Origin of the sequence: Streptomyces sp. MP131-18 (assembly GCF_001984575.1) — a bacterium.
Taxonomy (GTDB): domain Bacteria; phylum Actinomycetota; class Actinomycetes; order Streptomycetales; family Streptomycetaceae; genus Streptomyces; species Streptomyces johnsoniae.
In genome coordinates, this window is record NZ_LZNS01000001.1 from 3723210 (window position 1) to 3780609 (window position 57400).

General features: G+C 73.6%; 48 protein-coding genes and 1 pseudogene (1 of these 49 running past the window's edge). 25 read left to right on the top strand and 24 right to left on the bottom strand.

The genetic code is table 11. The features are described 5' to 3' along the window. Nucleotides 1-293: 293 nt before the first annotated feature. Nucleotides 294-425 (bottom strand): hypothetical protein, encoded by a 132-nt coding sequence (locus tag STBA_RS39495; RefSeq protein ID WP_366510810.1) that lies wholly within the window; start codon nt 423-425, stop codon nt 294-296. 392 nt (nt 426-817) lie between these two features. Between STBA_RS39495 and STBA_RS16590 the strand changes: the two genes are divergently transcribed. The 3 genes from STBA_RS16590 (at nt 818) to STBA_RS38325 (ending at nt 2234) form a co-directional block, all read left to right on the top strand. Further along, nucleotides 818-1057, top strand: a complete 240-nt coding sequence (locus STBA_RS16590; RefSeq protein ID WP_077060000.1) for a ribbon-helix-helix protein, CopG family — start codon at nt 818-820, stop codon at nt 1055-1057. Then, complete coding sequence (locus STBA_RS16595; RefSeq protein WP_077060001.1) at nt 1054-1488, top strand: PIN domain-containing protein; 435 nt, start codon at nt 1054-1056, stop codon at nt 1486-1488. The genes STBA_RS16590 and STBA_RS16595 overlap by 4 nt, the downstream gene beginning before the upstream one ends. A gap of 383 nt (nt 1489-1871) precedes the next feature. After that, nucleotides 1872-2234 (top strand): hypothetical protein, encoded by a 363-nt coding sequence (locus STBA_RS38325; RefSeq protein ID WP_077060002.1) that lies wholly within the window; start codon nt 1872-1874, stop codon nt 2232-2234. Between the two features lie 72 nt (nt 2235-2306). Here STBA_RS38325 and STBA_RS16605 read toward each other — a convergent pair whose 3' ends face one another. Continuing rightward, a complete protein-coding gene (locus STBA_RS16605; RefSeq protein ID WP_077060003.1) occupies nt 2307-2681 on the bottom strand; it encodes a MerR family transcriptional regulator in 375 nt (124 codons plus the stop codon). 1042 nt (nt 2682-3723) lie between these two features. Between STBA_RS16605 and STBA_RS16610 the strand changes: the two genes are divergently transcribed. The 5 genes from STBA_RS16610 to STBA_RS16630 all read left to right on the top strand — a co-directional run bounded on the left by STBA_RS16610 (nt 3724) and on the right by STBA_RS16630 (nt 8874). Further along, nucleotides 3724-3927: a cold-shock protein gene (locus tag STBA_RS16610; RefSeq protein ID WP_077060004.1), complete on the top strand. Its 204-nt coding sequence runs from the start codon at nt 3724-3726 to the stop codon at nt 3925-3927. A 355-nt stretch (nt 3928-4282) separates the two neighbouring features. After that, complete coding sequence (locus STBA_RS16615; RefSeq protein ID WP_077060005.1) at nt 4283-5779, top strand: DEAD/DEAH box helicase; 1497 nt, start codon at nt 4283-4285, stop codon at nt 5777-5779. A 294-nt stretch (nt 5780-6073) separates the two neighbouring features. After that, complete coding sequence (locus STBA_RS38330; protein ID WP_077060006.1) at nt 6074-6421, top strand: SCO5918 family protein; 348 nt, start codon at nt 6074-6076, stop codon at nt 6419-6421. 1102 nt (nt 6422-7523) lie between these two features. Then, nucleotides 7524-7745 carry a hypothetical protein gene (locus STBA_RS16625; RefSeq protein ID WP_077063372.1) on the top strand — a complete coding sequence of 74 codons (222 nt, stop codon included), beginning with the start codon at nt 7524-7526 and terminating at the stop codon, nt 7743-7745. A 502-nt stretch (nt 7746-8247) separates the two neighbouring features. Further along, nucleotides 8248-8874 (top strand): LysE family translocator, encoded by a 627-nt coding sequence (locus tag STBA_RS16630; RefSeq protein ID WP_077060007.1) that lies wholly within the window; start codon nt 8248-8250, stop codon nt 8872-8874. A gap of 11 nt (nt 8875-8885) precedes the next feature. On the opposite strand, the gene STBA_RS16635 is transcribed toward STBA_RS16630, so the two are convergent. Continuing rightward, complete coding sequence (locus STBA_RS16635; RefSeq protein ID WP_077060008.1) at nt 8886-9719, bottom strand: NAD(P)H-binding protein; 834 nt, start codon at nt 9717-9719, stop codon at nt 8886-8888. 83 nt (nt 9720-9802) lie between these two features. Between STBA_RS16635 and STBA_RS16640 the strand changes: the two genes are divergently transcribed. Then, entirely contained in the window at nt 9803-10771 is a 969-nt protein-coding gene (locus tag STBA_RS16640) for an AraC family transcriptional regulator (RefSeq protein ID WP_077060009.1), read from the top strand. A 63-nt stretch (nt 10772-10834) separates the two neighbouring features. Here STBA_RS16640 and STBA_RS16645 read toward each other — a convergent pair whose 3' ends face one another. After that, the gene (locus tag STBA_RS16645; protein ID WP_077063373.1) at nt 10835-11335 is read right to left on the bottom strand and encodes an Lrp/AsnC family transcriptional regulator; all 501 of its coding nucleotides are present in this window, start codon (nt 11333-11335) and stop codon (nt 10835-10837) included. A gap of 111 nt (nt 11336-11446) precedes the next feature. On the opposite strand from STBA_RS16645, the gene STBA_RS16650 reads away from it, so the two are divergent. After that, on the top strand, nt 11447-12217 hold the full coding sequence (locus tag STBA_RS16650; protein ID WP_077060010.1) for a class I SAM-dependent methyltransferase: 771 nt from the start codon (nt 11447-11449) through the stop codon (nt 12215-12217). Nucleotides 12218-12240: 23 nt separating this feature from the next. Here the strand turns inward: STBA_RS16650 and STBA_RS16655 are convergent, their stop codons facing one another. The 7 genes from STBA_RS16655 to STBA_RS16685 all read right to left on the bottom strand — a co-directional run bounded on the left by STBA_RS16655 (nt 12241) and on the right by STBA_RS16685 (nt 19522). After that, entirely contained in the window at nt 12241-13257 is a 1017-nt protein-coding gene (locus tag STBA_RS16655; RefSeq protein WP_077060011.1) for an AraC family transcriptional regulator, read from the bottom strand. A gap of 383 nt (nt 13258-13640) precedes the next feature. After that, the gene (locus tag STBA_RS16660) at nt 13641-14432 is read right to left on the bottom strand and encodes an endonuclease (protein WP_079251971.1); all 792 of its coding nucleotides are present in this window, start codon (nt 14430-14432) and stop codon (nt 13641-13643) included. Between the two features lie 126 nt (nt 14433-14558). Further along, the gene (locus tag STBA_RS16665) at nt 14559-16226 is read right to left on the bottom strand and encodes an alkaline phosphatase D family protein (RefSeq protein WP_077060013.1); all 1668 of its coding nucleotides are present in this window, start codon (nt 16224-16226) and stop codon (nt 14559-14561) included. Nucleotides 16227-16354: 128 nt separating this feature from the next. Continuing rightward, nucleotides 16355-17191 (bottom strand): SAM-dependent methyltransferase, encoded by an 837-nt coding sequence (locus STBA_RS16670; RefSeq protein WP_079252416.1) that lies wholly within the window; start codon nt 17189-17191, stop codon nt 16355-16357. 8 nt (nt 17192-17199) lie between these two features. Next, nucleotides 17200-17814: a cysteine hydrolase gene (locus STBA_RS16675; protein WP_077060015.1), complete on the bottom strand. Its 615-nt coding sequence runs from the start codon at nt 17812-17814 to the stop codon at nt 17200-17202. Next, nucleotides 17811-18986, bottom strand: a complete 1176-nt coding sequence (locus tag STBA_RS16680) for an isocitrate/isopropylmalate family dehydrogenase (RefSeq protein ID WP_077060016.1) — start codon at nt 18984-18986, stop codon at nt 17811-17813. Before STBA_RS16680 ends, STBA_RS16675 begins: the two co-directional genes overlap by 4 nt. Nucleotides 18987-18988: 2 nt before the next feature. Further along, the gene (locus tag STBA_RS16685) at nt 18989-19522 is read right to left on the bottom strand and encodes an EF-hand domain-containing protein (RefSeq protein WP_077060017.1); all 534 of its coding nucleotides are present in this window, start codon (nt 19520-19522) and stop codon (nt 18989-18991) included. A gap of 120 nt (nt 19523-19642) precedes the next feature. Between STBA_RS16685 and STBA_RS16690 the strand changes: the two genes are divergently transcribed. From STBA_RS16690 to STBA_RS16700, 3 genes are all read left to right on the top strand, one after another. After that, nucleotides 19643-19855: a hypothetical protein gene (locus STBA_RS16690; RefSeq protein WP_077060018.1), complete on the top strand. Its 213-nt coding sequence runs from the start codon at nt 19643-19645 to the stop codon at nt 19853-19855. Nucleotides 19856-19991: 136 nt separating this feature from the next. Continuing rightward, the gene (locus STBA_RS16695; protein ID WP_077060019.1) at nt 19992-21068 is read left to right on the top strand and encodes a hypothetical protein; all 1077 of its coding nucleotides are present in this window, start codon (nt 19992-19994) and stop codon (nt 21066-21068) included. 75 nt (nt 21069-21143) lie between these two features. Beyond that, the gene (locus STBA_RS16700; RefSeq protein ID WP_077060020.1) at nt 21144-21869 is read left to right on the top strand and encodes a VWA domain-containing protein; all 726 of its coding nucleotides are present in this window, start codon (nt 21144-21146) and stop codon (nt 21867-21869) included. Nucleotides 21870-21891: 22 nt separating this feature from the next. On the opposite strand, the gene STBA_RS16705 is transcribed toward STBA_RS16700, so the two are convergent. Beyond that, nucleotides 21892-23421 (bottom strand): ABC transporter substrate-binding protein, encoded by a 1530-nt coding sequence (locus STBA_RS16705; RefSeq protein WP_077060021.1) that lies wholly within the window; start codon nt 23419-23421, stop codon nt 21892-21894. Nucleotides 23422-23460: 39 nt separating this feature from the next. After that, the gene (locus tag STBA_RS16710) at nt 23461-25527 is read right to left on the bottom strand and encodes a hypothetical protein (protein WP_143659499.1); all 2067 of its coding nucleotides are present in this window, start codon (nt 25525-25527) and stop codon (nt 23461-23463) included. 246 nt (nt 25528-25773) lie between these two features. On the opposite strand from STBA_RS16710, the gene STBA_RS16715 reads away from it, so the two are divergent. The 5 genes from STBA_RS16715 (at nt 25774) to STBA_RS38335 (ending at nt 31563) form a co-directional block, all read left to right on the top strand. Continuing rightward, a complete protein-coding gene (locus tag STBA_RS16715; protein WP_077060022.1) occupies nt 25774-26562 on the top strand; it encodes an ABC transporter ATP-binding protein in 789 nt (262 codons plus the stop codon). 4 nt (nt 26563-26566) lie between these two features. Continuing rightward, a complete protein-coding gene (locus STBA_RS16720; protein ID WP_077060023.1) occupies nt 26567-27910 on the top strand; it encodes an ABC transporter permease in 1344 nt (447 codons plus the stop codon). Between the two features lie 153 nt (nt 27911-28063). Further along, nucleotides 28064-29974: an NAD(P)-binding protein gene (locus STBA_RS16725; RefSeq protein ID WP_077060024.1), complete on the top strand. Its 1911-nt coding sequence runs from the start codon at nt 28064-28066 to the stop codon at nt 29972-29974. A gap of 66 nt (nt 29975-30040) precedes the next feature. After that, on the top strand, nt 30041-30856 hold the full coding sequence (locus STBA_RS16730; RefSeq protein ID WP_077060025.1) for a MerR family transcriptional regulator: 816 nt from the start codon (nt 30041-30043) through the stop codon (nt 30854-30856). Then, a complete protein-coding gene (locus STBA_RS38335; protein ID WP_077060026.1) occupies nt 30853-31563 on the top strand; it encodes a hypothetical protein in 711 nt (236 codons plus the stop codon). The genes STBA_RS16730 and STBA_RS38335 overlap by 4 nt, the downstream gene beginning before the upstream one ends. Before the next feature lie 10 nt (nt 31564-31573). Here the strand turns inward: STBA_RS38335 and STBA_RS16740 are convergent, their stop codons facing one another. Further along, nucleotides 31574-31933, bottom strand: a complete 360-nt coding sequence (locus STBA_RS16740) for a MazG-like family protein (RefSeq protein ID WP_077063375.1) — start codon at nt 31931-31933, stop codon at nt 31574-31576. A gap of 114 nt (nt 31934-32047) precedes the next feature. Here STBA_RS16740 and STBA_RS16745 point away from each other — a divergent pair, with 114 nt between their 5' ends. The 4 genes from STBA_RS16745 (at nt 32048) to STBA_RS16760 (ending at nt 38428) form a co-directional block, all read left to right on the top strand. Further along, nucleotides 32048-34381: an excinuclease ABC subunit UvrA gene (locus STBA_RS16745; protein WP_079251972.1), complete on the top strand. Its 2334-nt coding sequence runs from the start codon at nt 32048-32050 to the stop codon at nt 34379-34381. A 263-nt stretch (nt 34382-34644) separates the two neighbouring features. Further along, nucleotides 34645-36441: a hypothetical protein gene (locus STBA_RS16750; protein ID WP_077060027.1), complete on the top strand. Its 1797-nt coding sequence runs from the start codon at nt 34645-34647 to the stop codon at nt 36439-36441. Between the two features lie 123 nt (nt 36442-36564). Beyond that, entirely contained in the window at nt 36565-37818 is a 1254-nt protein-coding gene (locus STBA_RS16755; protein ID WP_079251973.1) for a S8 family peptidase, read from the top strand. A 274-nt stretch (nt 37819-38092) separates the two neighbouring features. After that, the gene (locus STBA_RS16760; protein ID WP_077060028.1) at nt 38093-38428 is read left to right on the top strand and encodes an STAS domain-containing protein; all 336 of its coding nucleotides are present in this window, start codon (nt 38093-38095) and stop codon (nt 38426-38428) included. A gap of 9 nt (nt 38429-38437) precedes the next feature. Here the strand turns inward: STBA_RS16760 and STBA_RS16765 are convergent, their stop codons facing one another. Next, nucleotides 38438-38833 (bottom strand): nuclear transport factor 2 family protein, encoded by a 396-nt coding sequence (locus STBA_RS16765; RefSeq protein WP_077060029.1) that lies wholly within the window; start codon nt 38831-38833, stop codon nt 38438-38440. 167 nt (nt 38834-39000) lie between these two features. Here STBA_RS16765 and STBA_RS16770 point away from each other — a divergent pair. The 3 genes and pseudogenes from STBA_RS16770 to STBA_RS16780 all read left to right on the top strand — a co-directional run. Beyond that, nucleotides 39001-39351, top strand: a pseudogene (locus STBA_RS16770) (hypothetical protein); the annotation flags it as partial. An 80-nt stretch (nt 39352-39431) separates the two neighbouring features. Then, nucleotides 39432-39878: a hypothetical protein gene (locus STBA_RS16775; protein WP_077060030.1), complete on the top strand. Its 447-nt coding sequence runs from the start codon at nt 39432-39434 to the stop codon at nt 39876-39878. Continuing rightward, complete coding sequence (locus STBA_RS16780; protein WP_077060031.1) at nt 39875-41881, top strand: CHAT domain-containing protein; 2007 nt, start codon at nt 39875-39877, stop codon at nt 41879-41881. The genes STBA_RS16775 and STBA_RS16780 overlap by 4 nt, the downstream gene beginning before the upstream one ends. 15 nt (nt 41882-41896) lie before the next feature. Here STBA_RS16780 and STBA_RS39500 read toward each other — a convergent pair whose 3' ends face one another. The 9 genes from STBA_RS39500 to STBA_RS16825 all read right to left on the bottom strand — a co-directional run. Then, nucleotides 41897-42748 carry a tetratricopeptide repeat protein gene (locus STBA_RS39500; RefSeq protein ID WP_077060032.1) on the bottom strand — a complete coding sequence of 284 codons (852 nt, stop codon included), beginning with the start codon at nt 42746-42748 and terminating at the stop codon, nt 41897-41899. Continuing rightward, nucleotides 42745-45330, bottom strand: a complete 2586-nt coding sequence (locus STBA_RS16790; RefSeq protein WP_077060033.1) for an Hsp70 family protein — start codon at nt 45328-45330, stop codon at nt 42745-42747. Before STBA_RS16790 ends, STBA_RS39500 begins: the two co-directional genes overlap by 4 nt. Next, complete coding sequence (locus STBA_RS16795) at nt 45327-46013, bottom strand: hypothetical protein (protein ID WP_077060034.1); 687 nt, start codon at nt 46011-46013, stop codon at nt 45327-45329. Before STBA_RS16795 ends, STBA_RS16790 begins: the two co-directional genes overlap by 4 nt. Continuing rightward, nucleotides 45997-46446, bottom strand: a complete 450-nt coding sequence (locus tag STBA_RS16800; protein WP_143659500.1) for a hypothetical protein — start codon at nt 46444-46446, stop codon at nt 45997-45999. Before STBA_RS16800 ends, STBA_RS16795 begins: the two co-directional genes overlap by 17 nt. Nucleotides 46447-46472: 26 nt before the next feature. Continuing rightward, entirely contained in the window at nt 46473-48038 is a 1566-nt protein-coding gene (locus STBA_RS16805) for a hypothetical protein (protein ID WP_077060036.1), read from the bottom strand. Then, nucleotides 48035-51091: a hypothetical protein gene (locus STBA_RS16810; RefSeq protein ID WP_079251975.1), complete on the bottom strand. Its 3057-nt coding sequence runs from the start codon at nt 51089-51091 to the stop codon at nt 48035-48037. Before STBA_RS16810 ends, STBA_RS16805 begins: the two co-directional genes overlap by 4 nt. A gap of 8 nt (nt 51092-51099) precedes the next feature. Continuing rightward, nucleotides 51100-52392, bottom strand: a complete 1293-nt coding sequence (locus STBA_RS16815) for a serine/threonine-protein kinase (protein WP_077060038.1) — start codon at nt 52390-52392, stop codon at nt 51100-51102. Beyond that, a complete protein-coding gene (locus tag STBA_RS16820) occupies nt 52389-55307 on the bottom strand; it encodes an AAA family ATPase (RefSeq protein WP_077060039.1) in 2919 nt (972 codons plus the stop codon). The genes STBA_RS16815 and STBA_RS16820 overlap by 4 nt, the downstream gene beginning before the upstream one ends. Before the next feature lie 272 nt (nt 55308-55579). Further along, a protein-coding gene (locus tag STBA_RS16825) for a Geosmin synthase (RefSeq protein WP_077060040.1) crosses the window boundary here: on the bottom strand, nt 55580-57400 show its 3' portion. Its footprint extends 438 nt past the window's final position; 1821 of the gene's 2259 nt are visible here — the last part of the coding sequence; the start codon falls outside the window, past its right edge — the gene reads right to left on this strand; the stop codon is at nt 55580-55582.

Sequence of the window (57400 nt, forward strand, 5' to 3'; positions counted from 1 at the left end):
GGCCCAGGTCAGGGCTCTATCCCCAACCTGGGCCGTTGTGTTGTCCGAGGCTCGCCCGGGCAAGGATTCCCGATCGCCCGGCAGCGGGCCAGCGTGACACCTCGTCCGTGGGTACGGCAAGTGGCTCGTGGTGGTGCCACAACAAATACCGGTCGTCATGGCGCAGTTCCGCGTCGCCCTGTTCAAGGCGCATCACGCCCCGCTCCATGGAGCAGGCGTAAGCCAGCAGGACCAGCCGATCAGCCGGACTGAGCCGGAGAAGATCCCGGTGGACCTCGGCCTCCTGCAGTTCCTCAGGGCTCCGGACCGTGTCGGCGAATCAGGTCGGCCCGGAACTCCTTTGCTTTTCGCAGACGCGCCTCGGTGACGGGCACGTCCTTCTTGGCATACCGGAAGGGATAGAAGAGGTGGTCCGAGATGATCACGACCGCTCACTCCTGGAGACGGACGCAGGTCGCGCCCGGCAGATTCCTCCAGACCGGCGGCCAACTCCTCGTACTGAGCGGCGTACAGACCGTGGCCCATACGCTTCCAGGGCCTGCGTGTTGACGCCCTGGTGACCGTCCTCGGCCCGCCGGCGGGCCTGGACCAGACACCGCGGCGGTATCTCGCGCGCCAGCGGATCCGCCAGGTCGGCGAAGATCCTACGCGCTTATGTCATCGCGGGGCCTTGATCCACCTCGGCTTTGCCTCCCCGTGCAAGCGCCACCGTCAGGGGGCATACCGGCTTCATGCATGACTTTGACGGTCAGCGTCGCCGACGACAAGAGCGCACACGCCGCCCTCACTAACGTTATGGCTGAGGTACCATAACCATATGGGCCTGAAGAAGACGACTGTCATGGTCGACGAGGAGGACCTCGCGCTGATCAAAGAGGCGGCAGCGCGGGAGGGGCGGCCGGAGTCGGAGTACTTCCGGGAGGCGTTCCATCTCGCGGCCCTCCGTACCCGGCGTTGGGACGAGGAGTGGGACATCCCACGCCTGGACTTCGGCGGGCCCGTCACCGCCGAGGAGATCGACCGAGCGGTCTCGGACGGCGTGGCGGACGCCGAGTGATCGTCGTCGGCGACACCTCCGGCCTGGTCGCCGCTCTCAACACCTCGGACCCCGAGCACAAAGCCGCCCGCATCGCGATGCGGGCGGCGGCGCTCACCGTGGTGTCACCGCTGGTGATCCTCGAGATCGAACACATCACCACACGCAACATCGACCGCAGGGCCGCGTACGCGGTGAACGACTGGCTGCTCGCCCAGGAACGCACGGGGCGCGTGGCCATCCCCGAGCTGTCCGCCGAGACACTGCGCAAGGCTCGCGTGGTCCAGAACCGCTACGCGGCCCTGCGACTGGACCTGACCGACGCCGTGAACGTCGTCCTGGCCGAAGCGTTCGACACCGAGATCATCCTGACCCTCGACCGCCGGGACTTCAGAGCCGTCACCCCACTCACCGGCAAGCACGCCTTCCGGCTGCTGCCCGACGACCTGTAGAGCCCCCGGCCCCGTGCCAGAAGCGTGCCAGAACGGGCGGAGAGCCGCGCAACGAGGGGCACGGCCGAACCTTCCAGGCGACTGGCCATGGCGGCATTCGTACCGGTCGGCGGGCATGCGGCGGCCGTTTCGTACGCTCTTCAGGCCGGGGCATCATGCAGGTCGCCGACGACCAGGGGTGCATGCTTCAGCGCCGACATGGCAGCGACCGCCGGAAGTTGCCCGGCGGAGGGCGGCGGTCTCCCCCCTGCACCACCGCGGTACCTCGGCTGATGACCGAGGTCGCGTGACCGCTGTTCACGCTTGACATCCAGTTCGGTCGAACTTGCAGGATCTTGTCCCGGGGACAACGCCGACCTGCCGACCGATGGAGCGACCCCAGCATGAACCGTCATCCCGGCTTCTACTTGGTCATCGGTTACACGGTCGATGGCCGCGACCGATCAGTTCGGTTCCACGTGAGTACCGACGGCACTCGTGTCTACATCGTGCACTGGGCGAGCGAGGCCGATGCCCGAGGGCTCCGGCCTCGGGCAAGAGAGGTGGCGGCGGCGCGGTGGCGGGCGGTCGCACTGCGACGGGCGACGGTGTCGAAGGAGCCGGCGGACCTGGAGCGGATGGAGCCGCCGTGGCGCCCGGCGCTGCCGGCCGCGCTCTGCCCTGCACGACACGCGGAGATCGCCGACTCCCTGGCGGACAGGGCCGTCCAGCTGGTGGCCAGTACGCGGGCGGAGCGGACGGCGTGACACCCCGGCTTCCCCCCGGGCGACCGCACACGCTTCGGGCGAGCAGGACCGGGAAGCCGGGTGTCCGGCCCGTTACCGTTCCGTCTGTGGTCCGGAAGCCGCCCGGCGAGAGGATGCGTCCGGTCGATTCGCCGATTCCGCGGCGCGGCGGTATTCGGCGTTGATGCGCTGGGCTTCTTCGAGCTGGTCTTCGAGGATGACGATGCGGCAGGCGGCCTCGATGGGGGTGCCCTCGTCGACAAGCTCCCTGGCGCGGGCGGCGATGCGCAGTTGGTAGCGCGAGTAGCGCCGGTGGCCGCCCGCGGAGCGCAGCGGGGTGATGAGGCGGGCTTCGCCGATGGCGCGGAGGAAGCCCTGGGTCGTGCCGAGCATTTCCGCGGCCCGGCCCATGGTGTAGGCGGGGTAGTCGTCGTCATCGAGACGGTTGTAGGAGTCGTCCGCTGTCATCGGACCTCTCTGTGGAACGCGTGGAGGGGCTCTGGTGCCGTACCGGCACCAGAGCCCCGAAGGAACTGTTACACCATCGGCCGACTCTCGTACTGAGCCGACCTTCTGTTTCCGCAGGCCCGGCCGTAACGCTGCCTGGGGTGCGGGGATCGCGGATGCGTGACCGGAGACCACCTCACTATCGATGTCCTGCGGTACCCGGACTGCGTACTCCCGTCCGGGCGATCCTGATGGCGCTCACTCCTCCGTTCTTCCCTCTGAATCGATCACGTACCAGTCAGGTACGCATACTTCTGTGACCTCGAACGGCGCCGCTCCGACGCCTGTGCCGAGGAACACCGAACCGCACTGCTGGTACTGCGGCACTGCCCATGGCGGCCCCTGATCACTGCGGCCACCAGGTCCGGCCGTCAGTCCCGTCGCCTTCCCGTACCGCTCTGGCTTCGGAACTCCACGACCGCACCGTCCTGCGAACAACACCTGCTTGCACTGCTGCCCGGCAGTTCGTCTCTGCCGGGCTCTTCTCGATCTCGGCTACGAGAGAAACCATAGTCGCGGCACCCTCCAATGTCTACTCCAGCCAGCATAGATTTTCGTGCGTTCGGCGGACAGGTAGTCATCCACGAGCAGACAGGAACCCGACCGCCGCCGCGCAGGCGGACGCGGCGGTGGGCAGCCGCAGGCGCCGGCCCGCCGGATGGCGGGCCGGCCTGGAAGAGGTGCCGTGACGACGCCACCTCCTGGAACTGCCCCAGGGGCAAGCACATACCTGCTGCCGAGAAGTGAGATATCGGAACGACGTGCGGTCAGGGTTTCTCACGTGACGGGAACGAGAGGGATTAATCACCCGACGGGCCCCACTGCCGCCATGCTACTGTCGGAGTAGTTGCAGTTTTGGTTCCCGAAAATTCCAAGCGCCTCGACGGATTTTCCAACCGCATGGCGTCTCTTGAATGTCCGGTCTTTTTCCGGAGGGTGATCAGCGCGGCTACACGGAGTCCGCACAGTGCGGACTCCGGGCACTGCCCGAAGGAGATTAGATATGGCATCCGGCACCGTGAAGTGGTTCAACGCGGAAAAGGGTTTTGGGTTCATCGAGCAGGACGGTGGCGGCCCTGATGTCTTCGCCCACTACTCGAACATCGCCGCCCAGGGCTTCCGTGAGCTGCTCGAAGGCCAGAAGGTGAACTTCGACATCGCGCAAGGCCAGAAGGGCCCGACGGCCGAGAACATCGTTCCCGCCTGATACACGCGCATGTGAGTCGGAGCCCGCACCTCAGGGTGCGGGCCCCGACTCATGGCGTATGAGGGCGCAGCCCTTCTCCTGTCTCCAGTGCCTGCACGACGTGACAGGCCCCGGAGCCCGCAGCTCATCGCGCAGCGGGGGTTCCGATCCCGCTCCGGACACATGTCCCGCATGGGCTCCGACTCCGCCCCCGGCTCCGGCGATTCCACTTATCCCGGTAGTGGTCGCTATTTCTTCACCCGGCCGGAGTCCCATTTCATTTTCATTTTTGCTCCGGCTCGTTCTCGCGATTTCTCCGTGTTGCTCATCTTCCGCGGTACTTCCTTGACACGTGCCACTTCGAGGAAGGTTCCGCATGAACCGCACAGACACTCCCGCCCGCTCTCGCACCCGTACGGGCGGCAGCGTTGACCGGGGCAGCCGCTCCGGTGGTTCCAGCCGCTCCGGTGGTTCCGGCCGTTCCGGCACAGCGGGCCGCTCGGGTGGCCACGGCCGGCGGACCGCGGGGCAAGGTGAGTTCGCCCTGCCCGTCACCCGAACCCCGGCGCTGCCCGCCGTCGAGGCCTTCGCCGATCTGGGTCTGCCCGAGCAGCTGCTGGCCACGCTCCGCGCCCAAGAGGTGAGCGCGCCGTTCCCGATCCAGGCCGCCACCCTGCCCAATACCCTCGCCGGCCGTGACGTCCTGGGCCGCGGGCGTACCGGGTCCGGCAAAACTCTGGCGTTCGGTCTGGCCCTGCTGGCCCGGACCGCCGGGCAGCGCGCCGAGCCCCGGCAGCCGCTGGCCCTGGTCCTCGTCCCCACCCGCGAGCTGGCCCAGCAGGTCACCGACGCGCTCACCCCGTACGCCCGCTCGGTCAGGCTGCGGCTGGCCACGGTCGTCGGCGGCATGTCGATCAGTCGCCAGGCCGCCGCACTCCGCGGCGGAGCCGAGGTGGTCATCGCCACTCCCGGGCGGTTGAGGGACCTCGTCGACCGCGGCGACTGCCTGTTGAACCAGGTCGCCATCAGCGTTCTGGACGAGGCCGACCAAATGACCGACATGGGCTTCATGCCCCAGGTCACCGCCCTGCTCGACCAGGTCCGTCCCGACGGGCAGCGGATGCTTTTCTCCGCCACCCTGGACCGCAACATCGACCGGCTGGTCCGCCGCTATCTGACCGATCCGGTCGTGCACTCGGTCGACCCCTCGGCCGGCGCGGTGACGACGATGGAGCACCACGTGCTGCACGTCCACAGCACCGACAAGCTCGCCACCACGACGCAGATCGCCGCTCGCGACGGTCGGGTGATCATGTTTCTGGACACCAAGCACGCGGTCGACCGGCTGACCCAGGACCTGCTCAGGAGCGGAGTGCGGGCCGCCGCGCTGCACGGCGGCAAGTCGCAGCCGCAGCGCACCCGTACGCTGACGCAGTTCAAGACCGGGCACGCCACCGTCCTCGTCGCCACGAATGTCGCCGCCCGCGGTATTCACGTCGACAACCTCGATCTGGTCGTCAACGTCGACCCGCCGACGGACCACAAGGACTACCTGCACCGCGGCGGCCGCACGGCCCGGGCGGGTGAGTCGGGCAGCGTCGTCACCCTGGTCACCCCCGACCAGCGCCGCGGCATGACCCACCTCATGGCGAACGCGGGGATCCTCCCGCGGATCACCCGGGTCCAGCCCGGAGAGGCCGAGCTGAGCCGCATCACCGGCGCGCGGGCCCCCTCCGGTGTACCGGTCGTCATCACCGCACCGGTGGTCGAGCGCCCCCGGCGCAACGCCACCTCCCGCTCCCGGCGCGGCCGCCCCTCGCAGCCGACCCGCCGCACCGCCGGGCGGCAGTCCGCCCTCGACGCGGCTGCGTAGAAACCCTCGTCGTCAGGAGACGGGCCCTTTCACGGCCGGCGCCCGCATCGGGTACCTGCCCGTCTGCGACGAGAACGACGGGTGTGGCGGACTGGTCACACGGGCGCGACTCGCTGCCGTCCACGACCGCTCCGCATCCCCGGACCGACTCCGCCCACCCGACGTCACCTGCGGCAGGCGGGAATTCCCACGCCTTCCGCGAACCCGTGGTGGACGAGCAGGGTTGTTGGTGTCCTCGCCTCCCCCCACGCCGCACACGGCTCGGACACCTCTTCCTTTCCGCCGCGACGTCCCGTGCGCCGCATCATTGCCCGCTTTCCATGCGACCTGACCGGGAGCGGCGTGCTGGAGGCGATGCGGGGCATCACGCCCGAGCTGGCCACCAACGAGTCCGTGATCACCGACCGCCGCCCGTACCCCGTCAAACAGGCGGGCGATGTCCGCACCCGACAGGACTGCCGTGACTTCAGCACGGCCCAAGTGATCCGGACCATGTCGGCCTGCATGGACCCATGCGAAGCACAGGTGATTCCCAAGCTCAGAGCGCGAGTTCGATTCTCGTCGCCCGCTTCAACGGTCAAGGCCCAGGTCAGGGGCTCTGTCCCCCTGCCTGGGCCGTTGTGTTGTTGTCGACATTGGTGAGCGGCGTCGCGCACCAGCCACGATGCCACGGCTCGGGGAGTTCAATCAGTCGGCGGCCAGTGCAACCATCACGATGAGAGCGATTGCCACGACCAATCACAGTCGCAGCCTTCTCTTGGTGAAGCGATCCCGATGTCCCGAGGCGGCGGTCGTCTCCTCGCCATTGTGCGTTTCCCTCCGCGTCAATGGGCAGGGGCTCCGAGAGTGACCGTGGCCCCCGTTGGAGGCAAGGACGCACACCAGCCGTGCCGTGAAGGCCGGGGGTCGGGCCCGTAATGCACTATCCCGTCCTGGTGACCGCACGAAGGAACGTCTCCAGGTCGGAGGCCGTCTCTCGGTCCACGGCAGGCCGCAGACGGAATCCCCCCGCCCACACGCGTGGTAGCTGACTCCGTCCGCCGGCAGATCGCCACCGCCTCATTCCGCGACTACCCACTGTGACTTTTGGGTTGCCCGCTACCTGTTCGACGAGCTCGAATGACGCTCCCGAGTCCGACGCCGGGCGGATGCGCCCGGCGGGGGCGACCGGGTGAGCGGCCCGGGTGACGAGAGTCGGACGGTAGGCGGGTCGGGGGGTCCCGGCCCGCCTTCCACGATTCGCGGGCCCGGGCCGGCAGTGAGCCGTCGCGAGTGGTGGATGGGAGCCGTGGCGGCGAAGGGGGCGAGTCCACCATGCCGAAGGATCGGGCCGTGCGTTTGGTCCCGCAGACCCGTGATCCGTACAGGAACGAGTCCCCGAGCTGGACATCGGTCCGGAGAGCCTGCGGAACTGGGTCCGCCGGGCCGAGGCCGGTGCCGGTGCCCGGGCCCGGGAGGACGACCGAGGAGTCGGGCCGGACGAAGGCGTTGAAGCGGCCGCAGTGAGGCCTCCTGGCCGACCGGCGGGGGCACGGTCTGGTCTCAGAACTCGCGGCGGTCACGAACAGCGGAGTGCTCACCCGCTGTCGGCTACGGACCGTAGTCTTCCCAGCTCGGCAGAGCCCATGGGAGCCGTACCTGCCCCGCCTCGCTCCCGACATGGTGTCCGCTGTCGGGACCCGGGCCAAAGAGCGGGCGCGAACGGCCGCCGCGGATGGCGGCAGGCAGGCGCATACTGGTCGCAATGACAAAATCAGCTGCACCGAAGCGCTACTTGCCTACCAGCCCCTTCAAGCCCCCGGTCACGCCGCCCCCCAAAGAGTTCGCCGTGGGCGACCAGGTCACACACGACATGTACGGCCTAGGTCGAGTGATCGACATCGAGGAGGGAATCGCGGTCCTTGTCGATTTCGGCTCGGCGCGAGAGCGGATCCTGAGTCCGTACGCCAAGATGACCAAGCTGTAGGACCGCTGTGCCCGGTCACGGCACGTCGGCTCTCCCCCCATGGCCTCATAACGAATTGGAAGATCTCTCATCGACCTGACCTCCCTGTTCTCCGCTCCGGAAGGGGCGGCCCGCTATGCCACCGCAGCATCGCCGGCTCCGACGACGAACCCCTTCCAGGCCCCTGACTTCGGGGAGGAGGAGACCTTCCTGACCGAGGATGCGCAGGCATCCTTCCCGGACATGGGCACGGCTCGACGCAAGTGACAGTGGCTTCGGCAGCCGGTCACGGGCCGTCTCGGCAGCTGTCTCGGTAGCTGTCTCATTCAGCCACGTTCACGGCCGTTCAGGCAGGTCCCGGAGCGGGCCCCGCCGCATGAGCCGTCCGGCCATGAACGCGGTCGGACCTCGTGCCCTCCGGGGGGCCCGCCCTGTCGGGGCGGTGCCGTCGGGGGCGGGTTTTCCGTCTCACTTCTCGGAATTCGCTCGCTCCGGGAGCGGGCGGGCCCGAGCATTGCCTCTCATGGTGGACACATCGTTGTACGCGGCGTTTCTCCTCGCCGCCTTCGTGCTCTGCGTCACTCCAGGTCCCGACATGATGTTCATCGTGGCGATGGGCGGCCGGGGCGGCCCGGCTACCGGGGTGATGGCCGCGTTCGGGGTGGCCTGCGCGATGCTGGTGCACGCGGTGGCCGCGGCGCTGGGGTTGTCGGCGCTGTTCACGGCGCTGCCGGCGCTCTATCACGTGCTGCGCTGGGCCGGGGCGGCCTACCTGCTGTACCTGGCCGTCAAGGCGTTCCGCGATCGTTCGCTGCCGGGGACGGAGAGCGGGCACGTCGAACCGGGTCACCGGCGCGCCTTCTGGCAGGGTGCCCTCATCAACCTGCTCAACCCGAAGGTGATCCTCTTCAACGTCGCCTTCCTGCCGCAGTTCGTGAACCCTCAACTCGGCCACGTGTCCGCCCAGTTCATGGCTCTGGGCATCACCATCGTGATCATGGGTTTCTGCGTCGACGGGGCGGTCGGCCTGCTCTCCGGGAAGCTCGCCCTGCTGCTGCGCCGCAGCCGCCGCGTGGCGCGGGGGCTCAATATCTTCAGCGGAACGGTGTTCACCGGCCTGGCGGTACGGCTGGCGGTCTCGCCCAAGTAGGCAACGGCATGTCAGGTGCGCCACGCGCCGCGTTCGGCCGCGGTCCGTGCGTAGTCGGCGAAGTCCCGGGGCGGACGGCCGAGAACGCGCCGCACGTCGTCGGTGAGCGAGGTCAGGTGACCGGCACGCACCTGTGCGAACAGGTCCACCAGCAGCGCCACCGTTCCCGCGGGCGCCCCCTGCTGCTTCAGTTCGTCCGCGTACGCCTCGGCCGTCACCGGCATGTACCGGATGTCACGGCCGCTCGCCCGGGCGATCTCCCCCACCGCGTCCGCGAAGGTCATCAGCCGGGGGCCGCTCAGTTCGTAACACCGCCCGGCGTGCCCGTTCCCGGTCAGAGCGGCCACCGCCACCTCGGCGATGTCGTCGGCGTCGATGAACGCCTCCAGGCCGTGCCCGGTCGGCAGCCGGACCTCGCCGGTCAGGACGGCGTCGCACAGGAAGTCCTCGTCGAAGTTCTGGTGGAACCACCTGGGCCGCAGCACGGTCCAGGCCAGGCCGGAACCGGCCAGCGCCCGCTCGGCGGCCGTGATCTGCTCCTCGTAAGGCCCGCCGCCGGCCGCGGACAGCAGCACCGCACGCCGGACGCCCGCCGCCGCGGCCTCCCGGGTGAGCGCCGCGATCTCCCCGGGGACCCGCGGGCTGCCCAGTTCCGGCGCCACCAGGTACAGCGCCGTTGCCCCGTGCAGGGTCGGCGCCCAGGTCGTGCGGTCCGTCCAGTCGAAGCGCGGGCTGCCGGAACGGGACACCGCGCGGACCCGCAGGCCCCGCTCCGCCAGCCGCCGCGCCACCCTGCGGCCGGTCTTGCCCGTGCCGCCTGTCACCACGATGGTCCGTTCACTCATGGCGCCCAGTGAAGTCGCCGCCCGCTGAGACCCGCCATGGCGCACACGCTCGTTTCCATACACATGCGTCTACGCTGACGGCCATGGACCCCCTGACGGACCTGCTGAACGGGACACGGGCCAGTGGCGCCGTCTTCAACCAGTCGTTCCTCTCCGGGGCGTGGGCGCTGCGTTTCCTGACCGACGCGCCGCTGGCGCTCGCCGTACCGCTGCACGGCTCCTGCTGGGTCGTCCCGGAGGGCGGCGCCCCGGCGCGGCTCGGAGCCGGCGACGTGGCGGTCCTGGCCGGGGGCGCGCCGTACGTGATCGCGGACGACCCGGCCACCGAGCCGGACGTGGTGATCCACTCCGCGGACAGCTGCACGACCCCGCGGGGCGAGGAGCTGAGCCACCGGCTGGCCTCGGACGTGCGCACCTGGGGTGCGGCGGCACGGCCGGACGGCACGCGGCTGCTCAGCGGCCTGTACACGGTGGACGGCGGGAGCGTGCCGCGCCGGCTGCTCGCGGCGCTCCCGCCGCTGGCCGTGGTCGAGGCGGGGCTGATGTCCTGTCCGCTGGGCCCGACGGCCTTCGAGGAGATCACCCGCGAGGAGCCCGGTCAGCAGGCCCTGCTGGACCGGGTGCTGGATCTGGTGCTCGTCTCCGCCCTGCGCGCCTGGTTCACCCGCTCCTCCGCGCAGGCGCCCGCCTGGTTCCTGGCACACGGCGACCCCGTGGTCGGGCGCGCCCTGCGGCTGCTGCACGCGGACCCCGCCCATCCGTGGACGGTGGCGGCGCTGGCCGCCAGGAACGGTGTGTCCCGGGCGAGCCTGGCCCGGCGCTTCACCGCCCTGGTCGGCCGGCCGCCGATGGCGTACCTGCGGGAGTGGCGGCTCGCCCTGGCCGCCGACTTGCTGCGCGAGCCCGGCATGACGGTCGGTGCCGTGGCCGGCCGCGTGGGCTTCGCCAGCGCGTTCGGCCTGAGCGCCGCGTTCAAGAGGGAACGCGGCATCAGTCCCAGCGAGCACCGGGCGGGGCCCGCGTCCGGGCCCGGTCGCGGAAGGGGGCGGTGAGCCCGGGCCGCGGGGCGGCCGGCAACAGCGGTACCGCGGGGTATAGCCCGCGACGAGCGTGCCTCAGGGGGCGGGGCGGCGGGGAGTTTTCTGGTCCTGGCTCTCCGTTTCCGGCAGTGGTGTCATGACCCGGGTGCCGGTCTGGAGGTAGATCACCGAGCTGCGGAAACCCACCACTTCGCGGCGGGCGCTGAACCGGTCCATCAGGAAGGCGTGCAGCCGCTCGATGTCGGGAACGGCCACGTGAACGACGAAGTCGTCGTCACCCGAGACGACGAACACCGAGAGCACCTCGGGCAGTTGGCTCAGGTAGGTCTGGAAGCCGCTGATCACCTCCCGGCTCAGCGGGCGCAGCCGCGCGAAGACCAGCGCCTGGAGCGAACGGCCGAGCGCCCGCGGCTCGACCGCCGCGTGATAGCCGGTGATCACGCCCCGCGCGCGCAGCCCCCGGACACGCTCCAGGCAGGTGGAGGGTGCGACCCCGGCCAGGCGGGCCAGCTCCCGGTTGGTCAGCCGTGCGTCGCGCTGGAGATGCGCCAGGATCGCCGAATCAATGTCGTCCACGGCCGCCATTCTCCGGATCTCGGCGAACACCGTTCGGACCGGCCCCCGGCAGGCCGTATCCGGCTCTAGATTCGGTGGCGCCCAGCCGGTGCGAGAGGAGCCATCGCCATCATGACGACCGTGCCCGACCACTACGACCAACTGCTCGCGGAGCACTACACCTGGATGCTGGGCGGCGATATCGAGGCGCTGGCCGCCGCCCAGCGGGATCTCCTGACGGAACTCGGGGTCGCCGGCGGGCCGGCCGGGGCCCTGGCCGTGGACCTGGGCTGCGGCCCTGGGCACACCGCGCTGGCCCTGGCCGACCTGGGTTTCGCCCCGGTGCTCGCCGTGGACTTCAGCCGGCCGCTGCTGGACGAGCTGACCGCGCACGCCGCCGGGCGGGCGGCCGTGCGCCCCGTTCGGGCGGATCTGCGGACCGCGCTGCCCGAGCTGGTGCGGCCCGGCACGGCCGAACTCGTGGTCTGCCTGGGCGACACCCTCACCCACCTGCCGACCCGGGGCGACGTGGCCGCCCTGCTGAACCACGTCGCCGACGCGCTCGTCCCCGGCGGCACCGCCGTGCTGTCCTACCGGGACCTGACCGTCCCGCTCACCGGCACCGACCGCTTCCTGCCGGTACGCGCCACGGCGGACCGGATCATGACCTGCTTCCTGGAGTACCCGAGGGACTACGACGACTACACGGTGCTGGTGCACGACCTGGTCCACACCCGGCCGGGCCCCGGCGAGGACTGGACGCTGCGGACCGGCAGTTACCGCAAGCTGCGGCTGGCCCGTTCCTGGGTGCTCGAGCAGTGCAGGACCGCGGGGCTGCGGGTCACCGCTGACCGCGTCGAACGGAACGGGCTGACCACCACCGTGCTGCGCCGACCCGGGTGAGGGGGTCGCGCGGGGCCAGGTGGTCAGGGGGTCAGGGTTTTCGAGGGCGGGTGGCCGTACTGGTTCCGGTAGTAGGTGGCGAACCGTCCCAGGTTCGAGAAGCCCCAGCGGTAGGCGACGTCGGAGACGGTGGCCGAGCCGTCCTGGCCGGCGGCGAGCAGGTCCTGGTGGGCCCGCGCGAGGCGGACCTCGCGGAGGTAGCCGAGCGGCGTGGTGTCCAGGTGCCGGCGGAACGCCTCCTGGAGGGCGCGCGGGCTGAGCCGGGCGGTGGCCGCCAGGTCGGCGAGGGTGTGCGGCTGGTCGGCCTGCTCCTCGACCAGGGCCATCACGCGGCGCACCGCCGCGTGGGAGACGGCGCCGGTGCGCTGCGCGTCCACGCCTTCGGTGATCAGCCGCTGCGTTCCGACGAGGAGGGCGGCCGCCGTCTGCGTCAGGTGCGTGGCGACGAGCGGGTTGGTGCGGGCGATGCCCTCGCCGAGCACCTCGCGGAGCACGGCCCCGGAGATGCCCGCCCAGGTCCTGGCGGCCTGCGGGGAGATGGCCCCGCCCAGCGCGAACCGCGCCCGTAGCGGGCCCTCCACGCCGAGCGCGTCGGCCGCGGCCCGTTCCACTGTCTCGCGGGCGAGCCGCACGGTGATCATCCGGGCGCCGGGCGACCAGTGCACCTGGAAGCTGCGGTACGGGTCCAGAACGTAGGTCTCGCCGGGGCCGACGCGGCATTCCTCCCGCCCTGGCGAACTCACCGTCACCCGGCCGTGCGTGACCTCGCAGACCAGCAGGTAGGTGCCGAGCGGCTGCGGCCTGATCAGGGTTTCGGCGCCGAGGTGCGGGGAGCCGTACTGGAGGCCGGAGACGGTGATCCCGGGGAAGCCGCTCTCGGCGTACCACGCGGAGAACTCCCGGGCGTCGCCCAGGCAGTCCAGCCGGTAGGGGCTGTACGCGTTGCTGATGATGTCCCGGGTCTCTTCGAGGTCGTTGCTGTGCACGAGGGTGGTGAGCTTGCTCAGATCGCCGGGAACGGCGGCGCTGAGCTGTGCCATCGGGCTCGTCTTCCTCTCTCCGGATGTTCTCCGCGCATTCTCCGCGTTTTCCGGCCGGGAGCCGCGTTCGGCGAGTAGCCGACGGGTGGCTCCGCGAGTAGCGTCGGGCGTGTCGATCAGTCAAGGCGCCCGAGGGTCCCGGGGCGGTTTCGGGGCAGGGGCGTCGGACAGGCACCGTCCTGGATGCACGGGGGATATCCAGGGCAGCTCATCGGGGGCGGGCCCCGTCGCACACATCGATGCAGCGGGGCCCCTCCCGAACAGAGTCCATGTGGTCCGGTTCACCCTTTACCCATCAGGTCCGGCGCGTAGTCGTCGTCCGCGCTCCCGATACCGATACCGATCGTGATACCGATACCGTTCCGCGGCCGCGTTCCGCCGGGTCAGCCCCAGATGTCCTCGGCCCACTCGGGGTGGTCTATGAACGGGTTCCTGTTGCCCTGGTAGTCCTCGAAGATCAGCTCGTTGCGGCGCTCCTCGAACGCGCTCGGCGGGTCCTGGGCGTGCCAGGCGAGCAGCGTGTCGAGCCGGCCCATGTACGGGGTGCCGCCGTTGCTGGTGTCGTTGTCGAGCTCCAGGTCCGCGAAGCCGTCGTTGCCCTCGTAGCGCACCGCCATGTAGAAGATCATCCGGGCTACGTCGCCCTTGTCCTCGTTCCTGGCCTCCCAGGAGTCGCCGTCCGTGTAGTTGCCCGGGGCGCGGGAGACGGGTGAGCCGCCGTCGTCGAAGTCCTTGTTGCCGCGGAGGCTGTTCACCTGGACGTCGGTGGGCCTGAGGTGGTGGACGTCGGTGCCGGGGCCGGCCGAGGTGCCGAAGTCGCCGTGCGACTGGGGCCAGACGTGCTCGCGGTTCCAGTCGCCGACGTTGCCGCCGTGTCGGTCGGCGCCGCGGGACTCCCCGGTGTAGAGCAGGACGACGCTGCCGGGGTCGGACGGGTCCTGGTCGGTGGCCATCAGGGCGTCCCAGACCTGGGAGTAGCTGAGCCGGGTGACGTCGGTGCTGATGATCTCGTGCAGCGCCGTCTTGAGCGACTCGCCGCTCTTGCCCTCGGCGTCGGCGTAGTAGGCGTGGTCGGCGGGGGCGGTGTCGGCGGGGGCCGTGTCGGCGGCCGCGGCGAGCGGCAACGGCAAGGTCAGCGCCGCCGTCGACAGGCAGATGAGCAGGGTCCTGTGCATGTGGGGGGCCTTTCGGTGTGAGCCGGGAGCCGGGTTCTCGACTGTTATGTACCTGCCATGCCGCCTCCGAAACTACGCGCGTAACCCGCCCGTTGCGGCCTCCGAACCGTCAAGGCTCCCGAACGGTCACGCGATCGGGTCGTCGGCGCGGGTCACGCGCTGCGTTCCCGAACGGGTCAGGTACGAGCGCGTTCTGCTGCTGGTGGCCGCCGGGTCGGCGCGGTCGGAGAGCACGAAGTAGTCCATCTGCGCCCGCTCGGCGGTGACATCGAGGACCGCGTAGCCGTGTGCGTCCATGTCCACCCAGCGGACGTGCCGGTTGGCCGCCCGGACGGCCGTCTCGGCGATGCCGGACAGCGTGCGGGGCGGCACGCCGAGGGTGTCGTCGAGGTTGTCGGAGGTGACGGACGTGACCACGAACTCCGTGGCCACCGACGGCGTTCCCGGGTACAGGGCGGCATTCAGCGGCACGTCGTTCGCCCAGTGCATGTGGATGTCGCCGGTCAGGAAGACGGTGTCGGTGATCCCCCGCTCGTGCAGGTGGCCGAGCAGCCGCTGCCGCTCGTGCGTGTAGCCGTCCCACTGGTCGGTGCCGATGGCCAGCCCGCCCGCGGGGATGCCGAGGCATTCGGCGATCGGCCCGAGGAGGAACGCGGGCACCGAGCCGAAGGCCACCGGCGAGATCATGACCGAGTTGCCGATCAGGCGCCAGCGGGCGTCGGACGCGGACAGGCCCGAGGTGAGCCAGTCCCACTGGGCGCGACCGGTGATCGTCCGGTCCCGGGAGTCGACTTCGTCGTCGCCGGTGCCGGCCTGCCGGTCGCGGAACGTGCGCAGGTCGAGGAGGTGGAGGTCGGCCAGGCGGCCGAACCGCAGCCGCCGGTAGGTCGTGCCCTCGACCGCGGGCCGCACCGGCATCCACTCGAAGTACGCCTGCACGGCGGCGGCCCGGCGCGCCCGCCACTCGCCCTCCGCGCCCGGGGTGTGGTTCTCCGCGCCGTCCCGCCAGCTGTCGTTGGCCGTCTCGTGGTCGTCCCAGAGGGCGATCAGCGGGTGGGCCGCGTGCAGCGCCCTGAGGTCGGGGTCGGTGCGGTAATGGCCGTGCCGGACGCGGTAGTCGGCGAGGGTCAGCACCTCGTGCGCCGGCTCCTGGCGCCGCACCGGGTCGGCCGGGTACTGGCCGGTGCCGTACTCGTAGATGTAGTCGCCGAGGTGCAGCACGGCGTGCAGGTCGGTGCGGGCGGCGAGATGACGGTAGGCGGCGAAGTGGCCCGCCTCGAAGTTGGAGCAGGAGACCACGCCTAGCCTGAGGTTGTCCGGCTGGGCCTGGTCCGCGGGCGCGGTGCGGGTGCGGCCGGCGGGCGAACGCACGCCGCTCGCCGTGAAGCGGAAGTGGTAGGCGGTGTCGGGGCGCAGGCCGCGCACGTCGGCCTTGACGGTGTGGTCGGCCGCGCCGCTCGCGGTGCTCCGGCCCCGGGCGACCACCGTGCCGAAGCCCGCGTCGGTGGCGACTTCCCACTCCACCTCGACGTCGGGCCCCGCGCCCGAGCCCGGCACCGCGCCGGGCACGGGCGTGACCCGCGTCCAGAGGAGCACGCCGTCGGGCAGCGGGTCGCCGGAGGCGACGCCGTGGTGGAAGGCGGGCGCTTCGGTGGCACCGGCCCGGGGGGCCGCGGCGAGCGGCAGGGCGGCGGCGACCGCGGCGGTCGTCACGACGGCGCGGCGGGAGGGTCCGGCATGGGTCACGGCCGCCGATGCTAGAGCAGGAACGGTCGAACGGGCGGACGAATTCATGTTCCGAAAGGAAGAGTTCGTCCGCCCGTTGACGCCCGTTGACGCTCGTTGACGCCCGTTCGCTGGGGCGCCGCCCGGCGTGCACGGGCCGGCGTGCACGGGCCGGCGTGCACGGGCCGGTCCCCGGGTCAGGCAGTGGTGCGGGCGGCGAAGATCCAGCGGTTGGTCGCGAGGGCGTCGTCGGGCTCGGGAAGCGGGCCGCGGCCGTAGTGGCGGGTGTAGTCGAAGGGGGTGCGGACCACGGTGGACCAGGCGCGTGCCGCCAGGGTGGCGGCGGAGTCGGGGCGGGGGTCGCGGTCGAAGAGGGCGAGCAGGTCCACACCCGTCTGGCGTTCGGTCGAGGAGTAGACCGGGTGGTCCCGCGCGCCGGGCGGCGGCGCCGCGAGTTTCACCTCGTAGGCCAGCGCGCTGCCCGCCGTGCTCAGCCGGTCGACCGTGTCGACGAGGCGCCGTTCCGCGGCGTGCGGGAGGTAGAGCAGGAGCCCTTCGGCCAGCCAGGTGGTGGGGGCCGCCGGGTCGAAGCCGGCGCCGGTCAGCGCGCCGGACCAGTCGGTGCTCAGGTCGGCCGCGACGGGGGTGCGCGCCGCCCGGGGGATGGCGCGCAGCCCGTCGAGCACCTTGTGCTTGAACGCCAGCACTTCCGCCCGGTCGATCTCGAAGACCGCGCAGCCGGGCGGCCAGTCGAGGCGGAACGCCCGCGTGTCCAGGCCCGCGCCGAGGAGGACCACCTGGCGGGCGCCCGCCCGCGCGGAGCGGAGGGCGAAGTCGTCGAGGACCCTGGTCCGCAGCCCGAAGTAACGCCCCAGGCGCCCCCACAGGGGGTTCGCGTCGCCGCCCGGCACCTCGGGCGGGCGGACCGGCCACCGTGCGGACGCCCGCGCGGCGCGTACGAAGTGCTCGGCGAAACGGTCCTGCGCCAGGGAATCGTCGCGGTAGGTCTCGATGGCCCGCGCCGCGGCGACCATCAGCGCGGTCAGCCCGACGCCGCGCTCGACGCCGGCCACGCCGCCTCCTCGGGTCGCGCCCACGCGTCCTTGCGGTCGTGTGTGGTGGTGCGCGCGCCGTACACCAGGCCCATGAACCGCAGGATCTCCTCGTCCGGAAGGTGCAGGCTCACGGTGCAGTCCGTCAGGACCGTGAGGTGAAAGCCCTTCTGGAACGCCGTCCGCGCCGTGGAGTCGACGCATACGTCCGTGAACAGCCCGGCGAGGACGAGGTGTTCGACGCCGCGCCCGCAAAGGTGATCCTCGAACCCCTCGCTGAGGAACGCGTCGAAGCAGGCCCGTTTGGTGAAGACGCGTTCACCGGGGGCCGGGGCCGTACGCTCGTGGAACGCGGCCCCCGGGGTGCCTTCGCGGCACTTGGGCTGCTTGCCGAGCACGCGGTCCCGGTGCCGCCAGCTCGGCCGCTGGTGCGCGACGTCTCCGGTGAACCGGACGAAGACCACCTCGGTACCGCGGCCCCGGGCCAGGTCGATGGCGCGGGCGGTGTTCGTCGTCACGGCGGGCGCCCTGGCCGCGGCCGGCGCCGCGCAGAAGTCGTTCTGCATGTCGACGATCACCAGCGCCGTTCCCGTGCGGGGCGTCATGAGCCGGCGACCGGGGCAGGACCGGCGGGCTTCCGCGGCTCGGGCGCGCCGGGGTGCGCGCCCGGCAGCGCTGACGAGAGCGCGCTCGAGAGCGCGCCCGGCAGCGCGCCCGGCAGCGCGTCGAGGAACGCGTCCACGACCGCCGTCGTCGAGTGCCGTCCGCCGAGGTCCCGGGTGACGATGCCACGGGCCCGGACGGACTTCAGGGCCCGCTCCGCCGCCTCGACCGCGCCGGGGCAGCCGGCGTGCCGTTCGGCGATGGCCGCGGCGGCGCGCAGGGTGGCCACCGGGTTGACCGCGTCCCGGTCCGCGAGGTCGTCGGCGGAACCGTGCACCGTCTGGTACTCGACGAGACCGGCCGCCCCGGGGTGCAGGTGGACGTTCTCCGTGTAACGGCTCTCCTGCCGCTCGGAGCCGAACCGGTCCAGCAGCACGACGTGCATGATGTCGGCCCACTCGTTCCCCGCGATGATCAGGGTGCGGTCGGCAGGGCCGTGTTCGATCAGGTCGCGGTTCACCGTGTCCGGCTGGAACAGTTCGAGCCGCACCCCGTGCCGTTCGGCCAGCTCCGCGACCCACGCGTCGAGGGCACCGTCGAGCAGGTGGAACTTGTAGGCCATGACGATCCGGCCCGCGCCGTGCTCGGGCCACTGCTGCCGGGCCCGCTCCAGGGCGAGCGCGACGACCTTGCCGGTGATCTCGCGGCTGAACGACATGGTGCGGGTGACCGTTCCCGGCGAGTGGTCGTTCTCGCCGGTGTAGAAGCCCTGGGCCTCGTCGCGGACCAACAGCATCGACGTGCCGCCGCTGCCCAGGGGATCGACCTTCACCGCCTGGAGACGCTGCCGCACCAGGTACAGCGACTGGGCGTTGATGGCGGTGCGGAAGACGGCGGTGGTGCCGGCGCGGGCCCGCGTCCGGCAGAAGCGCTCGTAGTGTTCGGCGTCGGCGTGGGTGAGACGGCGGGCGTGCTCGATACCGCCCTCCGCCCTGAGGGACACGTAGGAGTGGTAGGTCCTCGGTGAACGAGCGATACCGATGTCGACCGCATAGGACCGGGCGAGCTCGTGCATGACCCGTTCGAAGACGGCCGCCAGCTCGGGTCCGGTGCCGCGGCCGACGGCGAGACCGATCACCGGCCCCGCCGCGCGCCGCTCGGCGCTGCGCTCCATGCTCAGGCCGCCGCGTCTCCGACCAGGCGGTCCCCTGGGATGTCCGCCTTGTCCGGCGCGTAGTAGTCCTTGATGCCCTCGGCCCACGTCGCCACCGGGATGCGGTCCGCGGCCGAGGGGCCGAAGGCGTCGAAAAGCGCGTCGATGTTGGCACGTTCGAACCCGATGGCTTCCATGAGCGCCACGAACCGGTCCCGTTCGACGAGTCCGTCGCCGTCCGGGTCCCCGAGCGCGGCGAGCGCCTCGGCGAATCCGGTGACCGTCTCGTCGAAGCGCTCGGGCGACAGCACGCACGCGGTGTACTCGTCGAAGTCGACCCCGCCGTCGCCGTCGGCGTCCAACTCGTCGGAGAGTGTGGCCCAGTAGCGGCGGAAGGCGTCCCGCAGCGCGCTCTTCGCCGGTTCGCCCGAGTCCTGCGCCGCCTCGGTGACGCGCCGCGCCATCAGGTCGAAGTCCTCGGCCTCGATACGGCCGTTGCCATTGGCGTCCAGCAGGGAGAACACGAGCTTGACGCGACTGATCGCTTCTGCACGCATGATTCCTTCACCTTGCTTCCGGTCGTCGCCCGATGATCGGCGCGGGGAGATACGATGTGCTCACTATCCGTTCGGCATGGGCCAGTTGGGCGAGAAGAACGGCACGGTTCACCTGAAAGGGTGGACGCGACCGCCACCGTGGCCGCGGCGGGTGTGCTGCTGCTGCCGTCGCCGGACGCGCTGCGCAGCGCGCGGCTGGCCGAGCGCGTCGAGGAACTGCCGGGCAGCCGGGAGACACCCGGGCCACGGCCGGGCGGACGAGCTCGAAGTCGCGCATCGGAGGCGATCTGCCAAAGCATCGCGCTCCCCGAGCCGTCGTCGACTCTCACGTAAAGTGCGGCCGAGAGGGTAATCAGGTCTGTCGTCACATACGGTCCTGGGCAGCCTCGATCCGCTCCGGCCGAACCGTGCCGCCGCCGCGGGGCCGAGGCCGGCATCCAAGGTGGAGGCAACCGTGGAAGTCCCTGACATGTCGCACGGTGCGCGTCTCGCCGCCCATAGTGCCGTCTCCACATCCCTGGCCCTGTGCGGTGATCGCGCACTGCACGAGCTCGTGAACACGGCCGAGCCGATCGGGTCCGGCATCGGCGGGAAGGCGTCCCTGCTGGAGGTCGCCGGAACGCCAGTCTTCGTAAAGCGGGTGCCCGTCACCGACTTGGAGAGGCAACCTGAGCACGTCCGGTCCACGGCGAACCTGTTCGAGCTGCCCGTCTTCTGCCACTACGGCGTCGGCACCATCGCCGGGCCGGGCTTCGGGGCCTGGAGAGAACTCGCCGTGCACACCATGACGACGAACTGGGTGCTGACGGCGGAACACGAGGGCTTTCCTCTGATGTACCACTGGCGGGTACTGCCGGACTCGACGCCCCTGCCCGAGGACCTGGCCGACACCGAACGGGCTGTTGCTTACCGGGGCGGCTCATCGCAGGTACGCCGCCGGATCGAGGCTCTCCAGCAGTCCTCGGCGAGCGTCGCGCTGTTCCTGGAGTACATCCCGCAGAGCCTGCACCAGTGGCTGGGCACCCAGGTCGAAGCAGGCGACGAGGCCGCCAACCGGGCTTGCGCCATGGTGGAGAGAGAACTGGCCGCCGGAGTCTCGTTCATGAACGACCGCCGGCTCCTGCACTTCGACGCGCACTTCGAGAACATCCTGACCGACGGCCGGCGCCTCTACTTCGCGGACTACGGCCTCGCCATCTCCTCCCAGTTCGAGCTGTCGCAGGGCGAAGCCGACTTCTTCGAACGGCATCAGACCTACGACCGCTGTTACACCGCCACGTATCTGGTGAACTGGCTGGTCACCGCTCTGTTCGGATACCAGAGGGAGGACCGGGACGGCCGCTACGAGCTGGTGCGCGCCTACGCGGAGGGCAAGCGTCCCACCGGAATCCCGGAGGAGGCCGCAGCGATCCTCGCCCGGCACGCGCCAATCGCGGCCGTGATATCGGACTTCAACCTCAAGTTCCAGCGCCGGAGCCGGCAGACCCCATATCCGCTGGAGGAGATCCGCCGGCTCGACCGCACGTACAGCCCATCCGTCGACTGACGCACCCGGCCCGACGGGCGGTGGTAGCGTTCCGCATCCCCGGGGTGGGGTACCGGACGGTGAGAGGGGCGGGACATGTCGGCTGCGGTCGGTCTGGAGAAGGTGCGGGCGGTTGCCGGGGAGGGGTTGGTGCCGGCTTACGAGGCGGCCCGCGTATCCCTGGAGAAGTCGGGGCTCGGCGGGCAGCGGGCGGCCGTCTACCTTGTGCTCGACCGGTCGGGGTCCATGCGGCCCTACTACCGGGACGGCAGCGTGCAGCGGCTCGCCGAGCAGGTCCTCGCGCTGTCCGCGCACCTCGACGACGACGGTGTCGTGCCGTTGGTCTTCTTCTCCACCGGCGTGGACGGCGTCGCGGACCTCTCCCTCGGGGACTACCGCGGACGCATCGAGACGCTGCACGCTTCCCTGGGCCACATGGGCCGCACCAACTACCACGTGGCGATGCAGGCGGTGCTCGACCACCACGCGGCCACGGGCGCCGGACAGCCCGCCCTCGTCGTCTTCCAGACCGACGGGGGCCCGACGTCGCGTTCCGCCGCGGAGCAGTTGCTGTGTTCCTCGGCGCGGCTGCCGGTCTTCTGGCAGTTCATCGGGTTCGGGGACCCGGACGACAAGCAGTTCGCCTTCCTGCACAAGCTGGACGACCTGCCGGTGCCGGCCAGGAGGCCGGTGGACAACGCCGGGTTCTTCCCGGCCGGGACGACGCCGGGCGCGTGGCCGGACGGGCAGCTGTACGACCGGCTGACGGCCGAGTTCCCCCACTGGCTCACCGCCGCCCGCACGGCCGGCATCCTGCGCTGAACGCCCCGGCCCCCGCCGCCGTTCACGGCTCGGGGGTGGCCAGTTCGGGGACGTAGGGGGTGCCGGAGGCCGAGGTGATGGTGCGGATGGTGAGGTGGCCTTCCTGGTCGATGCGGATGATCGGGATGGCCTTGTCCTCGGGGCTGCCGTCGTTGTGCAGCGAGATCCAGCCGCTGGCGCCGGGGACGGCGTTGGCGCCCCTGAGCGAGGTCAGCATCTGGAAGACGTCGCTCGAGGTCACGTCCCGGCCGCCGCCCGCGGTGGTGATGGCCCGCACCGCCGCCCTGACCGCGTCGTAGCCCATGATGGCCTGGCCGTCGTGCAGGGTGTCGTTGGAGAAGCGGCGGTCGTAGTCGCCGTCGTCGGCGAACGCGGCGATGGCGTCCTCGGCGAAGTACTCGGGGGCCTCGTCCCACATGTCCGGATGGGCCAGGCCGGTGTAGACCAGCTCGATGTTGCCGGTGCGCAGCGCGCTCTGCACCTCGTCGAAGCCGTCCTGCTGGGTGGCCTGCGAGGTGTCGTCGCCGGACAGGACGGTGAGCGTCTTGTCGTTGCACTGGCGGTTCTTGAGCGGAGCGAGGAGGTCGGGCAGGTCGCGGCTGCGGCCCGCGTAGTAGATGACGTCCGGGTCGCTCAGGCACAGGTTCGCCGACTGGACGCTGAAGTAGGTGGCGATGTCGGTGTGGGAGGAGTCGTATTCGAAGGGCTCGCCGTCGACCAGGCGGGGGGCGGGGAAGCGTTCGGCGAACTCCCGGGCGAGCGTGCGGGTGTACGGGTCGTTCTCGTTGACGTCCTGGATGATCAGCACCTCCTTGTCCCGGTGCTCCTCCTGCGACAGGTAGCGGACGGCCGCGGCGGCCTGGTCGGCGTTCGGCGGGGCGACGCGCACCAGGCCGGGGGTGTCCGCGAGGCTGTCGGAGGTGAGGACCGAGCCGAACGAGGGGATGTCGGCCTTGGTCAGCTCCTCGACGATCCACTCCGTGGAGTCAAGGCTGGTGCCGAGCCCCGCCACGGCGACGATCCGCTGCCCGTCCCGCTGCTCGACGACGTGCTCGACGGTGTGCCGCCGCTGCTCGTCCGTCGTGCCCGTGTGGGCGAGGAGCAGCTTGATGAGCGAGGAACCGTCCGACTCCTCGTGGTTGGCGCGGTACTGCGCGGTGAACGCGCCCTCCAGCTCGTGCCTGATCGTCTCGATCGTGTTGCTGTCGTTCTGTTGCGGGGCCAGCGGCATCAGGTACACGACCGACACGTAGGAGGCGCCGTCGTTCCCGGCCTCGACCTGGTCGTCGACCCACGCGTTCTCCGCGGCGATCTCCTCCGACACATGGGCGAGACCTTCGTGGAACTCGTGGCTGCCGTCGGTCAGGCCGACACACTGCCGGTCGTCACCCTCGCCGACCTTCTCGACGCCCTCGGCGCAGGTCGGGTCGTCCGGCCTGAGCAGCAGCACGGCGACCGCGGCGACGGTGAGCGCGGCGAGGACGAGGAGGAGCCGGCCGGGGAGCCCCTTGAAGAACGGCGGGTCCGCGTCGGGACCGCTGGGCGATGACATCGCGCTACTGCCTCCTGCTCGTGTCGCGGTGCGGCGGCGTCACAGCCGTGCCTCGTACTTCGCGGCCTCGTGGATGAGGCCCGCGGCCCTGGCGTGGGAGTGGACGCCCAGCTCGCGGAACATCGTGCGGATCGTGTAGTTGAGCTCGGGGGACGAGGTCGGCAGCCGGTTGCGCGGATCCGCCGACAGCCACAGCGACGTGACCAGGATGGACAGCGCGCGGTGCTCGTGGAACGCCGTGGGGGCCAGCTCCTGCGCCAGGCGGGGCGCGCGGCGCGACGGCGGCTCGTCCGGGTCGACCGGCCGCCGCATCGGGGCCGCGGTGATCGCGTACAGCTCGTACAGCCACTCGTCGGTGCTGGGCAGCGTGCTGAGGCTGGTGTTCAGGCGGGCGACGACCGGCTCAAGCTCGCCGAGCGCCAGGCTGTGGTAGTACGCGTCGAGCGGCCGGTCGTGCGTGCGGTGCCACTCGCGCAGCGCGGTGTGCACCGCCGTCCAGTCCTGGCCGCCCGCCGGGCGGGCGGCCAGCTCGCGCAGGAGCAGCAGCCGCAGCCACGGGTGCAGCACGGGGCGTCCCGGCAGCGGCTGCGGGTGCGCGGTGGGCAGCAGGTAGCCGCTGCCGCGCCCGCCGTGGGCCCCGGCGTCCTCGGGAACGGGGTCGACCAGCCACAGCCGGGCGCCGATCTCCTGGAGCAGCGTGTCCTGGGTGCGCATCACGAAGCCGCTCAGCAGCCCGCTGTCCACGGCCGTGTCGAACTCGCGGGCGGCGGAGCAGACGATGAGCGCGGCGTGCTGGTCGTCCTCGGACAGGTCCCGCAGCAGGTAGCGCAACGCGACCTGGGCCAGCGGGAGTTCGCGGGCGGCTTCGCCTTCGGCGCCGGGCGGCGGCACGGGGTGGTCCAGGACGGCGCGCAGCTCCGTCTCGCCGCCGTGCCGCGCGACGGCCCGCCGCGCCACGGTGTGCAACTGCGCGACGCTCCACGGGTGACCGTAGGACAGCCGGTGCACCAGGGGGGTGATCTGCGGCAGTTGCGGTATCTCGGCGCCGAGCTTCGCGACCTCGTTCGCCGTCAGGTCGCGCAGCCGCACCGGGTACCAGTGCCAGGACGTGTCGGGCGCGGGCCGCGGGATGCGCTCCCGCCAGGCCGGGTACGACGCCTCCTCGGGGCCGCAGGTGCGCAGGCCGGCCGGGCCGGGCGCGAACGGGCCGGGGATGCGTCCGGCGTGCGCGGCCGTGGCCACGACGAGCAGCGGGTCGAAGACGCCGCGCTCGGCGGCGTTCTCCTCGCGGATCTCCACCAGCAGGTCGAGGAACGCGCGGCCCTGCTCGCTGTCGGCGTTGTCCAGCAGCGCCACGCTCTCCCGGTCCCGCCCGTACCGCGCGTAGTGGGCCCGCAGGTCTTCGAGGAACGCCGCGCACAGCATCCGGTCGGCGGCGCGGCGGTCGCCCGTGGCCTCGCTCGCGCCGAGCTGATTGAGCGCGACGAGCGCGTCGATCCGGCGGAAGCCGGCCTGGTCGCCGTACCAGGCGAGGCCGGTGCGCCACATCACGTCGACGGGGAGACGCGGCAGGCCGCGCTGCACGAGGCTGACCAGCAGGCTGAGTCCTGGCAGCTGCACCAGGTTGAGGTCCGACAGGAGGGTGAGGGCGGCGCCGGCCCGTTGCGCGGCCTCGTCCGAGGGGGTGTGCTCCCTGGCCTGCCGCAGCGCCGCGCGCAGTGCGGCCCGCGCCCTCCTCGGCTCGGCCTCGTCGAGGGAGAGGCCGGTGCGGACGACGAGCAGGCCGAGGGCCAGCCGCGGGAACCGCAGACGCGGCTGGCGCGGGAAGCCGTGGGACAGGCCGATGGCCAGGCGGGCCGCCACCTCGAAGGGTCTTCGCGGCGCGGCGGAGGCGAAGTCGTACAGCGCGTGCGGGCGCCGCGACGCGAGGTAGCCGAGGTGGTTGAGCGTGACGGTCTTGCCGCTGCCGCGGGGGCCGAGCAGCACCACGACGGGCAGCGCGCGGCCCCGCCGGTGCTCCTCTCCCGCATCCGGCCGGGTGCGGCACGCGTGGAACAGCTCCTCGATGCCCCCGACGCCCATCAGGCGTTCTCGTCGCACGTGCACGCCATCCCCCTCCCCCCACGCCGACGGCCGCGGAGCCGCGGCCCGGACGTGACAACGTACCGAAATGGTGCCATGAAGTCGCGCTCCGTGTCCGGCCCTTGACTCCGGCAGTCCCGGCCACCGCTTCGGCCCCCGGTGACCGGTGTACTCAACAACACCGTCGGTCCGGGCCGTGAGCCCAATGTTCCGGCGCCCGCCCGTCCGTAGCGTCATGGGTGTGGCGCCGAGGGCGCCGGACGGAAGGGGATGACGATGTTTGGTCGAGGGCGCGGGAGCGAGCCCGCTCGGAACGCCGAGGCCCTGCGCCTGGTCGGGGTCACCAAGGTGTACGGGACGGACGCGGAGAACTCCGTGACCGCATTGGACAACGTGTCGCTGAGCCTGCCGGCCGGCAGCTTCACGGCGGTGATGGGTCCTTCCGGCTCGGGCAAGTCGACGCTGCTCCAGTGCGCGGCCGGGCTCGACCGCCCGGACAGCGGAGCGGTCGTGGTGGACGGCGAGGAGATGACGGGCGGCACGGAGGCGCAGCTGGCCAAGTTCCGCAGGCGGCGCGTCGGGTTCGTGTTCCAGCAGTACAACCTGCTGCCGACGCTCACCGTCGCGCAGAACACCACGCTGCCGCTGAAGCTGGCCGGGCGGCGCGTCGACCGGGAGAAGGCCAGGACGATCCTGGCGCAGGTCGGCCTCGCCGACCGCCTGGGCCACCGGCCGGACGAGCTGTCCGGCGGGCAGCGGCAGCGGGTCGCGATCGCGCGGGCGCTGGTGACCGAGCCCAGCGTGATCTTCGCCGACGAGCCGACGGGCGCGCTGGACACGCGCAGCGCCAGGGACGTGCTGCACCTGCTCCAGGAGGCTGTCCGGTTCCACGGCAGGACCGTGGTGATGGTGACGCACGACCCGGTCGCCGCGTCCTACGCGGACTCGGTGCTGTTCCTCGCCGACGGGCGGCTCGCCGGGTACATGAACGCGCCGACGGTGGACTCGGTCGCCGAACGCCTGGCGCACCTGGGCGACGACGTGCCGGCGGGGGTGTGACGCCGTGTTCTCACTGGCATTCCGCTCCGTGCGGCAGCGCCCCGGGCGCTTCGTCGGAACCCTGCTCGCCGCGTTCCTCGGCGCGACCGTGACCATGACGTTCAACTCGATGCACGACACCGCGGGCGCGGCGGGCGTCGACGACCGGAGCGCGGAGTCGCTGACGCTCGCCGCCGGCGTCGTCGGCGGGTACGGCACGCTGCTGGTCTTCTTCGCCATCGCCTCCACGCTGACGGTGAACGTGCGGCAGCGCGAGGAGGAGATGGGGCTGCTGCGCCGCACGGGGGCGACCCCGGCGCAGATCAAGCGGATGATCGTCGGCGAGTCCGTGCTCGTGGCGCTGGCCGCGACGGTGCTCGCGATCGGCCCCGCGATGCTCGGCGGGCGGGCCCTGTTCGACATGTTCCAGGACACCGACCAGGTGGCGGCGGACGTGGACTTCGCGTTCGGGCCCATCGCGCTGTCCGCGGGCTTCGGCATCACGCTGATCGCCGCGGCCGGTGCCGCGTACCTCGCGGTGCGCCGCGCCACCAGGACCGCGGCCGGGGCGGCCGGGGCCGGGGAGCCGCGCGGCCGGCTGCGGAACGTCGGCGGCGGCCTCGCGCTGGTGACCGGTCTCGGCGGGGCGGCCACCACCTTCGTGTTCGAGAGCACGGACCCGGCACTGATGGCGCCCGCCGCGTACGGCGCGATCCTGCTGTCGATCGGTCTGGCCGCGTTCTCGCCCGCACTGCTGCGGATGCTGCTGCGCCGCGTCGGCCGGCCGATCGGGGCGCTGGGCGCCGGCGGCTACCTGGCCGTGCTCAACACCCGGCAGCGCGCCGCGGAGTTGGCGGGGGTTCTGATGCCGCTGGTGCTGTTCATCGGCGTGGCCACGGCGACGGTGTACATGCAGGCCGTCGAGAGCGACGCGATCGAGGCGTCCGGCCTGGCGAAGTCGGTGGACGACAAGAACCTGGAGACGATGAACCTGATCGTCGTCGGCGTCATCGTCGGCTTCGCCTGCATCATGCTGATCAACAGCCTGTACGCGGCGACCTCGTACCGCAGCCGCGAGTTCGGCGGGCAGCGGCTGGCGGGGGCGACGCCGCGGCAGGTGCTCGGCATGGTCGTCACCGAGGGGCTGCTGCTGACGGTGACCGGGGTGGTCCTCGGCACGGCGGCGGGCCTGGCCGGTCTGGTGCCGTTCAACATGGTGCGCACCGACACGGTGTGGCCGGAGCAGTCGCCGCTGGTCTGGCTCGGCATCGTCGCGACAGCCGCCGCGGCCACGATGGTCACCGGCTGGGCGACGGCCCGCAGGGCGCTCCGCACCCCCGCGGTGGTGGCGGTGACGAAGGCCGCCTGACCGCCGCGCGCCGCACCGGTCGGCCGCGCCCCGCGGGGGGTGCGGGCCGACCGTCCAACTGCCTTTGCTGTGGAACCTGTTGGGGTGACCGCGCGTCTTCGATGCGTGTCTGTACTTCCGGCCGACGGCCACCAGGGAGCAGCCGCCGGGCACATGATCGTCTGCGGGGACGACGTGCTGGCGGTGCGGCTCGGCGCCGAACTGCACGAGGTGTACAGGGAACGGGTCACGCTCGTCGTCCCGCCCGCCGACGCGGGCGACGGCACGCGCGACGGCCGGCGCGGCCTGGTGCGCATCTCGGCGTTCCTGGGCCGGATGACCGCCGCGATGGGGCGGTCCGACGCGGGCGCCGCGTCCGGCGACACGCCCGCCGTGCGGGAGATCGAGGCGGCCGAGCCCACCGAGGACGTGCTGCGGCAGGCGGGCGCCGCGGAGGCCGCCGCGATGGCGCTGGTCCACGAGGACGACGAGACGAACATCAGGGCCGCGCTCGCCGCCCGGCGGCTCAACCCGCGGCTGCGGCTGGTGATCCGCCTGTACAACCGCAAGCTCGGCCTCCGCCTCGCCGACCTCCTCGACCAGGCCGCCGCGGTGGCGCTGCCGGGGCTCGACCCGGCCGGCCTCGACGCCTCCACCATCGTGCTCTCGGACGCCGACACGGCCGCGCCCGCGCTGGCGGCCACCGCGGTCGCCGGAACGCGCAAGGTCGTGGCGGCCGACGGGCTGCTGCTGCGCGCCGCGGAACGCCCGCCGCCCGCCCCCGGCGAGATCGCCGACCCGGGCCTGTGCACGCTGGCGCTGCTGTCCGCGACGGCGCAGGACCCGGCGGGCGACGAGGGTTCCGACCGCAGCGGCGCGGGCGCGCCGCTGCTGCTGCCCGACGACGCGGAGGTGGCGGCGGCGACCGGCCGCGGCACCGTGGTGCTGGAAACGGTCGCGCACGCCGGTCCCGCGCTGCCGCCGCGGCGCCTGGCGCGGCGGGGCGCGCCGCTCGCGGACATCTTCCCCGGGCGGCTGCGGTGGGCGCTCGCGGGCGTCGGGGCGGCCGGGTGCGTGCTGGCCGTCGCGCTGTGGTGGGCCACGGGCGGGCACCCGCTGAACGCCGCCTACCTGACGCTGCTCGATCTGTTCTCCATCGGCGACCCGGCCGTCGGGGAGCCGGTGGCGCGGCAGACGCTCCAGCTGGTCGCGGGGCTCGTGGGGCTCGCGCTGCTGCCGATCCTGGTGGCGGGCGCGCTCCAGGCGCTCGGCACGTTCCGCAGTCATACCGCGCTGCCGCGCCCGCCGCGCGGCCTGTCGGGGCACGTGGTGCTGCTCGGCCTCGGCAAGATCGGCACCCGCGTGCTGGCGCAGCTGCGGGAGCTGGACATTCCGGTGGTGTGCGTGGAGGAGGACCCGGAGGCCAGGGGCATCGCGACGGCCCGCAGGCTGGGGGTGCCGGTGGTGCTGGGCGACGTCACGCAGGAAGGCGTGCTCGAAGCCGCGAAGATCCACCGCGCGCAGGCGCTGCTCGCGGTGACGAGCGCGGACGCGACGAACCTGGAGGCGGCGCTGTACGCGCGTTCCGTTCAGCCGGACCTGCGGGTGTCGCTGCGCATCTACGACGACGACTTCGCGACCGCGGTGTACCGCACGCTGCGCGCCGCGCACCCTGGGGCGCTGACGCGCAGCCGCAGCGTGTCGACGCTGGCCGCGCCCGCGTTCGCGGGCGCGATGATGGGGCGGCAGATCCTGGGGGCCGTTCCGGTGGAGCGGCGGGTGCTGCTGTTCGCGGCGGTGGAGGTGTCGGCGCTGCCGCAGTTCGAGGGCAGGACGGTCGCGGAGGCGTACCGGCGGGACGCGTGGCGGGTCGTTGCGCTCGACACGGCCGAGCCGGAGGACCGGCGCACCGACCTGGCGGCGCCGCGCCCCGCGGAGGAGCGGAGCAGGCCCGCGGGCCTGCTGTGGAACGTGCACCCCGGCTACGTGCTGCGGCCCCGGGACCGGGTGGTGGTGGCCGCGACCCGGCAGGGCCTCGCGGAGCTGCTGGGGCGGCGCCCCGGGGACGCGCAGGGCGCACGGTAACGGAACGCGCCCCCCGGCCTGCGTGCCGCTTGACCTTGCCGCAACGTCAACGTTTCTACTGGCCGCATGCGCATCGGAGAGCTCGCCGCACTGGCCGGCGTCACCACCCGCACCATCCGCCACTACCACCACATCGGGCTGCTGCCCGAGTCCCCGCGCGAGGCCAACGGCTACCGCTCCTACGGGCTGCGCGACGCCATCCGCCTGGCCCGCATCCGGCGGCTGACGGAGCTGGGCCTCGGCCTGGAGGAGATCCGCGACGTGCTCGCCGACGACACGGCGCACGAGCTGGACGAGGTCCTGGCCGAGCTCGACGACGACCTGGCCGCCCAGGAGGAGGCGATCCGGCGCCGCAGGGAACGCCTGTCCGAGGTGCTGCGGCAGGCCGGCGAGAACGGCGGCCTGCCGCGGGAGGGCCCGGTCTCGCCCGAGCTCGCCGCCCTGTTCACCGAGATGTCCCGCGCCTCTGCGGAACTCCCTGGCCCGGAGCCCCGCATGGCCGCGAAGGAGCGCGAACTGCTCGCCCTGCTCGAAGCCGCCCCGGCCCCCGGGGCCGCCGAGTGGCTGGGCGGCCTGCTGCGTGCCCTGAAGTCGGAACCCGGGGCGCTGCGGCGCGCCTACGAGCTGTACGCGCAGATGGACGGCCTGGCGGACGCCGCCGCCGACGATCCGCGGGTCCCCGCGGTGGCGCGGGCCCTGGTGGACGCGCTTCCGGCGGAGATCGCGGCACCGATGGCCGAGGCCGCCGGACAGGCGCACCGGACGCGGGACGGTGCGGACGGCCGCGGATTCACCGAGGCGTTCTTCGCCGAGTTCTCCGAGGCCCAGGCCGAGGCCGTCTGGCAGGCGATGCGGCTGATCGCGGAGCAGGGCGAGCGGTGAACGCCGCGCGCGCCGGGACCGGGTGCCTGCGCCTGCTGCGGCACGAACGCGCCCTGTGGTCCTGCCTGCTGCGGCGCCTGTTCCGCCGCGGCCCGCACGGCGTGGGCCCGGGCGACACGGCGGCGGGGTACGCATCGGCGCAGGCCGCCCTGAACTGGGTGATGCTCTTCCTCTCGGTCCTGGAGACGGTGGTGCTCGCGGTGCTCGTGCCCTGGCCGCTGGTCCACGCCGTCCTGCTGGTCATCGGGCTGTGGGGCATCTTCTTCGTGGTGGCTCACCAGTCCGCGTGCGTCGTCCGCCCGCACGTCGTGGGCGCGGACGGCTCGCTGCGGATACGGCACGGGGCGCTGGTCGACATCCGGGTCCCCGCCGACCGCATCGCCGCCGCCCGCGTGGATACCCACTACACCGGCGGCGGACCGCTCCGGGTCCACGACGAGCCGGGCGGGCCGGGCGGGCCGGGCGGCTCGGGCGGGCCGGGCGGGCCGGGCGGGCCGGGCGGCTCGGGCGGGCCGGGCGGCGGTACGGCCGTTCTCGCGGTCGCGGGGCAGGTCAGCGTGACCGTCGAACTCACCGCCCCCGTCCCGTTCCTGCGGCCCCTCGGGCGGCCGGCCCGCGCCCGCGTCCTGCGCTTCTGGGCCGATGACGCGCGCGCCCTCGTCGCCGCGCTGGACCGCTCGGCCGCCGCCGCGGACCCGCGGGGCTGAGCCGGGCGCGTCAGCCGCCGAACGCGGCGTTCCGCTCGACGACGCGCGCCAGGTGCGCCGCGAAGACCTCGCGGGCGTCGGGCGTCAGCCGGGCCAGCGCGACCATCGCCGTGACGATGACGTCGCACACCTCGGCCTCCACGTCCTGCCAGGTGTGCGACCTGCCCTTCCGCGGGTTCTGCCCGGTCGCACCGATCACCGCCTCGGCCACCTCCCCCGCCTCCTCGGTGATCTTCAGCAGTTGCAGCAGCCTGCGCTGCTCGACGGGCAGGGTGCTGTGCTCCTCCAGCCAGGCGGCGATGCGCTCGACGGCGGTCCAGGTCTCGTGCACGGTGTCTCCAGCGGTCGCGTTGTCAGTGCCGGATGCCATGATCGAGCCGTCGGGTCCGAAGGGCCCGGCCGCCGCATCGCCGTACGCCGCCGCGCCAGGTCCGCACCAGGTCCGCACCAGATCCGCGTCAGATCCGCACCAGGGGAGTCGTTCATGTCCGCCGAGCCATCCCGTTCGCCCGCCACGCCGCCGGGCCCCGCCGCCCCGCCGCGCGCCGCCTCCCTCGCCGCGGACAGCCACGACGTGATCCAGGTGCGCGGCGCGCGGGAGAACAATCTGAAGGACATCTCCCTCGACATACCCAAGCGCAGGCTGACGGTCTTCACCGGCGTCTCCGGCTCGGGGAAGTCCTCCCTCGTCTTCGGCACCATCGCGGCCGAGTCCCAGCGCCTGATCAACGAGACGTACACCGCGTTCATCCAGTCGTTCATGCCGAGCCTGGGCCGCCCGGACGTCGACGCCCTGCACAACCTGAGCGCGGCCATCGTCGTCGACCAGGAGCGGATGGGGGCCAACTCGCGGTCCACCGTGGGCACGGTCACCGACGCTTACACGATGCTGCGGATCGTCTACAGCAGACTCGGCACCCCGCACATCGGCACCTCGTCGGCGTTCAGCTTCAACACCGCGGAGGGCGCCTGTTCCGACTGCGAGGGCCTCGGTGAGGTCTCGCGGATCGACATCGACCAGCTCGTGGACCGGGAGCTGTCGCTCAACGAGGGGGCCATCACCGTGCCCGGCTTCACCGTCGGCGCCTGGTACTGGCAGGTCATGGCGCATTCCGGGCTGTTCGACCCCGACATGAAGCTGAAGGACTACCCGCCGGAGCAGTGGGAGGACTTCCTGCACAAGTCCGCCACCAAGATCAAGGTCGGCACCAACAACATCACCTACGAGGGCCTGGTCCCCAAGGTGACGCGCACCTACCTGGCCAAGGACCGGGACTCTATGCAGACCGCGGTCCGCGCCTTCGTGGACCGGGCCGTCGTCTTCGCCGAGTGCGGCACCTGCGGCGGCACCCGGCTCAGCGCCGCCGCGCTGTCCTCCAAGATCGACGGGGTCACCATCGCGGAGTGCTCCGCCATGCAGATCAGCGATCTGGCGGCGTTCGTCCGCGGCCTCGACGCGCCCTCGGTCGCGCCGATGCTGAGCGCGCTGCGCGACCTGCTCGACTCGCTGGTGGAGATCGGCCTCGGCTACCTGAGCCTGGACCGCACGTCCGTCACCCTCTCCGGCGGCGAGTCGCAGCGGGTCAAGATGGTCCGCCACCTCGGGTCCAGCCTCACCGACGTCACCTACGTCTTCGACGAGCCCACCACCGGCCTGCACCCGCACGACATCGCCCGGATGAACGACCTGCTGCTGCGGCTGCGCGACAAGGGCAACACGGTGCTCGTCGTCGAGCACAAGCCGGAGGTCATCGCCATCGCCGACCACGTCGTCGATCTCGGCCCCGGCGCGGGCAGCGCCGGCGGGGAGATCTGCTACACCGGCGACATCGCGGGGCTGCGCGCCTCGGACACGCTGACCGGCCGCCACCTCGAACACCGGGCCGGGCTGCGGGAGTCCGTGCGCGCGCCGCGCGGCAAGCTGCCGATCACCGGCGCCCGCACGCACAATCTGCGCGACGTCGACGTCGACATCCCGGTGGGCGTCCTGACCGTCGTCACCGGCGTCGCCGGCTCCGGCAAGAGCTCCCTCGTCCACGGCGCGCTGCCCGGCCGGGAGGGCGTCGTCGTCGCCGACCAGTCCGCGATCCGCGGCTCCCGCCGGAGCAACCCGGCGACCTACACCGGGCTGCTCGCCCCGATCCGTACCGCGTTCGCCAAGGCCAACGGGGTCAAGGCAGCCCTGTTCAGCGCCAATTCGGAAGGGGCCTGCCCCAACTGCAACGGGATCGGCCTCGTCTACACCGACCTCGCGATGATGGCCGGGGTCGCCTCGGTCTGCGAGGAGTGCCAGGGCAAGCGGTTCACGCCGCAGGTGCTGACGTACAAGCTGGACGGCAAGGACATCAGCGAGGTCCTGGGCATGTCCGTGGCCGAGGCGCACAAGTTCTTCCGCACCGGCCAGGCGCAGACGATCCTCGGCCGGCTGATGGACGTGGGCCTGAGCTACCTGCGGCTCGGCCAGCCCCTGACCACCCTCTCCGGCGGCGAGCGGCAGCGGCTGAAGCTGGCGATCCACATGGCGGAGAAGGCCGCGACATACGTGCTGGACGAGCCGACCACCGGCCTGCACCTGGCGGACGTGGACCAGCTGCTCGCCCTCCTCGACCGGCTGGTCGACGCGGGCAACACGGTCGTCGTCATCGAGCACCACCAGGCGGTCATGGCGCACGCCGACTGGCTGATCGACCTCGGTCCCGGCGCCGGACACGACGGCGGCCGGGTCGTGTTCACCGGCACCCCGGCCGATCTCGTGGCGCGGGGCGACACCCTGACCGCGCGGCACCTGCGCGAGTACGTCGCGGGGACCGGCCGGTGAGCGGCGCCCACGCGGCCGCCGGGCCGCATACCACCACCCACCACACGCTTCGCCGCGCGGGCGGAGAAGCGAACGAGGAGGCACAGTGAGCGGCGCCCACGCGGCCGCCGAGCCGCATACCACCACCCACCACACGCTTCGCCGCGCGGGCGGAGAAGCGAACGAGGAGGCACAGTGAGCGGCGCCCACGCGGCCGCCGAGCCGCATACCACCACCCACCACACGCTTCGCCGCGCGGGCGGAGAAGCGAACGAGGGGGGGCAGTGAGCGGCGGGGCGGCGGCGCTGCCCGCCGCGTTCCTGACCGGCCTGGCCGCCACGGCGGCGCCCGGCTCCGCGGCGGCCAGGTTCGCGGCCGGGCGGGCGCGGCAGGGCGCGCCCGGCGCGGAGCGGGAGCCGCTGCTGCACGCACTGCTGCACGGCGCGTGCGCCGGGAGCGCGCCGGACTGGCTGCTGACGGAGGCCGCGTCCGCCGCCCCGGCCACGGCCGCCGCCGCCCTCGCGCACCGCGACTGCCCGGCCTCGCTGCGGACGGCCGCCCTGCGGGCCGCGGCGGACGCGCGCCTCGGCGAGCTGGCCGCGGAGGGCGCCGAGGGCGCGGACGCGGTGCCGGCCGCGGTCGTGGCGGAGCTGCGCCGCCGCGCGGCGGAGCCGGTGAACATGACCCGGGAGCTGCTGGACCGGCCGGGCCCGGCGCAGGCGGTGCTCGGCGTTCCCTGCCTGCCGGACGCCGTGTTCGACGCGGCCGTGGAGCTGCTGCCCGGGCCGCCGGCCCCGATGCGGGACGGCGAGGACTTCGAGGGCTGGCTGCGCGGCCACCGGGCGGCGCTGCACGCCTGGCAGGCGATGTGGCTGCGGGTGCTGGTCACCCACCCCGACCGCCACGCGCGCCTGCTCGCGATCCCGGCGGGCACGCCGGCCGGGTCCGTGATCCGCGACCACCTGCTCGGCACCCTGCCGTGGGCCGTCGAGCCCGCGCTGCTCGACGCGGTGGCCCGCGCCGACCTGGAGCGGTTCGCCGGGGCGGTGCTCACCGCCGAGATCAGCCGCGCGCTGCTCGGCGGGCTCAGCCGGGACGAGGCACGCGCGCGGTTCGGGGAGCGGGTCGCGGCCCTGCCGCAGGAGGCCGCGCACCTCCCGCGGGCGTACCTGGACGACCGGGCGTCCGATCCGGAGCACGGCGCCCGCGCCGCGGTCGACTGGGTCGCCAGGGCCGCGGGCGAACGCTGGCGCCTGCTGCTCGACCCGCCCGCGGACCGGCCCTGGCGGACCCCGCCGGAGGGCCGCGCCGCGCTGGGCCGCCTGTTCGCCGGGACCGCGGCCGAGGCCCTGGCCGGGTGGGAGCCGCTGCCTGGCCGCCCGGTCGGCCGTCCCGCGCACCTGCTGTGGGTGCACGCGATGCTGCGCCACCTGCCCGCGCTCACGCCCGACGTCGCGTTGCGGGTGCGGCTGCTGGTGCGGGACGCGGCGCGGGGCCGCGGCCGCCGGGACGAGCGGTTCGCCGCGCTGCTCGCCGAGGTGGAGCGGCGCAGCGCCGCGGCCCTCGGCGATCCCGGCGAGGTGACGGTGCCGCAGCTGGCCGGGATACCGGGCGAGACGCTGGCCGCGTTCCTCGACCGGCACCCGGGCGACGACCATGCGGTCGAACGGGCGCTGCTGTCCTCAGCGCTGGCCCAGGACCGGGCGGACCCGCCCTTCGCCGCCGTCCTGGCCCGCCACTCCGACCCGGCCGGGGCGCTGCCGCGCCTCACGCGCGAGCTGCCCCGGCGCCTCGGCGGCGGCGCTGCGGCCAGGGACGCGTGGACCCGGCTGGCCCTGGCCGCGGAGGGCTGCGGTCCTGACACGGTGGCGGCGCTCCCGGCGTGGGCGGCGCTGGCGCACGGCGGGCCCGTGATAGCCGCGGCGGTGCTCGACGCGCTCGGCGAGGACGAGTCCGCGTGGGCCCGCTTCGCCGAGCACCCCGCCACCGCGGACGGCCCGGCCGCGTGGCTTCCGCTCGGTCCGCTGCTGGCCGCCGCCCGCGAAGGCGCCGCCTGGCCGGACCCGCCGCCGGGGGACTGAGCCCCGGGGTGTCCGTCGGCCGGGGGTGGGCTTGTCCTGACCGGCCGGGGGCGGCAGCCTGAGGACACCGGATTGTCATGGGCACACCCGAAGGTCCGTTCCGGTCCCGCCCGAGGAGACCCCTTGCGCCGCACCTCCCGCACCTCCCGCAGCCCCCGTGGCTTCCGCGGACCCGGCCGGGTCCGCGGTGCCCGCGCCACCGCCGCCCTGACCGCCGCCCTGCTCTGCCTGGCCGCCGCCGGCGCCCTCCCCGCCGCCGCGTCCGCCCCGAGACCCGGCGTCGTCAACGCCGGGGCGCCCGGCGCCGTCGAGGGCAGCTACCTCGTCGTCCTCGACGGCGGTGCCGCGCGCACCGCCGGCGGCACCGCCGCGGCCGGCGCCGAGCTGGCCGGCCGCTACGGCGTGCGCGTCGCCGGCACCTACGACAGCGCGCTGACCGGCCTCCACGTCCTGGCCACCGCGCCGCAGGCCCGCCGCCTGGCCGCCGACCCGGCCGTGCGGCTGGTCGAGCAGGACACCGCGGTCGCCGCCCGCCCGGCCGCCACCCAGCCCGACCCGCCCAACTGCGGACTCGACCGCATCGACCAGCCCGACCTGCCGCTCGACCACTCCTTCACCTTCCCCGACTCGGCCGGCGAGGGCGCCACCGCCTACATCGTCGACACCGGAATCGCGTACGGGCACCAGGACTTCGGCGGCCGGGCCAGGCCGGGCCACGACGTCACCGGCGGGGACGGTTCGGACGGCAACGGCCACGGCACGCACATGGCCGGACTGGTCGGCGGCGCGGAGCACGGCGTCGCCAAGGCCGCCGACCTCGTCTCCGTCAAGGTGCTCGACGCCTCGGGCGCCGGGACCCTGGCCGGGGTCGTCGAGGGCATCGACTGGCTCACCGCCGACGCGCAGGGCCGTTCCGCGGTCGCGCTGCTGACCCTCGGCGGCGCGCCGAGCGACGTGCTCGACCGGGCCGTCCGGGCCTCCATCGCCTCCGGCGTGGCCTACGCCGTGGCGGCGGGCGGCGGCGCGGACGACGCGGGGAACTACTCGCCCGGCCGCGTCACCGAGGCCATCACCGTGGCCGCGTCCAGCTGTGACGACCGGGTGGCCTCGTTCACCAACCTCGGGCCCGCCGTCGACCTGTTCGCGCCCGGCGTCGGCATCACCTCCGCCTGGCCGGACGGCGGCGACGGAACGGCCGCCCTGTCCGGTACCTCCGCGTCGGCGGCCTTCGCCGCGGGCGTCGCCGCCCTCCACCTGGCCGACCACCCCGGTACCGGCCCTGCCGCGCTCGGGCAGGCCATGGACGCGGCGGCGGCCGTCGGCAGGCTCACCGGTGTGCCGCCCGGCACGCCGAACAAGCTGCTCCAGGTCATCTGACCCGCGGCACCAGGGCGGAACGGCGGGCGCCGCGGCGGGTGGGACGAGTCCGTACAGGCCGGGACGGAGTGGTATGTCCCACCCGCCAAAAGGTGGCAGAAGCCCGTCCGCCGTGGGATGTTGGGATCACACGAGATTGTCCCGGGGCTGCACTCCGGGACAGGGTTCCGGGAGTTGCCCCTTTTCATCAGGGCACCCGGACCCGCCACGGCCCTCCGCCCGCTGTGCGGTCGGTTCGCTTTGGGCTCACAACCCTCCGAGAAGGGTGCCCGGCATGCACGTCGACACATCCGTCCGCGGGAACACCGCGAGCATCAGTCCGCACTGCGAGATCGACATCCACACGCTGCCGCAGGTCGAGGCCGCGTTCGCCGCGCTGCCGTCGACCGTCACCGATGTCACGCTCGACCTGGCCGACGCGCCGTTCATGGACATCGCCGGTCTGCACCTGCTGGTCGGTGCGCGCCGGGCCGCCCTGGCGCGCCACGGCACGCTCACCGTCACCGGCCTGAGCCCGCAGCCGCACCGGCTGCTCCTGATCGCCCACCGCACGTTCCCTGGGACCCACTTCGGCGAGTTCCTGCCCGGCGACATCACTCTCACCGTCTGAGGCGGCCGCTCACGGCCGAGGGGCCCCCGGCCGCATGGCGATCTCGCTCAGGTGCAGACCGGCGAGCCGCCAGCGGCCGTCGGCCGCCGTCAGGAACTGGCTGATCCTGAAGTGCCCGTCCACATCGCGCCCCTCGTAGATGCTCTGCTGGCTCTGCACCCCGAGCGCCAGGGCCGCACAGCCGTAGCGGCGGATCTCGACGTACTCCCAGTCGAAGGAGTCGTGAACGAGCGCGCCCGAGGAGTAACGCGCCAGCCAGGCCGCCCTGTCGAGCACGAAGCCGTGCCGCCCGACCGCCGTGAAGTCACCGGTCAGCAGCGTCCCGAGGGCGTCGGTGTCGCCGGCCAGCTCGGCCCGCGCCCACCTCCGGCCGAAGGCGTGCAGCTCCTCGTCGTCCTGTTCCATGGGGCACATCCCTCGCTTCGCGGGCTTCCTCGCCGGCCCTCAGGCTCCGCCGCGGCCACGCGTCCGCGCATCGCCCGGCAGGAGGCAACGGTGTTACTCCGCCGACCGCATCACCCCCCTGACCCGTACGCCCGGGGGAGTACGGGGCGGTACGGCACAGTGGGTTCATGGATACACGTGTGTTGCGCGCCGTGGGAGTGGCCACGGCGGTGTACGGGCTGGCGGTGGCGGCCCGGCCGGCGCTGCTGGCGAAGCCGTCGGGGCTGGCCGGGCCCGGCGGGCGGACCGGCGCGGAGGTGCGAACGGCGCTGCGCCCGCTCGGCCTGCGGGAGGCGGCCTCCGGGCTGGCCCTGGCGCTCGCGCCCGAGGGCCCGGCGCTGCGCACCGCCGCGGCGCTGCGGCTCGCGGCGGACGTCGGCGACGCGGCGCTGCTCGGCGCCACGCTGCCGGGCCGCCTGCGGCGCCGCGGCGCGGTCGCGGTGTCGCTCGGCTGGGGCGCGCTGACGGCGGCCGGACTGCTGCTGCCCGGAGGCCAACGAGAACTACCCGGCGTGGCAGGATGGTTGACGGACAGGCACGACGGGGAGGGGCGGACCCAATGGAGTGCGAGCTGGCGCTGGGCGGGGACGTGCCGCCGGGGGCGCACGACGAGCTGACCCGCAGGCTGTACGACGCGGGCGCGGCGACGCGGGTGGCGCCGCAGTGGGTGCGGGACCCGGAGCCGGGGCGGCGGGCCGGCGAGTTCATCGCCGTGGCGACGCTGGCGGTCACGTTCTCCGGCACGCTGGTCGCGGTGGTCGACGTGGTGCGCCGCTGGCTGATCGAGGGCCGCGAACGACGGTCAGGGGCGCGGCGCGGGGTGACGACGATCGTGCTGAAGGTGGACGGCACGGAGCTGGTCATCACCGAGCCGTCGACGGACGGGGAGCGGCAGGTCCTGGAGCACTTCCTCCGCACCCACGCCGCCGGGCGGACCGGTAACGGGCCCGGGGACGGCGGTAACGACGGGGACGGCGGGGACGGCGCCGGACGGCCCCTGCCGTGACCGCCGCGGGGATGACGACGCTCGACGTGCGCGAGCTGGCCCAGGGCCTGTCCGCGCAGTACACGTACGAGTTGCGCTCCGGTGAGCGGGGCGGCGACGGCGGCACGCGGGAGACCGAGTACACCGTCGACGTCAGCCCTGCGCTCGTATCCGACTGGTGTGCGCAGATGGACGCGCTGCTGACGTCGGCGGCCGGCGGGCCCGGCGCCGGGGACGACCCGGAGGAACGCCTGCGGGAGTTGGGCGCCCTGCTGTACGACCACCTGTTCCCGCGTGTCGGCGGCATCTTGCCGGACCTGGTCAGACGGCTGCGGGAGTCGATAGGGCCGCTCCTGGTCAGGACGAACGAGCCGGCGCAGGCCGTCCCGTGGGAACTGCTGCACGACGGCCGGGACTTCCTGGGACTCAAACACGACCTGGGCCGCCGTTCCGTCGGCAAACAGCAGGTGGTCGGCGGCAGGACCATCGACCGGCTGCGCCGGGCGCTGATCGTGGGCGACACCCTGGGCGATCTCGACGCCGCGCGCGAAGAGGTGGCGCGGGTCGCGGACTGGCTGCGGGGGCGCGGCGTGGAGTGCACGGTGGTGCGGGGCGCGGACGCGACCGTGTCCTCGGTGGTCAGGGAGCTGGCCTCGGACCGCAGACCCTACGACCTGTTCCACTACTGCGGGCACGTCGCGTCGAGCGGCGGCGTGGCCGGGCTGCTGATGCACCGGCGCGAGTTGCTCGACCAGGTCGCCCTCCAGACGCTGTCCACCCGGGGCGCACCGCCCGTGGTGTTCATCAACGGCTGCGCCTCCGCGGGGCGCGTCGCCAGCATGTGCCGGGCCTTCACGATCATGGGCGCCAAAACGGTGATCGGCACGCGCGCCGAAGTGGCGGACGACGGCGCGTGGCGCTTCGCCGAGCTGTTCTACGACCGGCTGCTGGGCGGTGAACCGGCGGGAGCCGCCGTGCGCGGGGCGCGCGCCGGGCTGCGCGAGCGGCCGGACGCGGCGTGGGCGTCGTTCGTGCTGTACGGCGACCCGACGGCGTACCTCACCGGTGACGCGCCGCCGGACCCGGCGCCCGAGGAGCCGCCGGGGAGCACGCGGCACGCCCTCACGCCCGACGCACTCATGCTGCTGACACAGATCCGGGCGAACGCCGTGCCGCGCGGTGTGGTCACGTCCGTCGATCTGCTGCTCGGCCTGCTCGGCCTGCGGGAGCTGCGCGAACGTGTGACGGAGCGCATCGGCACGGACCGGTTCGCGGTGCTCGTCGAGGTTGTCGGCTCGGTGCTCGACCGCGGCGGGGACGGCGAACTACCGCCGGATGACGTGCAGTTGTCGGACACCGTCACGCGGGTCCTCCTGGAGGCCGAGTCGGTCGCGGTGGCCGGCGGCAGGTCCGCCATCGGCACGGCCGACATCGCCGCCGCCTTCGTGACGGTGGGCGGCGGCATCTCGGCCCAACTGCTTGAGCTGTGCGGCCTCTCCCTCGACCAGCTGCTCCCCGAGGCCGTGGCGGAGCCCGAGGCCGTGGCGGAGCCCGAGGCGAAAGCGGAGCCCGGCGGCGACGAGCGCATGGCCGATGTCGTCCCCCTGCCGCGGGCGGCGGCCGACGCGAACGGGGACGGCCGGGTCTGGACCGACGGGCTCGGCGCCGGGACCGCGGCGGCGCTGCGGCTGGCGCGGCTGCTCGCCGAGTTGAAGGGCGAGATCATCGGCTCGCACACCCTGCTCCTCGCCTTCGGCGCGCTCGGCGACGAGACGCTGCGCCGCGGCCTCGCCGCCCAAGGGCCCGCCGGGGAGGCCGCATTCGAGAAGCTGGCGCGGCTGCTCGTGCCCCGTTCCCGCGACGTCTCGCCGCGGGTGAGCGGCGTGCTCGAGCGGGCGCCCGAAGGCGACGCCGCCGTGCTGGCCGCGCTCCTCGCCGACCACGGCTCCGCGGCGCGCGGGCTGCTGCGGGACCTGGGCGTGGACCCGGACCGCCTGGCCGAGGCACTCACCGACCCCGGCTGAGCCCGCACGCCGACGTCAGCCCGAAGAGCAGGCAGAGCCGGCGGAACCGGCGGAACCGGCGGACCCCGGGGGACCCAAAGAGCCCGGAGAGCCCGGAGAGCCCGGAGAGCCGACGGAACCCGGAGAACCCGGAGAGCCAGCGGAACCCAGAGGACCCGAAGAGCCCGCAGCGCCGACGGACCCCGGAGAACCCGAAGAGCCAGCGGAACCCGGAGAACCCAGAGGACCCGCAGCGCCAGCAGAACCCAGAGGACCCGAAGAGCCCGCAGCGCCGACGGAACCCGGAGAACCCGGAGAGCCCGCAGCGCCGACGGACCCCGGAGAACCCGAAGAGCCCGGAGCGCCCGGATGATCGCGAGTACCGGCAGAGCCGGAGGAACCCGAAGAGCCCGCAGAGCCGTAGGAGCCGGGAGAATCGGGGGAACCAGGAGTACCGGGAGAAACGGAGGAACCGGCAGAGCCCGAAGAGCCCGAAGAGCCCGCAGCGCCTGGGGGGTCGGCGGTCGCGAGGGTCGCGAGACCGCGGGGTGCCCGTGGGTCCTCCGGGCGGCGGCGCAGCACCTCCTCCCACTGGCGGCGTGCCTCGTCCGTGTCGCCGAGGCGCAGGCAGGCCAGCGCCAGCGCGTTCCTGGCCTCCGTGTCGCCGGGACACCAGTGGACGACGGCGGCGAAGCAGTCCCTGGCCGCCGCCGCCCGCCCGGCGCGCGCGGCGGCCAGGCCCCGGTTGAACAGCCGCGCGGGCCGGGCGTACAGCCTGGCGTAGCCGAACAGCGGCGTGCCGCAGCCGCCGCAGGCCCGCGCCGCGTACACGTTGTCCGTGCGGCACAGCGGAACGGGGCACGGCACGGTGAACTCCGTGCCGCTCACGGCCGGTCCACCGGCACGAACGAGCCGTCCTCGCCGCCGCGCCTGCGTCCCTTGAGGATGGTTTCGAGCTGTTCGAGCCTGCGCACCTCGCGCGCCGCCTCCTGCTGCACCCGCGCGGGGTCCTGACCGAGCACCGGTTCCAGCGCGCCGGCCCGGCGCGCCACGTCCTCGACGGTCTGCCGGTGCTCCTCGGTGCCGACGGCGGCGACGAGGCCGCGCAGCTCCGCTACGCGTTCCAGTACGAACGACAGCAGCCCCGCGGCCCGTTCCAGGTCGCTGAGCGGGGCGTCCTTGGTGAAGACCTTGGTCGTCAGCGCCCGCAGGTGTTCGAGGTAGCCGTGCAGCTGGCTCACGGCCTCGCCGTACGACCGCTGGTCGCCGGCCGCGAAGGCCCGTTCGCCCTGCTCGCGCTGTACGTCGATGGCGCGGCCCATCTCGACCGCGTCGTGCGGTACTTCGAGGTCGGCGGCGCGGGTGACGAGGTAGCGGTTCGCGTCCTCGCACTGGGCGATGAGCCGGTCGAAGTCGTGCTTCGGCGGTTCGAGGTCCGCCTCGGGCCGCCCGACGGAGCTGACCAGCTCCTCCATCTGCCCGAACTCGTGCACGGCACGGGCCGTGTCGCCCTCGGCGACCGCGCTGTCGTAACCCTGCTTCGCCTTGGCCATCTTGGCGTTGGACACGGTCCGTTCGCCCGTCGGCAGGTAGGCGACGGCCTCCTCGAACCCGCGGTGCAGCGCGGCGACCTGCTCCGCGTCCGGCAGCTCCCGCTCCGGCGGCACCTCCACCGCGCCGTCGAACGGGTGCTCGCCGATGGTGCCACGAACGGTGATGAGGAGCCCCGCATCCATCTCCACGTCCACGTGGATCGTGGTGCCGGCCGGGGTGGAGGACGGCACTTCCGCCGTGATGACCTTGATCTGGCGGCTCTGCTGGAACAGCCGGAACTCGACGGTGCCGGTGTCCCCCGGGTGGCTGAACGTGAAGTGCGCCTTGAGCGGCAGCGGGCGCATCGCCGGGATCAGCTCCCTGCGGTGCCGCCGCCCTGACCTGCTGACCTCCAGCAGGATCGGCTTGGCGCAGATCGCGCTGGTGACAGGCGAGCCCAGCGGCCCCGCCTCGCGGTCGTGCGTCACGGCGCGCGCCACCTGCGCGCGCGGCTCGCCCGCCGCGTCGAACACCTCGATCCCCAGCAGCGTCTGCGCGCCCGGGGTGACCGGCACCCGCAGGAACGAGAAACCGCCGCCCGGGGTCAGGTCCGCCGAGTCCTCGTAGCCGTCCTCCGCCGTCAGCTGCACGTAGCCGCCGGACAGGTCGATGCCGGGCGCGAGCGCCTGGGCGGTGCCCGCGACGGTGGCCCGTTCCGCGGTGGTCACCGCGGTGCCGCGCAGGGCGACGCGCACGGTCCGTTCCTCGTCGTGGAGTTCGAGGCCGCCGACGGCGGCGGCCCGGACCGCCGCGCCGAGCGCGACGACGGTGTCCACCCGTTCGTACACGGGCTCTGCGCCCTGGGAGTGCGCGCACAGCCGCTCGGTCACCAGCTGCCGCACCAGCGGCAGGTGCGTGGACCCGCCCGCGAGGATGACGCGGTCGACGTCGGCGAGGGTGATCCCGGCCTCCTTGCCCGCCCGGTCAAGCGCCTCCTCGCAGTACTGGAAGGTGCGTTCGACGAAGGGGCGGGCGGCCTCCTCCAGGTCGGCCCGCTCCACCAGGGTGTCGACGACGACGGGGTCGCCCGCCTGGTCCAGGACCGTTCCCGAATCCCGCAGCATGTACTCGGTGCGGTCGGTCAGCGCCTTCTTCGCGGCCTCGGCCAGGGACTTCAGCCGCCGGAAGCGCAGCGCGTCCTCCGGGTCGCCGCTGATGTCCAGGTCCAGCTGCCAGCCGTCCGCGCGCAGCAGCCCGAGCAGGTGGTGGGCGAGCGCGCCGTCGATGTCGTCGCCGCCGAGCATCGTGTTGCCGCTGATGCCCAGCACGCGGAAGTCGCCCGCGGTGCAGCGCACGACACTCACGTCGAACGTCCCGCCGCCCAGGTCGTACACGAGGAACGTGCCGTCCCTGATGCCCGCCTTCCAGCAGTAGTGGCTGGCCGCCGCCGTCGGCTCGTGCAGCAGGTCGACGACGCCGAGCCCGGCCAGCTCGGCGGCCTCCCGGGTGGCCTCCACCTGCGGCTGGTCGAAGTACGCGGGCACCGTCACGATGGCCCGGTCCACCAGCCAGCGCGTGCCCGCGCTGTCGAAGCCGGACACGTCCTGCTCGATCTGCCGCTTCATCTCCCGCAGGATCTCGGCCGACACCTGCGGCGGCGTGACCTGTTCCCCGCCGAGCGCGACAGTGCGGCCCGTGCCCATCAGCCGCTTGACGGAGGTCACCGGCTCCGGCTCGCTGCCGATTCGCGCGTACGCCTTGCGGCCGACGACGAGTTCGCCGTTGCGCGGGTTGCGCCACACGCAGCTCGGAGTGGTCCTGGCGCGGGTCGCGTCCTGGTGGATCACGGTGTCGGTGTCCGACGGATTCATCACGGCGACCGCGCTGTTGGTGGTGCCCAGGTCGATACCGACCGCCTTGCTCACCCACTGGGTCATTCCTGCTGCTCCCTCTCCCGCGCCGGTTCCACTGCCCCGCCCCGCGCGCCCTCGTGTCCCTGTGTGTTCTGTATGCCGCGCATGCTCTGTGTGTCCTGTGTGCTGCCGGCGGGCTGGTCCGTGGCCGGGTCCGTGGCCGGGTCCGTGGCCGGGGCGCCCATCACGACCTGGGCGAGGCGCACCACCACACCGCGGTCGCGGACCACCGGTTCCAGGGCCTGGGCCACGACCTCCGCCGGGTACTGGGCGCCGTGGCGCCACCGCAGCACGTCCACCTCGTCGGCGACGGCGTCGAACGGCTCGCCCGTGGGGTCCGTCGCCTCGACTCCGATCTGCGCCAGCTGCGTCTGCATCTGCTTGCACACCACGGCGAGCCGCCGGCCGAGATTCCGTTTGCCCGCCGCTTCCAGCGGCTCCACGGCCTCCGCCAGCAGGCTTTCGAGCCGCGCCACGTGAATGGCCAGCTCGACGGCCGCCTCCCTGGTACCGGCCGCCTCCGCATGCGCCTTGTTGCGCTCCTCGGCCACGTCGGACCAGAACCGCTGGAGCACCGCGGCCAGTTCGCGGTCGGGCGGCAGGTCCCCGCCGTCCCTCCCGGCCGCCTCCCGCGGGGCGGGCCGTTCGGCGAAGTCGTCCCAGTCCAGGGGCTCGTGCGCCCCGCTTCGCTCAGCCGAAGAGGACATCGCGCACCTCCAGCGGCGGCCGCTCCGGCAGCTCGTACGGCACCGGCGGCGCCTCGACCGCGGGCCGCACGTCCGCCTCCGGCGGCGCCAGCAGGGCTTCGGCCGCGGTCCGCGCCGCCGCCCCCAGATCGAAGTCCTCGGGCCCGAGCGGCCCGGCCGCGCGGCGGAGCGCGGCCGGGGTGACCGGGCCGCGCCGGTGCTTGCGGGCGAAGTCCGCCCACCGGTCGGCCCGGTAGTCGGTGGCCGGCGCCTCAAGGAACGCGTGCAGCCTGCGCGTCTCCGGGCGGCCCGTCAGCTCGTCCTTGGCCCACTCGGCGAGTGCGCGTTCCTCGTGCTCGTCGGCGATCAGCGCCAGGTCGCGGGCCTGCTCCACCACCGCCTCGTCGTCCGCGGTGACGGGAAGTCCCAGCACGTGGAAGGGGTTAGGTCTCATCTCAGTCCCTCGGGGTCACGGGCGGCCTACTGGTAGCGGAGCATCGGGGCCAGCTGGTAGATCTGCTCCCTGATGTGGTCCGGCGGATTCTTGGCGAGGGCCTGCCGCAGTTGCGACTGGGCCGACAGCTGGAGCTGCGGCTGTGTCCGCCGCGGCGCGGCGCCGCTCTGCTTCAGCAGGACCAGCGCCCGGTAGATCAGGACCGTGCACTCCTCCTCGGCCGTCGAGGTGTACTGGGCCGCCCGCCGCAACTCGTCCAGCGCCCGCGCGTACTGGCTGCGTTCGAGCAGCTGCTCGGCCAGCCGCACGTGCGCCGCGTGGCGCACGAGCCGCACGTCCTCGCCGGCCTCCGGAATGTGCTCGACCGTCCGCATGGCGTCCAGCGCCTCCTGGGGGCGACCGCCGTTGAGGGCGTCCGTCGCCCGGTCGAAGGCGCTCTTGAGGGTCGCCGCCGTCCGCTGGTCCTTCATGAGGTCCTCGGCGTTGCTGTTCAGCGGGTTCCACTCGAGGGCGGTCCGGTACGCCTGCTCCGCGGCGGCCGGGTCGTCCGCGATGAAGCCGCGGAACATGAAGTGCTTGGACAGCGCCTGGTTCTCGCGCAGGTGGCTCTGCCCCGGCGTGGCGACACCGGCCAGGTCGTCGGCGAAGTGCCGCGCCAGCCGCACCGCGCCCTTCATCTGACGCTGCCGGGAGGCGTCGTCCACCGGCAGCCCGTAGATGCAGTACTGCCACTCGTTGCACCATTCAAGACCGGCCGTCAGCACCCGCGGCAGCGGAACGTCCAGCCCGGCCAGCGGCAGCAGCCGGTGAACGGCCGACGTGAAGTCCTTGGTGATGCCGGGCGGCAGCTTCGCCACCGCGTCCGCGTCTTCGAGCACCTCCTCGGCGTGGCGGATCGCCTCGTGCGACCAGTCGTCGATGACGCGTCCGGCGAGGCGCGACACGTCGGCCCAGCGGCCGGGGTCGGCCGGGGACAGCCAGGTCAGGCGGGTGCCGGCCAGCAGGTCGCGCACGGCGGCGGCGCCGCCGCGGCAGGCGTCGAGCACCCGCAGGTGGGTCTCGGCGAGGCCGGGCTCGTCCTGGTCCAGCGCGACCGTACCGTGCTTGCGGTGCAGGCCGAACAACTCCTCGCAGACCACGGCCCGCAGCTCGTCCTCCGCCTCGGCCACCGCCTCCCGCGGCGCGGCCTGGAGCTGCCAGAACGTCGCGGAGGCGAGCAGCAGCACCCACAGCGCGGTGGTGGTGGCGAGCAGGTCGGCGGCCCGTTCCGTGTGCGGGGGCAGCCGCAGCGTCTGCTCGCGGTAGATAACGGCGAGGGTGTGGTGGAGGCTCAGGTCGAGTCCGCGCCGGCTCAGCAGTCCTGACCAGGCGCCGGCGATGCGGTCCTGGTCGTCGGCGAGGAGCGCTTGGCGCAGCACGCCGTCGGACTCGATGGCCCGTTCGAGCGCCGGGTAGCGCCCGGCCCTGTCCCACGGCACCGGGTCCTGGGGCGCGTCGGGGAACAGCGCGTCGAGCAGCCGCTCCACGCACACCGCGCTCTGCAGGCCGCGGGCCGCGTCCTTGGCCTCGCCCGGCCTGATGCCACCCGTCATCGCAGGTCCCTCTCTTCCCCGCTCGCCACCTCGACGGGGCCGCCCGCGGCGATCCTGGCGACGTGGCGCAGCAGCCGCGCGGCCCGCAGCGGGTCGCCGTCCTGCCGGGCGGCCACCGCACGGTGGCACAGCAGCCGCACGTAGTCCCCGCGGGCTTCGCCCGCCTCGCCCCCGCCGCGCTCCGCCGCGGTGACGGCCTGCCGCCACAGCCGCCCGGCGAGTGCGAACTCGCCGACGACGGTGGCGCAGCGGGCGTGCACGGCGGGGTCGAGCCCTTCGGCGCCGTGCTCGGCGAGCCGCCGCACGTACGGCGCGAACGCGTGCGCAGGGCCCGCCCTGCGTCCGCCGCCAGGGGCGGGCCGCGCGCACAGCGCGGGCAGGGCGCGGGTCAGGTCGACGACGGCGGCCAGGGCGTCGCCGTCGCTGCCGCCGTTCCCGCCGCCGTCCCCGGTGGTCGCGGCGGCGGTGGTGGCCGCGGTGGCCAGCGCGTCGAGCGCGGCGTCCGGGTCCTGACCGGCCAGCGCCGCGGCCCGCAGGAGGCCGAGCGCGGCGGGCTCGCCGTCCGCCGCGGGTCCGCCGTCCGCGGCGGACGGCGGGCGGCCCGCCAGCGCGTCCGCCAGCAGGGCGCAGGCGCGGTGCGCCCGCGTGCCCCCGCGCACGCCCGCCAACCGTCCGGCGGCGCGTTCCCGTTCGCCCGCTTCGAGCGCCAGGGCCGCGGTCACGAGCGCGTGCAGCGGCCGGTCGGCGGACGTCTGCCCGCCGGGCTCTGGTTCCGGGGCCGCCAGGGCCGCCGCGGCAGCGGTCAGGTCGGCCGCGTGGTGGGTCGCGGGGCCGGGGTGGCGGGCCGCGAGGCGGTGCAGGATCGCGGCGAACGCGGCGCGGCGGGCGGGCGACTCGCTCGCCGTCCCGGCCGCCGCCAGGGCGGTGGCCAGGGCGGGCACGGCCAGGTCCGCGGAGGCGCCGGGCCGTTCGGCGAGGCTGCGGAGGCGCTCCGCGCGGTTGAGCGGGAAGCCCTCCGGATCGTCGGCGAGGGCGGTCACGCTCAAGACCCACTCGGCCCACGGGTGCCGCTCGGCCGCGGTCCACACCGCCGCGCCGGGCCTTCGGTCGGGCGCGAGGGTGCCGTCCGCCGCCGCCCGGGCGGCGGCGGCGAGGGCGTACGCCTCGTCCGGCAGGGTGCCGGGCGCGGCGGACAGCGCGGCCTCGAAGTCCCGCGCGGCGCGCGCCGCGTCGCCGCCCCGCAGCCACAGCGCGCCCCGCGCGGACGCGACGTACGGCGGCACGCCGGACCCCAGGGCTTCGAGGCGCCGCGCGGCCACCAGGGCCGGTGCGCCGTCCCGCGCGGCCGACGGGACGTCATCGGGAACGTCCTCGGGGACGTCCTCGGGGAGCAGCGCCTCCGACCAGGCCGTCAGTACCTCGGCCTTGGCGCCGGTGCAGCCGTCGAGGAGCCGGCGCGCGGGGCGCGGGCGCCCGGCGTGCAGATGGTGCGCGGCAAGGATCAGGTGGGCGCGCCGGGTGTGCCCGAGTCGCGCGGCCTCGCCGAGGAGGCGTTCGGCCTCCTCCGGCTCGCCCGCGAGCGACCGCAGACCCGACCACAGGAACCGGTCGGCGCGCGGCAGCCGCCGGTACAGCGGGTGCCGCAGCAGGGTGCGCATGCCGTCGGCGCCGCGCCGGGCGTACGCCTCGCCGAGCGCCGTGCGCAGCGCCTCAAGGCGCTCCGGCGTGCCAGCGCCCGCCGGCAGCGGTCCCGGCTCCGCGCCTGGCCGCGTGCCCGCGGCCAGGTCGCGCCGGGCGGCGCCGACCCGCGCGTAGCCGGCCGGCGGCCCGGAGACGGTGAGGCCCGCGGTCAGGCCCGGGTCCGCGTCCCACAGCAGGCAGCCGAGTGCCCAGGGCACGGCCGCCCGGCCACGGTCCCGCGCCCGGCCGGTCAGCAGCTCGGCCCAGGCGCCGTGGTAGATCCAGAGGTCCCGCCCGGGCGGCGCGTCGGCGCCGCCGTTACGCTCCGCGAAGGCGGTGACCGGGTCGAGGGCGGCGTGCGCGCGTTCCGCATCGCCCTCCACCAGGTGCAGGCGCCCGCGCGCGTAGGCGAACCACGCGCCGACGTACGCTTCGAGCGCCAGCGTGCCGACATGCTCGGCGCGCGCCGGTGGACTTTCGTCCGTGTCCGCGTCCAGCCAGGTCAGCACGTCGATCAGTTCGCCGAGCCGCGCGAGCGCCCCGCCCGGCGCGGCCCGGCGGCAGCGCCCCCGCAGCCAGCCGGGCGTGCCGGCCGCCTCGCCGGTCCTGATCCAGGCGGCCAGCAGGCCGAGCAGCGCCGTCTCGTCGTGCGGGTCCGCGGTGCACGCGGCGGCGAAGTGCTCCCTGGCCTCGGCCGGGCGGCCCGCCACGCGCAGCCGGTGCAGGCCCAGGGCGCGCGCGGCGCCCGGCACCCCGGCCGGGCGCGCGGGACCGGCCAGCTCGGCCGCCGCGGCCAGCGTGTCCGCGTCGTCGGTGAAGCCGACGCGCAGCACCTCGGCGACGCGTTCCGGCACGCCGGGCGGCAGGGGGCCGCCCCGCGCGAGGCGGGCGGCGTAGATCCGCAGGTGTTCGGGGCCGCGGTGCCCGGCGCGCGCCAGGTCGGATGCCGCGGCGTCGCGGGCCGCCTCGTCGCTGCCCGGCGCCCAGTACAGCTCGGTGAGCAGCGCACCGGCGGCGGCGGCTTCGCCGCGGGCGGCGCGGGCGGCGATCAGCGGGCGCCACGCCTGCTCCAGGGTGAACGCGGGCCCGGCGAGCTGCCGGCCCGCTTCGGCGAGCGCCGTGAAGTCCTCCTCGCCCAGCAGCCCGAGTAACCGCGGGTCCGTGACGGAGGCGACGAACGGCACCCACAGCACGCCCGCGGGCGCGGGCCGCGCGGCCAGCACGTCGCGGAGCCGGCGCAGCCGTTCCAGCGCCTGCGCCGGATCGGGCTCCGCGACGGCGTCGGCCCAGCGGTTCCGCAGCCGCCCGGTCGCGGTGAAGACGTTGCGGAACGACCGCACCGGTGCCTGCGGAGCCTTCTGCCCTTCGGCCACGGCCGCGTTCACCCCCTGCCCAGCTCGCGTCGGCGCAGCCACTCGAAGTGGTCGGCCTGGAAGGTGTTGCCCGCCCTGCGGTAGCAGGCCACGGTCCGCACCAGCAGCGCGGCGCGCTCGTTGCGGCTGCGCAGCAGCGCCGTGTCCTTCGCCAGCAGCCAGGCGTCGGCCAGCCGGTCGCCCGCCGTGCCGTCCTCGCCGAGCGCGGTCAACGCGTCGGCGAGCCGCCGCAGGGCGGCCAGCCGGGCGGCGGGGGGCAGTTCGCCTGCCAGGGTGCGGGTCAGCAGGCGGCGTGCGCCCTCCGCGTCGTTCGCGGCGAGCAGCCCGGCGGCCCGTTCCACGTCGTCGGCGCCCGGCGGGCGGGCCCGCGCGCCCGCGGACTCTGCCGCGGCCAGCGCGTCGAGCAGGTCGGCGGCGGACCGGTACCGCTGGTCCGGATCGGTCCGCAGGCAGCGCAGGACCAGGGCGTCGACGGCCGGTCCCACGGTGTTGTTCAGCGTGGACGGCGGGGCGGGCGTGACCAGGCGCTTCTGCTGGTAGAGCCAGTCGCCGTGCGAGACGTCGGGCACGTCAGGGGGCGGCACGAGGTGACCGAACGGGTGGCGGCCGGTCAGGCCCTCGTAGATCACCACGCCGAGCGAGTACAGGTCGGAGGCCGGAACGCTGTGGCCCTGCGAGGTCTCGGGCGCCATATACCGCAGGGTGCCCGCTACGCCCGGGACCTGTCCCGAAGCGACCAGCCGGGCCGCGAGGCCGAAGTCGATCAGCCGCACGGTGAGATCGGTGCCGAGCAGCACGTTGTCCGGCTTCAGATCGCGGTGCAGCAGCGGCGGGTCGAGCGCGTGCAGGCCGCGCAGCGCCACGCAGATCTGCCGCGCCCAGGTGAGGAGCTGGTGGGCCGGCACGGTCTTCAGGGACGCGAACTGGTCGGCCAGCGTGGTGCCCGGCACGTACTCCATGACGAGGAACGCGCGCCCGTCCGCGTCCGCGGCCAGGCCGCCGTCGTAGACATGGACGAGATGCCTGCGCGCCTCGGCGTCGGTCATGCCGTCCATCGCCTCGGCGAGCCGCAGCACGTCCGTGAACAGCTCGCCCGCGTTCTCCTCCGTCATGCGGGCGCGGCGGGACAACTTGCACGCGACGCGCCGCACCGGGCGGCCGAGGATGTGCTGTGTGCTGCGGAACACGCCGCCGAACGCACCGCCGCCGACCCAGTCGGTCAGCCGGTAGCGGCCCGCGACCGTACGGCCCACGAACGACCGCAGGTCCTCGCCCTCCTCGCCGCCGCCGGCGCCGCTCACCGCGCCTCCCCGTTCTTCGCCGGGTCGCTCTTCACCAGGTCGCTCTTCACCAGGTCGCTCTTCACCAGGTCGCTCTTCACCAGGTCGGGCGCCGCGGCGAACCGGACCTCGGTGCGGGGCGGCGGGCCCGGGTCGAAGCTCAGCTCGATGCGCGCGCACCGCCGGTAGTCGTCCTCCAGGCGCTCCTGCGCCTTCAGGATCGGGTCCTCGATGAGGTCGGTGAGCAGCTCGCGCAGCTTGCGCGCCCCCTCCTTGCCGTCGGCCGCCTCGTTGCCCTCGTGCGCGCGCCGCGCCGCCCAGGCGATCAGCCGCTCGGGAACGACCAGGTCCTTCTCGCGCTTCTCCCGCCAGAACGCCTGCTTCGCGCCGACCATCTTCCGGCAGATGCCGGTCATCGCGTCCTCGTCCAGCGGCCGGAAGACGATGATCCGCCGGATACGGGCCAGGAACTCGGGCGTGAACACCGGGTCCTCGTGCGACCCGCCGCTGCGCGCCCGCAGCAGTGCCTCCTTCACGGCCGCCGCGATGTCCTCCTCGTCGGCGCCCTGGCGGGTCATGCGGGCGATGACGTCGTGGCCCGCGTTCGTGGTGAGGATGAAGATGGCCCGGTCGCCGTGCGCACGGACGCCGCGCCTGTCCTCGATCCAGCCCTCGTCGAACAGGTTGAGGAACGGCCGCCACACCTCGGCGTGCGCCTTCTCGGCCTCGTCGAGGAGGAACACGCCGTACGGGTCGGCGTTCAGCTCGTTGACGATGCGCCCGCCACGTTCGTGCCCGACGTAGCCCTGCGGGGAGCCGAGGATGCTGGAGACGCTGTGCCGTTCCGTGAACCCGCCCATGGGGTAGGTCTGGAGCAGCTTGGACGTCGAGTAGAAGCTCGCGACCGTCTTGGCCAGCTCCGTCTTGCCGACGCCGGTCAGCCCGGCGAACAGCATCACCGACGCGGGCCCGCCGTCCGCCCCGGCGAGGCCCGCCTTGATGCGGCGCAGCTCGCCCGCGACCGTCGCGACCGCCCGGTCCTGGCCGAAGACCGAGCCGCCGAGCGCCTGTTCGTAGTCGACGCGCTCGCCGCCCGTGCCGGCGATCTGCGCCGCGGGAACGCCGGAGACCTCCGCGATGACCCGCACCACGTCGGCCACCCCGACCTCGGACTGCGGGTCCCCGAGCTGCGTGCGGCGGTAGTGCAGGTCCTCCGCGGCCCGGCGCAGCACCTTGACGGCGGCGAGCGGCAGCCGCTGGCTGAGGATGAAGTCGCCGGCCATCACCACGGCCCGGTCGACGGCCTTCCCGGCCACGGCGATGCCGAACTCCGCGGCCAGCCCGTCCGCCGCCTGCCCCACCATGTCCCGCGCGGCGTCCCGGCCCGGCTCCGCCAGCTCGACCCGGGTCGTCAGCTCGCGCAGCGCGTGGTCGGCGGCCAGCAGATCGTCGTAGTCCTGCCCCGACAGCACCCCGACGAGGTGCAGGCGGCGTTCCTTCAGCGCGCTGCGCAGCGTCAGCACGTGGGTCGTGCCGTTCGGGCCGCGCAGCAGCGCACCGAGGCCGTCGAGGCAGACGACGAGGTCGGTGCGGCCCGCGACGTCGGAGATGATGCGGCCCAGCTTCTCCGCGCTCTCCGCGGGCGCCACGTCCTGGCAGTCCACGTGCAGGAACCGCTTGCGCCGCAGGAACGGAATGGTGCCGTCCGCGGCGCGCCTGGCCAGCTCCCGCAGCAGCGTCGTGGCACCGACGCCGGACTCGCCGGTGAGCAGCACGTGGTTGCCGACCGTGCGGTGCAGGGCCCGGTTCACCGGGTCGAAGTAGTGGTCCAGGTGCGGAACGGGCGGGATGCCCTCGGTGCGCGCCAGCCACGTCAGATCCTCGGACGGCGGCGCCCCGGCCGCCGGCCGGAACGGCACCTCACGCGGCGCGGCGGTACGCGCGGACCGCAGCTCCTGGTCCAGGTGGTCGCGCATCCGCCCCACGTTCAGGCGCAGCGGCTCGCCCTCCAGCACGGCGGCCAGCCGTGGCGGCGGGTCGGCGAGCAGCGCTTCGAGCAGGTGCCCGGTGTCGGCGCGCTCCCCGCCGCGGAGCGCCGCGGCGCGGCGCGCGGCGTGCAGCAGCGCGAGCAGCGGGTCGCCCAGACCGTCGCGGTGCAGCGGCGGGGAGTCCTTGGCGTGCTCGGACAGCCGGAACGCGCCGTTCAGTACCTCCACGGCCTTCACCAGGCCGATCCGCGGCGGTATCTGGAGCCGGACCAGGCGCTCGGTCAGGCCCTCGGTCTCGGCGAGCAGCGCCAGGAAGCAGTGCGCGGGCAGCAGCCGGTCGTACCCCAGCTCCCCGGCCCGCTCGGCGGCCAGTTCCAGCACGCCCCAGGCGTCCGCGGAGAACTCCTCGGACCGCAGCCGGCCCGAGGCGTCGTCGAGCAGCGTCGGCAGCGGCTCGCTGCTGACCCGCACCTGCTCGTCGAGCGCCAGGACGGCGGCGGGGGCGTCCAGGACGCTCCCGAGGAACGTCAGGTCGTCGGCGTCCTGGTGCTCCAGCAGCCGGGCGAGCAGCAGTTCGAGCGCGACGGGCCGCAGCCGCTCCCGGTCCGCGGCCAGCGCCTTTTCGAACGCGTCGAGTGCGGCCAGCGTCTCGGGCGCGCAGCGGGCGCGCGAGCCGTCGAACGGCCGGGACGACGCCCCGCTCCCGCCCGCGCCCGCGTTGTAGACCTCGATGGTCTCCCGCAGGTGCCTGGGCTGTGCGCCGTCGGCGAGCGCCAGGCCGAGCACGGACAGGACGGCCTGGTCGCCGGAGCCGATGACCGCGTGCAGGATGTCGCTGGGGCGCAGGACGGCACCGCAGCGCAGTGTGGCGTCCAGCAGGATGCCCGTCGTGCGCTCGTCCCCCAGGGCCTGAGGGCTGAAGATTCCATCGGGAAAGAGCAGTGACAACGTGTCCCCCCTGCGAGCTCGCACGGGTCGGCGGAGCGACAACTCCCCCGTGCAGTGACATAGTTTCGCACCCGCATGGTTGCGCCCGCGGCCGAATCCGCGACAAGCACCGCGGTGCCGGGCAGGGGCCGCCGACGCGGGCGCGGGCCCGGCCGAGGGGACGACGGCAGGCGTGGACGGTCGCGTCCTGGCGGGGGACCGGCGGCTGCCGGCCGATCGTCGCCGGGCGCGCCCGCCGCGCACCGCACGGCGGGCGGCGGGCGCGGCCGGCGCTACGCGCCCTGGCGCACCACCGCGGGGGCCTGCCGCCCCCAGGCGCCGGCGGGCAGGGGAATCCGCGCGGCCGCGGTGCCGAGCCCCATCGGGCCGCCGAGCGGCCACCCGCGGCCGGAGTGGCGGCGCAGGTCGGACTCGCGGTAACGGCGGCAGTAGCGGTGCCAGTTGAGGATGCCGGCCAGCCAGTTCTCCAGGTCGCGGACGTAGCCGTCGAGGATGCCGCGCACCTCGTCGTCGAGTCCGAAGTCGTCGTAGAGCACCGGCAATTCGTGCGCGGCGACGTGCTGGAACTGCCGCATGCGCTCGGACATCAGGTCGTTGATGATGCGCAGCGCGGCCGGGTAGTCGCAGTCGAAGAAGTCCTGCACGACGAGCAGCCCGTTGTGGATCTCGCCCTCGTACTCGATCTCCTTCTGGTACGAGAAGACGTCGTTCATCAGGCAGGCATAGTCGCTCGCCGCGTTCTCCAGGGAACGGATGGGCCCGCTGCGGTAGATCTCCTGCGGCACCTTCGGGCCGTGCCCGAGGCGGCACAGGCACATCGTCAGGTCGGAGCCGAAGGTCATCCGGCGCATCTCGACGTAGTCCACCGGCTCGGGAATGCGGTTCTGCGCCTGGTTGTCCAGCTCCCACACCCAGGAGGCCGTCATCACGTCGATCGTCTCGCGGAACCGGCGGCGGGCGGGCACGGTCATCGGCCCCGCGGTCCTGGGCCACAGGTCGGCGAGGCTGCGTTCCAGCGGCGACACGGGTGGCGGAACGGCCGCGGGGTCCTCGACCGGCATGAACTGCCCGAGCCGCCGCGTCGCGGCCCGCGCGCCCGCGACGTCGTGGGTGGGGCCGAAGACGACCGGGTACAGGTCGTCGCCGTAGGTGCCCCAGGCGAGCCAGGCGGAGACGAGGTCGAGCGCGTCCGCGGAGGCGTCGGGCGCGAGCCCGGCCGCGCACAGCGGCAGGTCGTAGTCCGCCAGCTTGGCCTCGGTCCAGGGCACCCCGTCGAGGATGCCGACCCGGTGCGCCCAGTCCCGCACCCGCTCCCGCGCGCCGTCGAGGTGCGCGTTGAGCCGCAGGTCGAACGGCATGAGGAAGCCGGGCAGCAGCGAGGGCCCGACCCGCTGGTGCGGCACGTGCCGGAAGCGCCTGGCCCGCGCGGACTCCGCCCTGCGGGTCGTGGTGACCGCCCCGGCACCACGGCCGAACGGGACCGCGGCGCCCGCGGTCCCGAGCCCGCCAGGACCGTCCAGCGGCGAACGGGCGGGCCCGGCAGCCCCGTTCATGTACCGGCTGGAGCGCAGGTGCCACTCGTGCCCGCCGGACTGCCAGTCCTGGAGGCCCTTGGCGTACGCCAGGACGCGGGCGCCGGACGCGGCGTCGAGGCCGGTCTCGGCGAACAGCGCGGCCAGTTCGGTGACGGCGGTGTGCTCGAACTGCTGGAGCCGCGCGGTGAGCAGGTCGTTGACGGCCTCGGCGGCTTCCTGGGTGGTGCATTCGAGGAACGTTTCGAGCACGAGCACCCCGTTGCTCATCTCGCCCTCGTCCTCGATCTCCCGCTGGTAGGAGAACAGGTCGTTGCGCAGGTGCACCCCGTCGGAGAACGTGTCGCGCAGCACGCGCAGCGGCCGGCTGCCCGCCACCACCGCCGGCACCTCGGCCCGCGCCGCGAACTCCACCAGGCCGGCCGACCAGGGCGCGCCGCCGACCTTGCGCCGCATCTCGATGTACTCGACCGGATTGGGCACGCGGCCCGCATTGATGTTGGACAGCTCCCACAGCGACTCGTTCAGCAGGTTCTCGGTGCTTGTCGAGAAGCGCCGCCG

Excerpts from the sequence above, each read along its gene's own strand:
- STBA_RS16670 (WP_079252416.1), bottom strand. The coding sequence starts at position 17,191 with ATGGTCGCCGCGGCGCGGGCCATCGAGACCTACCGCGACGATTCCCTG.
- STBA_RS16685 (WP_077060017.1), bottom strand. The coding sequence starts at position 19,522 with ATGCGTGCAGAAGCGATCAGTCGCGTCAAGCTCGTGTTCTCCCTGCTG.
- STBA_RS16775 (WP_077060030.1), top strand. The coding sequence starts at position 39,432 with ATGGAGTGCGAGCTGGCGCTGGGCGGGGACGTGCCGCCGGGGGCGCAC.
- STBA_RS16660 (WP_079251971.1), bottom strand. The coding sequence starts at position 14,432 with ATGCACAGGACCCTGCTCATCTGCCTGTCGACGGCGGCGCTGACCTTG.
- STBA_RS16700 (WP_077060020.1), top strand. The coding sequence starts at position 21,144 with ATGTCGGCTGCGGTCGGTCTGGAGAAGGTGCGGGCGGTTGCCGGGGAG.
- STBA_RS16705 (WP_077060021.1), bottom strand. The coding sequence starts at position 23,421 with ATGTCATCGCCCAGCGGTCCCGACGCGGACCCGCCGTTCTTCAAGGGG.
- STBA_RS38325 (WP_077060002.1), top strand. The coding sequence starts at position 1,872 with ATGAACCGTCATCCCGGCTTCTACTTGGTCATCGGTTACACGGTCGAT.
- STBA_RS16745 (WP_079251972.1), top strand. The coding sequence starts at position 32,048 with ATGTCCGCCGAGCCATCCCGTTCGCCCGCCACGCCGCCGGGCCCCGCC.
- STBA_RS16650 (WP_077060010.1), top strand. The coding sequence starts at position 11,447 with ATGACGACCGTGCCCGACCACTACGACCAACTGCTCGCGGAGCACTAC.
- STBA_RS16765 (WP_077060029.1), bottom strand. The coding sequence starts at position 38,833 with ATGGAACAGGACGACGAGGAGCTGCACGCCTTCGGCCGGAGGTGGGCG.
- STBA_RS16590 (WP_077060000.1), top strand. The coding sequence starts at position 818 with ATGGGCCTGAAGAAGACGACTGTCATGGTCGACGAGGAGGACCTCGCG.
- STBA_RS16655 (WP_077060011.1), bottom strand. The coding sequence starts at position 13,257 with ATGGCACAGCTCAGCGCCGCCGTTCCCGGCGATCTGAGCAAGCTCACC.
- STBA_RS16630 (WP_077060007.1), top strand. The coding sequence starts at position 8,248 with ATGGTGGACACATCGTTGTACGCGGCGTTTCTCCTCGCCGCCTTCGTG.
- STBA_RS16680 (WP_077060016.1), bottom strand. The coding sequence starts at position 18,986 with ATGGAGCGCAGCGCCGAGCGGCGCGCGGCGGGGCCGGTGATCGGTCTC.
- STBA_RS16665 (WP_077060013.1), bottom strand. The coding sequence starts at position 16,226 with ATGAATTCGTCCGCCCGTTCGACCGTTCCTGCTCTAGCATCGGCGGCC.
- STBA_RS16610 (WP_077060004.1), top strand. The coding sequence starts at position 3,724 with ATGGCATCCGGCACCGTGAAGTGGTTCAACGCGGAAAAGGGTTTTGGG.
- STBA_RS16635 (WP_077060008.1), bottom strand. The coding sequence starts at position 9,719 with ATGAGTGAACGGACCATCGTGGTGACAGGCGGCACGGGCAAGACCGGC.
- STBA_RS16740 (WP_077063375.1), bottom strand. The coding sequence starts at position 31,933 with ATGGCATCCGGCACTGACAACGCGACCGCTGGAGACACCGTGCACGAG.
- STBA_RS16675 (WP_077060015.1), bottom strand. The coding sequence starts at position 17,814 with ATGACGCCCCGCACGGGAACGGCGCTGGTGATCGTCGACATGCAGAAC.
- STBA_RS16725 (WP_077060024.1), top strand. The coding sequence starts at position 28,064 with ATGATCGTCTGCGGGGACGACGTGCTGGCGGTGCGGCTCGGCGCCGAA.
- STBA_RS16730 (WP_077060025.1), top strand. The coding sequence starts at position 30,041 with ATGCGCATCGGAGAGCTCGCCGCACTGGCCGGCGTCACCACCCGCACC.
- STBA_RS16790 (WP_077060033.1), bottom strand. The coding sequence starts at position 45,330 with ATGACCCAGTGGGTGAGCAAGGCGGTCGGTATCGACCTGGGCACCACC.
- STBA_RS16760 (WP_077060028.1), top strand. The coding sequence starts at position 38,093 with ATGCACGTCGACACATCCGTCCGCGGGAACACCGCGAGCATCAGTCCG.
- STBA_RS16640 (WP_077060009.1), top strand. The coding sequence starts at position 9,803 with ATGGACCCCCTGACGGACCTGCTGAACGGGACACGGGCCAGTGGCGCC.
- STBA_RS16715 (WP_077060022.1), top strand. The coding sequence starts at position 25,774 with ATGACGATGTTTGGTCGAGGGCGCGGGAGCGAGCCCGCTCGGAACGCC.
- STBA_RS16795 (WP_077060034.1), bottom strand. The coding sequence starts at position 46,013 with ATGTCCTCTTCGGCTGAGCGAAGCGGGGCGCACGAGCCCCTGGACTGG.
- STBA_RS16625 (WP_077063372.1), top strand. The coding sequence starts at position 7,524 with ATGACAAAATCAGCTGCACCGAAGCGCTACTTGCCTACCAGCCCCTTC.
- STBA_RS16615 (WP_077060005.1), top strand. The coding sequence starts at position 4,283 with ATGAACCGCACAGACACTCCCGCCCGCTCTCGCACCCGTACGGGCGGC.
- STBA_RS16605 (WP_077060003.1), bottom strand. The coding sequence starts at position 2,681 with ATGACAGCGGACGACTCCTACAACCGTCTCGATGACGACGACTACCCC.
- STBA_RS16800 (WP_143659500.1), bottom strand. The coding sequence starts at position 46,446 with ATGAGACCTAACCCCTTCCACGTGCTGGGACTTCCCGTCACCGCGGAC.
- STBA_RS16695 (WP_077060019.1), top strand. The coding sequence starts at position 19,992 with ATGTCGCACGGTGCGCGTCTCGCCGCCCATAGTGCCGTCTCCACATCC.
- STBA_RS16805 (WP_077060036.1), bottom strand. The coding sequence starts at position 48,038 with ATGACGGGTGGCATCAGGCCGGGCGAGGCCAAGGACGCGGCCCGCGGC.